The organism is Bradyrhizobium sp. AZCC 1719 (assembly GCF_036924525.1).
In the GTDB taxonomy this organism is placed as follows: Bacteria; Pseudomonadota; Alphaproteobacteria; order Rhizobiales; family Xanthobacteraceae; genus Bradyrhizobium.
The window spans coordinates 1,287,394-1,344,566 of the sequence record NZ_JAZHRU010000001.1; the positions used below are offsets into that span (position 1 = coordinate 1,287,394).

A 57,173-nucleotide genomic window follows, 5' to 3' on the forward strand; every position below is an offset into this window, starting at 1 on the left:
CCGAATGCCGTGGAACGTTCGCACATGCGTTCTGTTCTAAGGAAACACGTCGACTTTCCGAGGAGGACAAAATGCAGAAACTCCTAGCCGCGGCTCTTTTGAGCGCCGCAGTCTTCAGTGCTCCCGCCTATGCGCAGACCGCGCAGACGGCTCAGCCCGCCGCCCCCGCCGCGACGGCCAGCTCGCAGGAAAAGATGGAGCTCAAGGGGAACTGGCGCGCGTCCAAGCTCATGGGCCTCGACGTCTATAATGACGGCAATGAAAAGCTCGGCGAGATCAACGAGCTGATCCTGGACAAGGATGGCAAGGTCAATGCCATAGTCATCGGCGTCGGCGGCCTCCTGGGCATGGGCGAGCACGACATCGCCGTTTCCATGGACAAGCTCAAATTCGTCGAGGAGCCGGTCCGCACCAGCTCGACGGCGCCCGGAGCGACTACAGGCACGCAGCGCGAGACCACGACCGGCGCGGCCACGACAAGCACGGCACGCAGCGCCGATGCGAACGACTGGATGCCCGATCACGCCGTGATGAGCGGCACCAAGGAGCAGCTCAAGGCGATGCCGCAGTTCAAATATTCAGACTAAACTGAGGCAGCCAACTCTTGATGATAAAGGCCCCACCCTCGTGGGGCCTTTGTCATGAGCGGATACGGTGCCGGCGCTTGCCGCTACGCCTTGATGTTGTTCTCGCGGACCACCTGTCCCCAGATGCTCACCTGCTTGGCGAAGAAGGTGCCGAACTCCTTGCCGTCGGCGAGCAGCAGCGACATGTTCTGGGTATCGCGCAACTGCGCCGCTACCGCCGGCTCGCTCAGAATCTCCTTCACCGATTTCGCCATGCCGGCGACGGCATCTTCCGGCGTTCCCTTTGGCGCGAAAACGCCCCACCAGGCCAGCGTCTCGAAATCGGGAAAGCCCGCTTCGATCGCAGTCTGCGTATCCTTCAGCACGGGCATCCGCTCGCGGCCCATCTGCAGGATCGGCCGCAACCTGTTGGTGCCGAGTTGCGCCGTGATTAGCGCCGCCGATCCCACGATGAGATCGACATGGCCGCCGAGCACGTCGTTCATCGCCGGACCGCCGCCGCGGTAGGGCACATGCGTGATCTCGACGCCGGCCTTCTTGCTCAGCACCGTCATCGCCAGATGGCCGAGCGTGCCGATCCCGACGGAGGCGTATTTCACCGCGCCGGGCGTTGCCTTGCAGGCCGCGACCACGTCGGCAAAGGTCTTGTACGGCCGCTCGGCATTCGCGGCGACGACATAAGGCGCCGTGCCGACCAGGAACACCGGCACCAGGTCCTTCTCGACATCCAGCCCCGGCTTTTCGAGGATCGATGGGATGACCGCGTGCGAGTCGAACGTCACCAGGAACGTCGCGCCGTCAGGCGCGCTCTTGGCAACCTGCACGGCGCCGAGCGAGCCGGCCGCGCCGGATTTGTTCTCCACCAGCACGGTGCGGCCGAGCTTCGTCTGCAGATGAGACTGCAATAGCCGCGCCAGCGCATCGGTCGATCCGCCCGGCGGGAACGGCACCACCAGCGTCATGTTTTTAGCCGGCTGCGCCAGCGCCGGCGTCACCGCGAACGCGGCTGTCGCCGCAAGCAAGTTGCGTCTTGTGATCTTCACCAGAACTCTCCTCCCGTTATCGCCTGCGATTTTTTTGTTTTTGTTCGCAGACTTGTCTCACGTGCCGAAGCCGGACCCGGCCTTTTTGTATTCGGGGCGCGGCGGGCTGAAGATGTCAAGCACACGCGCGCCATCCGGTCCAGCCCGCATGGTGTGCGGCACATTGCCGGGCGTGCGCCAGAAATCGCCCTTTTTGACCGGAATTTCCTCACCGCCCTGAACCCGGATCGCCGAGCCCTCAAGCAGCACGCCCCATTGTTCTTCGGGGTGATGATGCAGCGTGCCTTGCGAATGCGGCCCCAGCGTCACCACCGACAGCATGGCGTGCTCGCCGGAAAAGATGCGTGTGGTGACGCCGGCGGCGAGTTCGCGAAGCAGGCCGTCGCTAGGGTTATCCAGATTGTGGAATTCGTCCTTCTGACTCATCGTTCCTCCCTGCGTGCTGTCGCGCCCATCAGGACTTGCCGTAGCTGCCCTGGTAGCGGCCTTCGCGGATCGCGGTGAGTGTGTCTTCCTCGCGCGCGATCTGGGCGCGGACCGCCTCGAGCAATGTAACGGCCACAGCAGCAGGGAACGATACCACGCCGTCCTCATCGCCAACCACGATGTCGCCAGGAGAAATTACCGAGCCGCCGATGGAAACCGGCACGTTGATCTCGCCGGGTCCGCTCTTGTACGGGCCGCGGTGGATCGCCGCGCGGGCAAAGCAGGGAAAGTCGGATGCCGCGAAGGCCGCGACGTCGCGGATGGCGCCGTCGATCACATAGCCCGCGGCGCCGCGGTATTCGGCGATATTCTTCATGATCTCGCCGACCAGCGCCCGCGTCTCGTCACCGCCGCCATCAACCACGATGACGTCGCCGGGACCGACCAGTTCCAGCGCCCGGTGGATCGCAAGATTGTCGCCGGGCCGCGTGCGCACCGTGAAAGCAGCTCCGACCAGCCGGCCGGCGCGATGAAACGGCCGCAGGCCCACGGCGCCCGGCAGCCGGGCAAGATTGTCGCTGATGATCGAGGTTGGCGCGTTCCTGAACGCCTCGATCAGCTCAGGCGCGGGCTTCGGCACGCTCGTCATGGCCGTGGTAATGGTCATAGAGACTGTTTCCTCTTGCTTCCTCTTGCGGCTCCGGCCCGCTCGGCGCGAGGGCTCCAGATTAGAGCGTTTTCCAGCGAAGTGGACACCGGTTCGCGTCAAGAAAACGCGTCAAACAAAAACCTAGAGCCCGGTTCTGATTCAATCAGAACCGAAAAGGCTCTAGCCGCCACATGATGGCTTGGGTTGCTGCAAAACAATTAGCATTCCGCTTGAGCAGGTATAATGGATTTGGATGGGTCCGGGGCGGCTCGCCGGGGGGCCCGCACGTCACGTCGGTACTTTCGAAATCTTCGCCTCGGCCACACTTCTTAATGCAGCCTTAACCAGACCGGCCGACGCTGGTTGCGAAGATTCGCACCGCACAGTTGTCTTACAATGCTGTTTAAGAACCTTGCCCCCTCACCGGTCCTTTCGATCATCCGGTTTTCCGACATCGACGCCTTCCGGCCGGTCGAATTCGTCGCCGATGCTCGCAGCGTCCCGCTGAATCTTGCGAACTTCCATACCGCGCGCGCGGCGGTGCAGTTGCCTTGCTGCCAGGTCACGATGCTCCGCTCGTTTCCACGTATCGTCGATGTGAGCTACCGCGCCGCGCATGGCGTCGTCATCTTCCAGATCGAGGACGACTACGACGTCGCTGTCAACGGCATGTCCGTGAATCGTCCGGCTTTTATCGGCATGCGCGGCAATGTGGATTTGCAGTTCGTCGAACCCCGTGGATCGCTGCACGCGATCATCACCCTTGGCGCCGGCCTGCGGGATCGGGAATGGTTCGATACGGCGGACCGGCTGTGCCCGCTCATGCCGGACCCCGAGGCCCTCGCAACGGTCAGATCCGTCACGACAGATATTTTGCAGACGGCTTCCGCCCGGCCGGAACTGTTGCAGGAGCCGCGTTCGGCGCTGGCCCTCCAGGAAGGCCTGCTGCTCGCCATCGACGAGATGTTCCGCAGCGGCCGAACGCCGGAGGTGGCCGGCAAGATTGCAAGCAGGGGCTATTGCCGCCTCGTTCGCATGATCGATGAGTATGTCGCCTTTCATGCCGCCTCGGCGATCTACAGCGCCGACCTCGCCGAACAATGCGGCGTGTCGGTCAGGACGCTGGGCACGGCGGTGGCGAGCGTCCGCGGCATGAGCCTGCATCGCTATTTGCGCCTCAAGCAGCTTTGGTCGGCACGCGCGCAGCTCGTCAAGGGATCCGACGCCATCACCGTGACATCGTGCGCCCGCGCCAACGGCTTTCATCACATGGGGGAATTTGCCAGGCTCTATCGCGCGACGTTCCATGAAACCGCATCGCGCACGCTGGCTCGCGCGAGAGGCGCTGACTGATTCTTGCCACAATGTGCCGTGCTTATCCGCTTGTCTTCAGATGGTGCACTTAGAATCGTTACAGCATCGTCTGCGCGAATTTGCCCTGCTGTTGAATTTCTTCTGAATTTTTAATGGCCTAACACTGTGTTCCATCGGTCACATCCCGAGGATAAGATCACAACGCAAGCGGGAACACCGTGCAATTTCGGCGTGACAGCGCTGCCAAAATGATGACAATCGACTCAAGCAAAGTTCCCTAGAATTCGAGTTGGAGCAGACCGTCCGTGATCGCCTCACGTGCATCTTCACTTGTTGTTGCCGCGATCGGAGGGCTGTTCGTGCTCGCGCCGGTGGCTTCGGATGCGCAGTGGTGGCGCAGTGCGCCGGTGGATTTCGAATCCTGCGCCGACGTTGCCGAAAAAGCGACGACCAAAGAAGAAAAGACGGCGAAACTCGCTGAATGCAACGCGAAATTCGCCGGCCGCCGCAAGCCCGGCGGCGGCTACACCTATTACGACTTCATGCAGGACCGGACGTTCGACATCGCGGGACCCAACCCGACGCCGGAAGAGCAAAAGAAGATCGACGAGCAATATACTGCCTATCTCGAGCGCGAGCGGCGCAATCACATCGCCGCGGCGGTGGCGGCCAAGCAGCAACAGCCGGAGCCGCCGCCAGCGCAGGGAATGCAACAAGACATCCAGCAGGTCTCGCTGCGCACAGAGCAGGCCGCTCCGCCGGTCGAAACCGAAAGAGTGCCGATACCGGTGGCGAGCCCGGTCAAGCAGGCCGCACGCATCAAGGCGGCTCAATGCGCCAAGAACCAATTCTCGTGTGAATGGCCGCGGCTCTCGGAGAGCATCAACGAACTGAAAAAGCTGCTCAACCCGCAGCAGCAGCCACCGACCAAGCAGAAGAAGGGCTAGCCACTTCTGTCGTCCCTGCGAACGCAGGGGCCCATACGCCGCGGCGGATGTTGTCTTGCTGCGATGGTCGACGACTTTCCTTCAACAATTGGCGACCGTGGTTATGGGTCCCTGCGTTCGCAGGGACGACGTGGCTGAGCGGTGCGCGCGCGGCGAATCCGCATCAGTGCGCACGCATCCGCTTGACGCGGCGCGACTTGATGACCGGCGCGACAACAGCACGCGACGCCGCCCGCTGCTCCTGCAGCCGCGCGTCATAGCCCGGCGACGGCGTCGCCGTCGGCGGTACGGCATAGGCGGGCAGCAATGACGCCCAGAAAATTAGGACGGCAACCGCTACCAGCGCGAGGCGCGTTCGTTTCATGTCGCTTCTCCCATCGGCTTACCTGAACGAAACTCGCGCGGGACCTGCGCCAAGGCAAATCAATTTCAGGGGCGAATCTGCTCCGGCGTCAGGCCGGGCGAGCCCTTGCCACTGCTTTCGGCCTGCCGAACCAATTCCACGATCCGGCGCGACAGCGGCGCCTCAAGTCCGCGGCGCTCGGCGATTTCGGTGATGACGCCCTGCAGATAATCGACTTCGGTGCGGCGGCCGCGCTGCAGATCTTCCCACATCGACGAGCGCGCCTCGGGATCGATCTTCATCGTCCGCCCCAGCAACGCTTCGAAGACCCGGTCCGGCAAGCGCAACAAGGGCGGCATCAATGCAGCCGGAATCGGCGTCGGCGACACCGGCTTGATGCCCTCGGCCTTGATCGCGGCGAGCGCTTCGGCGAGCTGGTCGGCGAACAATTGCCGCCATGGCCGCGAGCTGAGTTGTTTACGCAGCGGCAGGTCGGCCAGCGCATTGAGCGCGTTGTTGAGATTGAGCAGCAGCTTGCCCCATTGCACGCCGTCGATGTTGCCGGTCGGCCGCATCGTCAGTCCCGGCACCGACAGTTTCTCCGCTGTGCGCGCCTCGTCCTGCTCGATGACGATGTCGCCCGAGGTGGCGCGATGAAATCGCCCCTCGCCCAGCGCGATCACATTGAACGGCACCATGCCGCCGAGCACGCGCCGCCCGGGCAGGCGGTTGCGCAGCACGGCAGCATTGCCGATGCCGTTCTGCAGACTGACGACGATGACATCGGACGGCGCGTGGCGAGCGATGATTTCGGCCATCGCGGCGGTATCCGCGCTCTTGACCGTGACCAGCACGACGCCAGCGTCAGCAAAAACGGAAGGATTTTCCGACAATACGAACCGATCGCGCGCGACGGTCTGGTCAAAACCTTCAAAACTCGTCGGCCGCAGGCCGCCTGCTTCGATCTCGGCGATCACGCGCGGACGCGCCAAGAACGCCACGCGGCGGCCGCCGGCCGCCAGCATGCCGCCGACGAAGCAGCCGATGCTGCCGGCGCCTGCGACACCGATCGTTTGGCGCGAAACCATTTGTCACCTACCGCGTTGCAACCCGGCTTCGAATAGCAGAGCGCGCGGACTGTGCCTATCGCAGGTGCCACCGCCCGCGCCTTGTAACCGTCATGTGCCACCGTTATGTTTCACGCGGGGCTACGCAGAGGAGACAACCATGGGTTTACTCGACGTCCTCAACGGCATGATGAACGGCCCGCGCGGCCCGAGCCGCCCCAGCTCACAATCCGAGAGCGGCGGAATGTCGCCCTTGACCATGGCGATCCTGGCGCTGCTGGCCTGGAAAGGCATCAAGCATTTCAGCGGCAACCAGACCGGCTCGGCACCGCAACCGGCGCCCGCGCCGGGCAATGTGAATGCCGGCATGCCCGGCGGCGGCATGGGCGGCGGACTCAGCGACATGCTCAAAGGGGGCTTGGGCGGGCTTCTTGCGGGAGGCGCGGCCGGCACCGTTTTGAGCGGCGGCCTCGGTGACCTCCTGAATCAATTGCAGCAGAAGGGCCTCGGCGATCAGGCGGACTCCTGGGTCAGCAATGGGCCCAACAAGCAGATCGCGCCCGGCGATCTCGCCAATGCGCTCGGCGCCGATCAGATCGATCAGCTATCGGCGCAAAGCGGATTGTCGCGCGACGACTTGCTGCAAGGCCTCAGCCAGTATCTGCCCGACGTCGTCAATCATCTGACGCCGGACGGACGGCTGCCGAACGAGAACGAGATATCGCAACGGATCTGACGCCGCACTGTAGCGTTTTCCAGCGAAGGGGATACCGGTTCGCGTGAAGAAAACGCGTCAAACAAGAATCTAACGCGGCGCTCGAGAGGTGCCGCGCCGCTTCGCCATCGACGCATTGGAAAGGGGACGGAAATGGGCGGCATTATCTGGATCATCGTCGTCGGCTTCGTCGCCGGCATCATCGCGCGCATCCTTTCGCCGGGCCAGAACAACCCGACCGGCTTCATCCTGACTACGGTGCTCGGCATCGCCGGCGCGTTCCTGGCAACCTTCGTCGGCCAGGCGATCGGCCATTACAGCCCCGATCAGGGCGCCGGCTTCATCACCGCCACCATCGGCGCGCTGGTGGTGCTGTTCATATGGAACAGGCTGGTCGCGCGCGGCGTGATCTCGGATCCGGGGAATCGGTGACGGCGTAGGCGTACGCAACCGTCATTCCGGGGCGCGAAGCGAACCCGGAATCTCGAGATTCCGGGTTCGATGCTTCGCATCGCCCCGGAATGACATTAGAGCACCAGATGCATCCCCGCATCCATGCGCACGAACTCGCCGGTCATGTTGCTCGACGCCGGCGAAGCGAGGAAGCAGACGAGCTGCGCGATATCTTCGGCAGTGGAAGCGACCTTCAGCGGCACCTTCGCCACGACAGCGTCGCGCACCGCTTTCGCGCCGGCCTCGCCGCGGCCCTTGGTGAACCACGGCGTATCGATATAGCCGGGACATACCGTGTTGACGCGGATCAGGGGCGCCAGCGCGCGCGCCAGCGATTGCGTCATGGTGTTGAGCGCGCCCTTGCTTGCGGCATAGGCGACGGACGAACCGCCGCCGGAAATGCCGGCGACCGACGACACGTTGACCACGGCGGACGGCAGGTTGGAGGCTTTCGCGCCGGCTTCGAGCAGCGCGCGCGCCGCGCGGATCATCTGGAACGGGCCGATCGTGTTCACCGCATAGATGCGCTGAAAGTCCTCGGCCGAAAGCCCGTCGAGATCGTGATGCGGCACGTGCTTGGTGGTGCCGGCATTGTTGACCAGCACGTCGAGGCGTCCCCACGGCACGGCCGCGGCGGCGATCTTCCTGCAGTCTTCATCGCGCGACACGTCGCCCTGCACGACCACGACTTCGGCGCCGGCGCTGCGGCAGAGATCGGCGGTCGCTTCGGCTTCCGCCTTGCTGTTGGAATAGTTGACGACGATGCGCGCGCCGCCCTTTGCCAGAATGGCCGCGGTCGCCGCTCCCAAACCCGAAGCAGAACCGGTGACAATCGCGCACAAACCATCCTTCGACATCCGCATTCCCTTTGTTGTTCTTGAATTAAAATTTTGACCGCCCGCTGGCGGGGCCGGGCGCTACCATATCGCGCGGCCAACGGCGTGCAAATCCGAAGAAGTCCGTTGCGCGGAATTTATTCTTTGCGCCGCGATCTTCATGCCGCCGCCTCATGCGGCCCTGCGGACAGCGCTTGTCACGGCTATGGCTTTTGCCCATCATAAAGCGCAAGAAAAGACCGCAGCCGACCCGGCCATATCAGTTGGGATTGGCATGCCAATTTCAAATCGGGGAACGCTGTGGCGGAGAGTGAGAACATCGTTGCCGAGACCGCGGAGAAAATCTTCGCCGATCTCGCCGACGCTCAAACCATCAATCGCGACAAGAAGGGCGAATGGAAAGCCCCACTCTGGCAGGCGCTGAGCGACGCCGGCCTGCCGCTGGCTTGGGTGCCGGAGGATTGCGGCGGTTCGGGCGCCTCTCTCGCCGAAGGCTTTAGCGTGCTGAGCGCCGCGGGGCGCTTTGCAGTGGCGGTGCCGCTGGCCGAAACCATGCTGGCTGGCTGGCTGTTGGCGCAGGCCAAGATCGCTTCGGCCGGCGGCGAGATGACGGTAGTGCCCGCGAGCCCGAAAGACCGGATTACGGTCAATGCCGACGGCAGCCTCTCCGGCAGGGCGCGAGGCGTGCCGTTTGCCAAGGTTGCAAAGCACTTCGCGGTGCTCGCGTTCGATGCGAAGGGTGATTTCTCCGTCGCGCTGGTCGATGCCAGCAAGTGCCGGATCGAGAGCGGCCTCAATCTCGGCGGCGATCCTTCTGACGTCGTGACGCTGGACAAGGTGCAGCCGATCGCGATCAAGCCGGCGCCAACAGGTTTCGACCAGGCCCGCCTGATGCTGATGGGCGGCGTCGCGCGATCCCTGCAGATCGCCGGCGCGCTGGAATCGATGCTGGAAATCTCCGTGCGCTATTCCAACGAGCGCGTCGCCTTCGAGAAGAAAATTTCGAAGTTTCAGGCCGTGCAGCACAATCTGGCGCGGCTCGCCGGCGAGTCGGCGGCCGCACTTGCCGCGGCCACCTCGGCCGCGGACGCCATTGCCAACGCGATTTCCTTCAACGACGAAGTGTTTCTCGAAGCGGTGGCGGCAAAAATCCGCTGTTCGGAAGCGGCGGAAAAAGGCGGCGGCATCGCCCATCAGGTGCACGGCGCGATCGGCTTTACTATCGAGCACATCCTGCACCGCTACTCGCTGCGTGCGCTGGCCTGGCGCGACGATTTCGGCTCCGAGAGCTATTGGGCGGTCGAGCTCGGCAAGCTCGTGGCGCAAAGAGGCGCCGATGAACTGTGGCCGCTCGTGGCCTCGCGCTGAGATCAACTCGATTTGTCTGCATAGAGAACAACAATGACCGCAGCCCTCCGTTTCGATCCGATCCGCCTGCCGAGCGAATGCGAGCAGTTGCGCAAAGAAGTCCGCGCCTTTCTTGCCGAAGAAATCGCCGCCGGCACCTTCGATCCGCACAAGCCGAACCGCGAAGATACCGACGTGCCGGAATTTTCCCGCAAAGTCGGCGCGCGTGGCTGGCTCGGCATGACCTGGCCGAAGAAATATGGTGGCCATGAGCGCTCGTTCCTCGAGCGCTATGTCGTGACCGAGGAAATGCGCGTGGCGAACGCGCCGACGCGCCGCTTCTTCGTCGCCGACCGCCAGAGCGGCCCGGTGCTTTTGAAGTATGCCCCTGAGCACATCAAGATGGAAATCCTGCCGCGCATCTGCCGCGGCGAGATCTGCTTTGCGATCGGCATGAGCGAACCGAACTCCGGCTCCGATCTGTTCGCGGCGAAAACCCGCGCCACCAAGACCGACGGCGGCTATCTGATCAACGGCACCAAGATCTGGACCTCTTCGGCCCATATCGCCGATTACATGATCGCGATTTTTCGGACGTCACCGCCGACCAAAGAAAACCGCCGCCACGGCCTGACGCAGTTTCTGGTCAAGATGAAGCAGCCCGGCATCCAGGTGAACCCGATCGGCCAGATCACCGGGCAGTATGAATTCAACGAGGTCGTGTTCACCGATCACTTCATTCCCGACGATCACGTGCTCGGCGAAATCGACGGCGCATGGAAGCAGGCGACTTCGGAGCTTGCCTATGAGCGGTCCGGTCCCGAACGTTTCCTGGAAACCTATTACGTGCTGACCGAGCTGGTCCGCGCTGTCGGCAATAACCCGGACACCCGCAGCGCCGAAGGCATCGGCCGCCTGGTGGCGCAGGTGCACACGATGCGGCGCATGTCGGTGTCGGTCGCGGGCATGCTGCAGGCCGGCAAGGAGCCGGTGGTCGAGGCCTCTATCGTGAAAGACATCGGCACCATCTGGGAGCAGCAATTGCCGCATCGCGTGCGCGAGCTTGCCGCCTTTGTCGAGGAAACCGCTACCAACCGCGAGACGCTGGAAAAGCAGCTCGACTTCGCCATCAAGACCGCGCCGAAGCTGACGATCCAGGGCGGCACCACCGAAGTGCTGCGCGGCATCATCGCCCGCGGACTTGGTTTGCGCTAATTCAATGAGGGAACCGCATGAGCAAGTATACTGATATCGGCGTCGAGAAACACGGCCATGTCGGCCTGATCGAGATCCGAAAACCTCCGCTGAACTTCTTCGACGTCTCGCTGATCAATCAGATCGCGGATGCGCTGGAAGAGTTCGACAACGACATCGAAATCCGCAGCTCCGTGCTCGCAGCCCAAGGCAAGGCGTTCTGCGCCGGCGCGGATTTTTCCGATCCGAAGCGGCAGGAGCAGGAAGCGAGCGCGCAGAATGATCCGGCCGCCAATCTGCCGATCAACCATCTCTACGTTCAGGCCGTGCGTATCTTCCGCAACAAGAAACCGATCGTCGCCGCCGTCCACGGCGCAGCCATCGGCGGCGGTCTCGGCCTCGCAGTCTCGGCCGATTTCCGCGTCACCTGCCCCGAAGCGCGCTTCGCCGCCAACTTTACAAAGCTCGGCTTTCATCCTGGCTTCGGCCTGACCACGACGCTTCCCGAACTCGTTGGCCGCAACAACGCCGAACTGATTTTCTACACCAGCCGCCGCATCACCGGCGAGGAAGCCACGCGTATGGGCCTCGCCAATGTCTGCGTGCCGCAGGACCAGGTCCGCGCCGAGGCGATGAAGCTCGCCGCCGAAATCGCCGAATGCTCCCCGCTCGGCCTGATCTCGACCCGCGCCACCATGCGCGCCGGCCTCGCCGACCGCGTCATGGCCGCCACCAACCACGAACTCGCCGAGCAGACCAGACTCCGCGCGACCGAGGATTTCAAGGAAGGCGTCAAGGCTACGGCAGAGCGAAGGGCGGCGAATTTCAAGGGGCGGTAAGACCGCGCCGCTTGCACCTCTTCCCTTCTCCCCTTGTGGGAGAAGGTGGCATAGGCGGCCTTTGGCCGCCGTCTCTTAGAACGCCGATGCTTCGCATCGGCTACGGCGCCGGATGAGGGGTTCTCTCCGCGGGAGAGGCCTATGTTCGCGGAGAGAACCCCTCACCCGTCTCAATCGTGCTTCGCACGATTGATCCACCCTCTCCCACAAGGGGAGAGGGTGAGGTGCACCGCCTCACGCCATTAGCTTGAATGTCACGCCGCAAAGATCGAACCCGTCGCCCGACACCTTGCAGCCTTTGGCCTTCGCTGCATCCAGCATCTTGGCGACATCAGCGACTTTGAACGTCAGTCCGCTCATCAGATCGCTTGCGCCCTTGACGAAGCGGAAGCCGGCATTGGGCAGCTTCAATTCAGGTTCACCGCCCGCCCCCTCGCTCACGCCAATGCCCAAAATCTTCCCCCAATGCTCCGCCAGCCCCTGCGGATCCGGGCTCTGCATCTCGACTTCGGTCAGCGCCACCGTCACGTCCTTGCGGATCGCCTTCTGCCAGTCCGGCCCTGCCGGCGGATAGGGCCCCAGCGTATCATCGCTGCCGTCGGTGTGATTGAACTCGATGAACGCAGCGCGGCAATCGCGCGGGTGCAGTTGCACGCCGTGATAGGGTGCGTGCGTGATCACGTTCGCCGTGCGCACGCCCATCGCGTTGGCGTGCTTGCCGCGCGCGTCGGGATCGTCGCAGCAGAAGATCGCCATATAGCCGCCGCGGCCGCCGGTCTTGTCGAGAAAACGCCCCGCCGCGGTGCCCGGCTGGATCGGCGCCACCACTTCGAGCAGGATCGTGTCGACCGGTAGTAGTGCGTTCTCCAGTCCGTACTTGGCGACATTGCCGTCGCGGTAACAGACGTTGAGGCCCATGATTTCGGAGATGTCCGAGATCACCGGCTCCAGATGCGGCGCTACGAGGCAGATCTGCCGCAGCCTGAGATACTCGGCCATTTCAACGTTCTCCCATTTTCAATGGCCTGAGAACACGGGCTTGCGCTTCTCGACAAAGGCTTTTGCGGCCTCCTTGTGATCGGCGGTGTCGCCCGAGCGCGAATGATGGATCGCTTCTGCGTCAAAACAGGCTTCCAGCGACATCGTCTCGGCGTTGTTGATGTTGCGCTTGATGTAACCCAGCGTCACCGACGGTCCCTGCGCCAGCGACATCGCGAGATCGTGCGCCTCCGTATCGATATCGGCATCCGGCACTACCTTTGTCACCATGCCGAGATTGTAGGCTTCCGTCGCGCTCAGCACCGGCGAGGTCAGATAGAGCTCGCGCGCTTTCGCAGCTCCAAGCATCTGGGTGAGGAAATAGGTGCCGCCGTAATCCCCTGACAATCCGACCTTGGCGAACGCGGTGGTGATCTTGCAGGAGGCGCTGGCGACGCGCAGGTCGCAGGATAGTGCGATGGAGAGACCGGCACCCGCGGCGGCGCCATCGAGCTGCGCCACCACTGGTTTGGGCATCTGGTGCAGGATGCGCGAGACCTCCATGCCGCGGCGCAAGTTCGCCATCTTGGCCTCGAAGCCGAGCGACGCCCTGCCCTCCGCCATCGACTTGACGTCACCACCGACGCAGAACGTGCCGCCGGCGCCCTTGATCAGCACCGCGCGTACCTCGTGATCGTCAGCCGCACGCCGCGCGGCTTCGACCAATCCGCGCGTCATGTCCGGATTGAGCGCGTTGCGCCGGTCGGGGCGGTTCATCGTGATGGTGAGTAAGCCCTGTTCGAACTTCTGGAGGACCATTTCGTTTGCGCTCATGGGGTGGTGCTTTCGTTTGTTGGTTGGCTCCGTCATTCCGGGATGGTGCGATAGCACCAGACCTCAGATGCGCAATTGCGCATCGGGGAATCTCGAGATCCCGGGTTCGATGCTTCGCATCGCCCCGGGATGACTTCGTGACGAAGTCACGAAGTCACTTCTTCACCAGCGGACACCGCGAGGCTTCCAGCGGCTGGAATGCCTCGTTGCCGGGGATGGTCGCCAGCAGCTTGTAATAATCCCAGCGCGCCTTCGATTCCGACGGCTTCTTGACCTCGAACAGATACATGTCGTGCACCATGCGGCCATCGTCGCGGATCTTGCCGTTCCTGGCAAACATGTCGTTGACCGGCGTCTCCTTCATCACCTTCATGACGGCGGCCGCATCCGTGGTGTTCGCGGCCTTCACGGCTTTCAGGTAATGCAGGACCGACGAATAGACGCTGGCCTGCGCCGCGGTCGGCGGCCGCTTGACGCGCTCCATGAAGCGTTTTGAAAACGCGCGGGTGTCGTCGTTGAGGTCCCAGTAGAAGGCTTCGGCAAGCAGCAGGCCCTGCGCAGTCTCCAGCCCGACGCTGTCGATGTCGGTGACGAAGGCGAGCAGCGGCGAGAGCTTTTGGCCGCCGCTCCTGGTCAGCCCGAATTCCGCCGCCTGCTTGATCGCGTTGATGGTATCGCCGCCGGCATTGGCGAGGCCGACAACCTTGGCCTTCGAGCTCTGCGCCTGCAGCAGGAACGAGGAGAAATCCGACGTGTTGAGCGGATGCTTGACGCTGCCGAGCACCTTGCCGCCGGCCTTCACCACCACATTGCTGGTGTCCTTTTCCAGGTCCTGGCCGAAGGCATAGTCGGCGGTGAGAAAGAACCAGGTCTCGAAGCCGCTCTTGACGGTGGCGAGCCCGGTGACGTTGGCCTGCGCAAACGTGTCGTAGGAATAATGCACGGTGTAGGGACCGCAGGCCTCGTTGCTCAGCCGGATCGAGGCGGGGCCGCTATACATCACGATCTTGTTGCGCGCCTTCGCAATCTCGCCGGCGGCGAGCGCGGTGGCGGAGGCCGCCACGTCGTACAGCATCTCGACGCCCTGGTTGTCGAGCATGTCGCGCGCGATGCTGGCCGCAAGATCGGCCTTGTTGAGATGATCGGCCGCGACGATCTCGACCTTGCGCCCCAGCACCTCGCCGCCAAAGTCCTCCACCGCCATCTTCGCAGCGGTCTCCGAGCCCGGCCCGGTGATGTCTGCGTAGAGCCCGGACATGTCGAGGATGCCGCCGAGCTTGAGCGGCGGCTTGCCCTGCGCCATCGCTGCGCTCGCCGACATCGCCAGCGCGGCGGCGAAGACGGCTGTGATTGCTCTCTTCATGGAGTTTCTCCCTATTGGTCGCCGCATTGCCTGCGACTTTGAATATTTTCGGCGCGATCATGCCGCATGGTGTGCATAGCGGCAAGGCGAAGAGAAAGAGCGCGCCAGGCGCGATTTCCGCTAAGCGGAATGATCTCGTGGGATGGGTGGAGCGAAGCGAAACCCATCAATTCCTTGCGCGGCGATATGATGGGTATCGCTTCGCTCCACCCATCCTACACAGCACGCTAGGCCAACAACCCCTTCCCCGGCACGTGGTTGAGCTCGAGCCGGATGCCGTCGGGGTCTTCGACCAAAATCGAATAGTATCCCGGCGCCCATTGGTCCTCGCGCGGCGCGCGGATGATTTTGGCGCCGAGCGTCTGGAGGAAGCCGCGCAGCTCATCGACGTCGGCGCGTTCACGGGCGCGGAAGCAGAGGTGGTGCAGGCCGACGCGCTGCTGTTCGAAGGCGGCGCCTTCGTGCTCTGGCGACGGCGCGCTGATGCCGACCGCGGTGCGGCCGCCGACGCAGTAGTAGGTCATCTCGGTATCGATGACCGGCTTCAAGCCGAGAAACGGCAACAGCTTTGAATAGAAATCGCGGGAGCGTTCGTAATTCGAGGCGGTGAGAAAAATATGGGCGATGCCGTTGACTTCCATTGTCTCCCCCTACGTGGCAATCTCAGGTAGTATTACTGTCGTTAATCGAGCATACAGGAGCAGGCAGGGTGGAGAGCAGCGGCATGGTTGGTCCGGCATCGCGTGGCAGCGCTGCGCTTCCGGCATGCGCCGCATCGCTTCTCGTGCTGGCGTCCGTCGCCGGACAGGCCGACGCTGCCGATTGCTTAGCTGAGCGGCAAGGCGAAGGGCGCGTCGCTGCCGTGGTCGATGCGCGCGGCTTTCGCCTCGAGGACGGCCGCGAAATCCGCCTCGCCGGCATCGAGCGCACGGGAACCGACACGGCCGGGGGCAGAGCCGCATTGTCCGCCATCATCACCGGCCGCGAGGTGACCTTGCATGGCGAGGATGACACGCCGGATCGCTACGGCCGGCAGGCGGCCTTTGTGTTCGTGACCGGCTCGGAACAATCGGTGCAAAGCGAGCTGCTGCGCCGCGGCGAGGCCCTGGTTTCGAGCGATATATCCGACAAAAATTGCGCTGCAGCGCTGTCCGCCGCCGAGGGCGTGGCGAGAAATGCCAAATTGGGAATCTGGGCAAGTTCAACCGCCATAAAAAACGCGGAAAGTCCGGGCGATATTCTGGCCGCGATTGGGCAGTTTACGGTGGTCGAGGGCAGAGTGCTGTCCGTTCGGCAGGCTGGGGCAATGACCTACCTGAATTTCGGGCGGAACTGGACACGGGACTTTGCTGCGACTATTTCAAGGCGCATCATACCGGCGTTCGAGAGCGCCGGCCTTGGACCTAAGTCGCTCGAAAATCGACGGATTCGTGTCCGCGGCGTTGTCTCGTCGCGGGGAGGACCGCGAATTGAGTTGCTTCGGGTGGGGCAGATTGAGGTGCTGGGCGGGAAATAGCGTTTGATTCGAAGGCTGGGCATCGGTCTTCGCCGGGATCACGCGCAAAGAAGAGGGGATGAGATCAAGGATCCCGGTTGGATCGTGATCTTAGTGGCTGATTTGACGCATCGTGCACCACGGCGCGAAGGAAACACGGGCCGCCGCCTTCTGGCTGCGCCGGCGCTGTTGTGCGCTGCGCTCACGCTCTCTTCCTGTGGAAACCTTGGAAAGATCGAGACGGCCGCGCCGACGGTGCCCGCGCCAAAGCCGAGCCGCACCGTCGCGCAGACGCCGGCAAGCGAGCGCGAACACGAGCGCATTCTGGCCTCCTACGGCGGCGCCTATGACGATCCGAAACTCGCAATCCTGATCGGCAAGACGGTCGACCGGCTGGTGGCGGCGTCGGACCGTCCGGACCAGGCCTACCGGGTGACCATCCTCAATTCCGGCGCGGTGAACGCCTTCGCGCTGCCGACCGGCCAGCTCTATGTGACGCGCGGGCTGGTGGCGCTCGCCAGCGACACCTCGGAACTGTCCTCGGTGCTGAGCCACGAGATGGCGCATGTCATCGCAAAACACGCCTCGATCCGGGAAGACCAGGCGCGGCAGGCGGCGGTGGTGACGCGCGTCGTCACCGACATGAGCAACGATCCGGATCTGACCGCGCTGGCGCTGGCGAAAACCAAGCTGACGATGGCGAGCTTCTCACGGCAGCAGGAATTCGAGGCCGATGGCATCGGCGTCGGCATTTCGGCCCGTGCCCGCTTCGATCCCTATGGTGCGGCGCGCTTCCTCGCCGCGATGGAGCGCAATGCGGCGCTGAAGGCCGGCAAGACCTCGCTCGATCCGCGCGCGCAAGACTTTCTGTCCTCGCATCCGGCAACCCCCGAGCGCGTGCAGAACGCGCAGGCCAGCGCGCGGCAGTATACCTCGCCACAGAGCGCCGAGCGCGACCGCGAGACCTATCTCGCCGCCATCGACAACATCGTCTATGGCGAGGACCCCAGCGAGGGCTTTGTACGCGGGCGCCGCTTCCTGCATCCGAAACTCGGCTTCACCTTCCAAGCGCCCGAGACGTTCACGCTCGACAACACTGCGCAGGCCGTGATCGGCGTGCGCGAGGGCGGCACGCAGGCGATGCGCTTCGACGTGGTGCGCGTGCCGGCCGAACAGTCGCTGGCCGATTACCTCAATTCCGGCTGGATGGAAGGTGTCGACAAGGGCTCGACCGAAGACCTCATGATCAACGGTTTCCCGGTGGCTTCGGCCTCGGCGAATGGCGATCAGTGGCAGTTCAAGGTCTTTGCGCTGCGTTACGGCAGCGACGTCTACCGCTTCATCTTCGCCGCCAAGCAGCGCAATACCGAAAGCGAGCGCAATGCGCGCGAGACCGTCAACTCGTTCCGCCGCCTGACGCTGGAAGAAATCCAGGCTGCGCGCCCCTTGCGTATCAAGGTCATCACCGTGCAGCCCGGCGACACCGTGGAATCGCTCTCCCACCGCATGACCGGCGTCGACCGCCCCACCGAGCGCTTCCGCATCCTTAACGGCCTCGACCAGCACGCCCAGGTCAAGCCGCGCGACCGCGTGAAGATCGTGGTGGACTGAGTGGGGGAAGCACGCCGCTGCGTCGTCGTCCCCGCCTAGAGCCTTTTCGGTTCTGATTGAATCAGAACCGGGCTCTAGATTCTTATTTTGACGCGTTTTCTTGACGCGAACCGGTGTCCACTTCGCTGGAAAACGCTCTAGTGCGCAAGTACGCACGGGGCGCGCAGACCCATACGCCGCGGTCGCTGTAATAGCGCAATCCGCAAAGCGCCCAAACGCAGCAACATCGCCCTGTGGTTATGGGCCCCCGCTTTCGGCAGGGGCGACGGCGATCTCTCTCGACCCTACTCGATTGTCACACGCGAACGCCACCGCGACTCAAAACTATTGTCATCGTCAAGCATCCGCGCCTGCGCATCCATGGGCTCGCTGCGCTTCTCTGTGACGATGCTGACGGTGACCGGTACGGCTGCCTCGGCTTTGGCTTGCACCGGCGCAGCAGCGGGCCAGCGCAACGCTGATCGCGAGATCACGGCCTTGCCCGAGTACCAGCATTTGCGGCCGTCAATCATGCGCCAGGACCAATGCCCTTTCGCCGATTTGGGCACAGCGGCACTGCACTCCCTGGCCTGCGCGGCCGACGCGCTGACCGGAAGAAGCGCGGCCAAGGGAATTGCCAGGAGAGCTGCCGTGACAATTGCGAAGAAGATGGACTGTACCTGCCCTTTCATCGAATCCCCCTTGCGGTAGATCTTGAAGTGGCCGGGACATTCTCCCGCGATTCGGGTCACAAGAGGTCGAAAGCTGGCCGTTTCCGCGCCAAGGAATGGAACCGGCTGAGAGGCCTTTCTTCGCAACGGGAACCGGCGATGGCCGAAGGGAACCGCCAAGCGCTTTCCCACTGGGATTTAACCCCGCGACCGCAGCGCTCTCCCCGCAATCATTTTCGCTCGCGTAGACCTCCAAAACAAAAAGCCCGGTCTCTCGACCGGGCTTTTCGTTTCAATCCTTGGGATTCTTTCAGGCTGCCTCATCCGCCACGGCTGTGTCGTCGCCGTCGGCATCGACATCCGCCTCGTCGGCCTCAGTGTCAGCTTCGGTGGCTTCGGCCTTGGCGCCGCGGCGCGGGCTTTTGGCGAGCTGGCTTTCGATTTCCTTGACAGCTTCGGTCTCGGTCGAATGCTGCACGACCGCGATTTCGCGTGACAGGCGGTCGAGCGCCGCTTCATAGAGCTGGCGTTCGCTGTAGGACTGCTCGGGCTGCGATTCCGAGCGATAGAGGTCGCGGACCACTTCGGCGATCGCGACGATGTCGCCCGAATTGATCTTCGCTTCGTATTCCTGCGCCCGGCGCGACCACATCGTGCGTTTTACGCGCGCACGGCCTTTCAGGGTTTCGAGGGCCTTCTTGACCAGCGCCGGCTCGGACAGCTTGCGCATGCCGACATTGGCGACCTTGGCGGTCGGCACGCGGAGCGTCATCTTGTCCTTCATGAAATTGATCACGAACAGCTCGAGCTTGGCGCCCGCGATCTCCTGCTCCTCGATGGCCAGGATCTGGCCGACGCCGTGAGCCGGATAGACCACGAATTCATTGGCCTTGAAGCCCTGACGCTGGGTCACGACCTTCTTCGGCTCCTCGACGCGCGGCGCGGTAGCGACCGGCTTGGCAGCAGCCTTCGGCGCGGCGGCTTTCGGGGGAGCAGCCTTCACAGGGGTCTTGACGGGATGCTTGGCAGCAACTTTCGACGCAGTGGTCTTCGAACCCGTCGCTTTCGCGGCGGTCTTGGCAGTCTTTTCTGGCATTGCGCTTCTTTTGTTCTTTGAGGACTTTGTGGCCGAAACCTTCTTGGCGTCCTTCATGGGCGCCTTGGCACGGCCTTTGGTTGCGCTGCGGCTGGCCGGAGCGGCTTTTTTCGTCGTCTTGGAAGCACTCTTTTTACGCGTTTTCTGTGACACAGCCTGCGCGCGGAACTGCCACGCCCCTGTTCGATGTTTTTACGAAACCCACCGGGGCCACAGGATACGCATGGCCGGGATCGGCTTAGAATGTGCCCAATATAGCACATTTTCCGCAAAAATCAATGATTTACGCCGGGTTCCGGGCCCTTACGGGGCGGTTTCCGTCATAAGTCCGGTAACAGGGTTAAATCCGCTCACCGCGTTCGGTTCAGATTGAGGCCAAAATCAGGCTCGACGAGCCCTTAACTTATCCACAGGCTTAATCGCCGGCACCGGGTTCCTTGGAAAAATATTTCTCGAACTTGCCCTCGACACCCTCCCATTCTTTCGCGTCCGGCGGGGCGTCCTTCTTCTGGGTGATGTTGGGCCAGCTTTTGGCGTACTCGGTGTTGACCTCGAGCCACTTCTCGAGGCCCGGCTCGGTGTCGGGCTTGATGGCATCCGCAGGACATTCGGGTTCGCAGACGCCACAGTCGATGCATTCGTCGGGATGGATGACCAGCATGTTCTCGCCCTCGTAGAAGCAGTCGACGGGGCAAACCTCAACGCAGTCGGTGTATTTGCACTTGATGCAGGCTTCAGTGACGACGTAAGTCATCCAACGCTCCGAAACGGATCAGTTTTCCGGGGTTTGCGTAGCGCATGCGGTGCGCTGCCGCAAGGGAAGCAGCGGGCCCTTAGCGGCCGTTTTTCAGGCGTCCCAGCGAGCCCTTTCCAGATAGTTATTGTTTGTCGTTCTGCAAATCATCGTAGAGCACGCGCGCCGCCGCAGCGTCGCCGCGCCGCTCGGAAAATCCCACCACTTTCAGGATACGCACGGTGCGATCGAGCCCGATCGTCAAGACGTCGCCGACCTTCACCGAATGTCCCGGCGCCATTTCACGCACGCCGTTGATGCGAACGTGACCGGCCTCGACGAGGGCGGCAGCCGAGGTGCGGGCCTTCACCACCCGCGCATGCCACAGCCATTTGTCGAGACGCTGCCGCTCCAACTAATCTCTCGTAGCTTATTCTTCACGCGTTTTCTTGGACCGCGAACCGATAGCCACTTCGCTTGAAAACGCTTTGGTTATTCCTTGCGGCCGGCAAGCTGTTCCTTCAGCGCCGCCAGTTTTGCGAACGGTGAATTCGGATCGATCGGCCGGTCGCGGTCGCGCGGGCTCGCGCTCGTCGCCCATTGACGGTGCGAAGGGCCAGAGTCGCGCTTGTCGCGGCCGCCCTTGTCGCGTCCGCCGAAATCACGGCCGCCGCGCTCGCCCTTGTCGCGGCCACCTTTGCGCTCGCCCTTGTTGCGATCGAATTTGTCGCGGCGCTCCTCGCGGTCGCGGCCCTTGCCCTCGAAACGCTCGCGCGGCGGACGGTCCTGACGCGCTTCAGCGGCCGGCGCGCTCTCTGCGGCAGGTGCCGCTGCAGCATCGGCCGGTGCGCCCTCGCGGGGCTTTCTGAACTCGCCATGACGGCGGCCGCGACGGTGGCGTTGCGCGCCCTCGCCTTCTCCGGCAGCCGCTTGCACGCCCTCGCCCGCGCGGTGATGGCGCTGGCGGCTGCGGTCGTGATGCGGACGGCGCTCGTCGGAACGGCCGCCGGGCCGCCAGACTTCGACGAGTGCAGGCTCTGCCGGTGTCTCTGTCGGTGTCTCGGGTTTGGCTTCGGCCGCCGGAGCTTCGACGGAAGCGGCTTCTGCAGGCGCTTCGGCTTCGGTAGGCGCTTCGCTCGCGGTTTCGGGTTCGGCCGCCGCTTCCGCGGCGCTGACTGCTTCCGGCGTCTCCTGTTCCGGAGGCGCATCCGCGATCGCGGCTTCCGCCGGTGTGGTCTCGGCGGGCGCAGCTTCCACCGCAGCAGCGGGTTCTTCGGCGGCTACCGGGGTCACATCCGGCAGCAGCGACGCCGACGACGGCGCGGGCCCGTCGCTGACAGGCACTTCGGCCGCGACTTCTTCCGCCGGCGCATCAGCGGTCGTCTCGGCGCTCGCCTCAACCGGCGGCGTCTCAGCGGAGACCGTCTCGACGACGGCCTCGGGCGCGGGCTTCGGGGCGAGCTGCGGGCGGCGGTCCATGCGGTAACCGAGCGCGCGCAGGATCGAGGCGAAATCTTCGCCGGCCGATCCAGTCAGCGAGGTCATCGCCTGCGTCACCACAAAGCCGCGGCCGTCGAACGCGCCGGCCGGCTTTTCGCCCGGCGACGTTTCGCGCCACGCCAAAGCGGGACGAATGAGATCGGCGAGACGCTCCAGGATGTCGACGCGCACCGCGCGCTCGCCGCACTGGCGGTAGCCGAGCACGCGATAGGCATCGCGGGCGAGCTGCTTATCGACCGGGAACGAGGTGCGCCCCGAGCTCGCCAGATGCTGCGCGCCTGACAGCGCGGACATATCGACATTATCCTGCTTCTCGGCCCACAACAGCGAGGCCAGCGCGCGCGCCGCGGGCTTCAGGAGCCCTGGGAAATAGATGTGATAGGCGCCGAAGCGCACGCCGTATTTGCGCAGCGTCGCGCGCGAGGCCTGGTCGAGATCCTTCATCTCGCTCGCGATCTTCGAGCGCTCCAGCACCCCGAGCGCTTCGACGAGCTGGAACGCGATGCCGCGCGCAATACCCGTGATGTCCTCGGCCTTCGACAGCCCGAACAGCGGCCCCAACAGCTTTTCGATATGCGTCTTCAGCCACAGATCGAGCCGCGTTTGCACGGCCTCGCGCGGCGCACCGGAGAGGCGCTCATCGGAAATGATGCGGATACGCGGATGCAGCGCATCGTCGGCCGCGACGAGTTTTGCGACCGCATCGCCGGTCCAGCGGATGGTGCCGTCGGAGGTCAGCACGAACTGATCGTCCGGCGCGGCTGAGAGCTTTTCCGCGCGCGCGTTGATCTCGCTCGCCAGCACCTGCTGGGCGGCGGCCTGCAGCGCCTTGGCGTCCGAGCCGGCTTCCGCCGCATCGGGTGCAAAGGTAAATCCATCGAGCCGGCCGATCGCGTGGCCTTCCACAATCACTTCGCCGGTCTTGCCAATTTCCGTATTCAAAACTGAGTTCTCCCGCAGGCGGCGCATCAATACACTGGTCCGCCGGTCAACGAAACGCTCCGTAAGCCGTTCATGCAGCGCATCGGATAATTTATTTTCCACCTCACGGGTGATCCCCTGCCAGTGGTCGGGGTCGGACAGCCAGTCCGGCCGGTTGGCGACGAAGGTCCAGGTGCGGATTTGCGCGATCCGGCCCGACAGCGTGTCGATATCGCCGGTAACGCGGTCGGCCTGGTCGACCTGGGCGGCGAACCATGCGTCGGGTATCCGACCTTTCTTCATCAGGAAAGCATAAAGCGTGGTCACGAGCTCGGCATGGGCAGCCGGCGCGATCTTGCGGTAATCCGGGATCTGGCAGGCGTCCCACAGCCGTTCCACGGCTGGTGCGCCGTGGGCCATTTCCCTCACCTCGCCGTCGCGCGCCGCATGATCGAGAACGCGCAGATCTTCGGCAATCGGCGCGCGGGTCAAGGCCTCGTGCCCCGGCGGCAGGGCCAGCGAGACCTGCAGCGCGCCGAGCGAAGAAAAATCCAGCTTCGAATTCCGCCATTGCAGCATTTTGACGCTGTCGAACGTGTGGTTCTGCAGCGCGTTCACCAGTTCCGGCTCGAACGGTGCACAGCGGCCGGTGGTGCCGAAGGTGCCGTTGCGGGTGGCGCGCCCGGCGCGACCCGCGATCTGCGCGAACTCGGCCGGATTGAGCCGGCGGAACTGATAGCCGTCATACTTGCGGTCGGAGGCAAACGCGACGTGGTCGACGTCGAGATTCAGGCCCATGCCGACCGCGTCGGTGGCGACGAGATAGTCGACGTCGCCGTTCTGGAACATCGCGACTTGCGCGTTTCGCGTACGCGGCGAGAGCGAGCCAAGCACGACGGCCGCGCCGCCATGCTGGCGGCGGATCAATTCGGCGATCGCGTAGACTTCATCGGCCGAGAACGCGACGATCGCAGTGCGCCGCGGCTGGCGCGTGATCTTGCGGTCGCCGGCGAATTCGAGCTGCGAGAGCCTCGGACGCGTGACGATGGAAGCGCCCGGCAGCAGCCGCTCGATGATCGGGCGCATGGTGGCGGCCCCTAACAGCAGCGTCTCGTCGCGGCCGCGCCGATGCAGGATGCGGTCAGTGAAGACGTGCCCGCGCTCGAGATCGGCCGCGATCTGGATTTCGTCGACGGCAAGAAACGACACGTCGAGATCGCGCGGCATCGCTTCGACAGTGGAGACCCAGTAGCGCGGATTCTTCGGCTTGATCTTCTCTTCACCGGTCACGAGCGCAACCGCTTCCGTCCCGGCGCGATCGGCGATCTTGTTGTAGACCTCGCGCGCCAGCAGCCGCAGCGGCAGCCCGATCACGCCCGACGAATGCCCCAGCATCCGCTCGATGGCCAGATGCGTCTTGCCGGTATTGGTCGGCCCGAGGACAGCGGTAACGCCTGCGCCGGGCGCGCGATCAGTCGCGAACGTGGAAGGAGAGAAAGCCATTCTGTACAGGTGTTTCTTTTTGGTGCTGGCGCTCAGGCCGTCATTGCGAGGAGCGCAAGCGACGAAGCAATCCATTCCTCAGCTTGCGGTGAGATGGATTGCTTCCGCCTTCGCTAAAGCTACGGCGGACAAGTCGCTTCGCATGACGGAAAACTGAGAACCCTCTTCCCTCGGCGTCAATTCGGCCGATTCTGTTTCACTTTGCGACGGTGATGCGGTCGCGGCTTAAGCTTTGGAACGAGTCTGGAACGAATCGCGTCCGAATCGCTGACTCCTCCCGAGACCCGATACGTTCACCGCAACATCTCGCGCTGAAGCGCTCGGGGCGGCACTAGATCAAGTTTACGGCGGCTCCACAAGCGACGGTTTCGGGACTAATTTCTTAAAGACCGGAGTCGAATCAGAAGTGGTCAAGAGTCAACATGATTCATGGCGATTGCATCGATTTCGTCGCGAGCGGGCTGCGCTCGCCCCTAGCGCGATCTCTCTTCCCCTCTCCCCTTGTGGGAGAGGGTGGCGCCGAACGAAGTTCGGCGACGGGTGAGGGGTTCTCTCCACGAGTCGTGCGCGCGGAGAGAACCCCTCGTCCGGCGCTTCGCGCCACCTTCTCCCACAAGGGGAGAAGGGAAGAACTTTAGTTCGTCTTCGCCACCCGTGGCGGCATCGCCGATGTCACGAACGACGTCGCTTCCAGCATCGCCAGGCCAAACGGCGTCGGGATCGTCATGCGGAAGGGAACCAGGACGCGCGTCCCCGCAATCGGCACGAACGTGATCTCGATCCGCCGTTCGTTCGCGAGATATTTGATCACGGGGCGATCGGGGATGTAGCCCGCGACGGGGTTGAAATAGATCGCGCAGACCAGCGCCGGCCCGTGATAGCCCTTTTCGGCTTTGACCGTTTCCATGCGCTTGTAATCGAGCTTGAGATCGTAGCGCATGCGTCCGTCGAAAATCCCGGCTCCGGTGCGGCAGGAATCCGGCGCCAGCACTTCGCCATTGCCGGGCACGCGCAGCAGTGAGCCTGTCATGGGATCGAGCACGCTTTTGCGGTGCGCGTCGGTGACGGGAATGCGGCCGGGATCGACCGGCGGCGCCGGGTCGATCGAAAATTCCTTCACGCCGCCATTGGCCAGCGAAATCCGGATGGTCTCGGATTTCTTCTGCGTGGTGGTGGTCGCGGTATAGGCGTTCGCCACCAGCGCGCCGTTCACGATGCGGCCCTGGCTGGCGCCGGAACCGGTGCCGCCGGAAAACGCCTTCAACAGCCCGGCCGTGCCGCCTTGCGCCGAGGCCGAAAACACATCGTCGCCGATTTCGATGGTCCAGCTTCCCTTGCCGACGGGGATGCCCGCCAGCGTCGCCTCATAATGCGCATCCAGCCGCCCCTGCGCGCTCGCGGCCTGCGGCGCGAGCGCTGCCCACGCGGCGGCGCCCAAGCCGACAACGAGGCCGAGCCTGGCGGAGAGAGGTTGGCGCGAAACGGCGCATCTGGCAGTCACGAATGAGAAATCCCGGGATCGGCGCGATTGGGTGTTCATTTAGGCAAAAATATCCGGCAAACAACGCGTGTTTTCGCGAAAACCACGCCCTTTAAAGGACCTTTCATCACCGCCCGCCGCTCGCGGGGAAGGCCAAGGTCTTTTCGTGCTAAACCCATGATGTCGGCCGGGATTACGCCCTTTATATGATTGGCTTAAGTGGCTGGAACCCCTTACAAACCCGCGAATTCAGCGGTCGGGACCAGCCCAAGAACCTTGACCCCGTGGCCGTCTCCCCCTATACGTCCGCGGTTCCTGGAAATGGACGCGATTTTGGACCCCCGCGGCGCCCGCGAGAAGCGGCTTGGCCCTGGCGGGGATGGAAGAGGATTTTTCGGAATGTCCCGGCGCTGCGAACTGACGGCCAAGGGCCCCCAGGTGGGCCACAAGGTGAGCCACTCCAACATCAAGACCAAGCGGCGCTTCCTGCCGAACCTGGCCAACGTCACCTTCATCTCGGACGCGCTCGGCCGCAACGTGCGCCTGCGCGTCTCGACCAATGCGCTCAAGAGCGTCGACCACAATGGCGGCCTCGACGCCTACCTCCTCAAGGCCAAGGCCGACGTCCTCTCCCCCCGCGCGCTCGATCTGAAGCGCGCGATCGAGAAGAAGATCGGCAAGCCCGCGTTCGTGAAGAAGGCGAGTTGAGCGAAGCTTAAATCGGCGGATCGGAGTTTGGAGCGGCCGGGTCGGAAGACCCGGCCGTTTTTGTTTTGGGGCGCGCGCCGCTCCTCCGTCATGGCCGGGCTTGTCCCGGCCATCCACGTCTTTCCTGGCGCAGCGATTCAGAATGCCTTCGGCAAGCCGGCCTGACGCAAGATCGCATTCGCGGTGTGGCGACTCGGAATGCCCACAGGCACCGGAAAATTCCGTTTGGTGATCGGGCTATGCCAGATTTCGTGGCTGCCCTTGCCCTGCCGGACCAGCATGCACCCTGCGGCGCGCAGCAAATCGCGCAATGGCTTGTCGAATTGAGGAGCCATTCAGGCTGCGGCCGGCTCGGCTTCGCGCAGCGCGGTGATCTGAAGAAACAGAGACGCCGGATCGACGTCGGGATGATTATCTGGAAGCAGGTCGAGCGCCATCGCCGATATCTTCGCCAGCAACTCGTCGAGCGTGGCGGCATCGGCTGCAGCCGGAATGTCGTCGCAATGCCCGCTCCAAACCGAGGCTTCATCGTCCCAGGTCGCGGAAATGGTGAAAATGACCGGCTTCGACATCTCGGATCGCCTTGTCTCGCTGGACTGCGCCAAAGCGCGCTCGTCACAGGACATATAGCATGCCAAGGCCGTTTACGGGAGGTGGCATTGACTGCCTTGATGCCTTCCTGCTGAAGGCCAAGCCCGCTCCGGCGAAGAAGGCACGCTGAGATTTAGCTCCATCGGCGGATCAGAATTTGCAGCGGCCGGATCGAATGACCCAGCCGCTTTTTCTTGTGCATGCACTTGCAGGAAGAGACTGGCGTGCACCTGAAGATTCGCGCGGTCACCGAGGCGGCGTGACGCGGCGATACGCGCCGCCATCCAAAATCCCCAAACTTCGCTATACTCGCTCCGGTGGCATCGGGGGGCATCACCATGCGCAACATCATCATCTGCTGCGACGGCACCGGCAACGAGATTTCCGAGAACATCTCCAACGTGCTCAAGCTCTATCGCTGCCTGCGCAAGACGGAGAAGACCGAGCCGCGGCAGATGGTGTTTTACGATCCCGGCGTCGGCACGCTGGAGCGGCCGGACCCGTGGCACAAGCTCAAGCAGGATTTCAACGCCATCTTAGGCCTTGCCACCGGCTATGGGCTCGATGACAACGTGCTCGCGGCCTATGGCTTCCTGGTCCAGCATTATCGCGAAGGCGACCAGATCTATCTGTTCGGCTTTTCCCGCGGCGCCTATACCGTGCGGGTGCTGGCGGGGCTGGTGCACAAGATTGGATTGATCTCGCCCGAGCAGGTCAATCTCGCAGGAAGCGGCCTGATCGCCTACAAGCAGTTTTCCTCCGACGAGGCGCCGAAGCTGCGCCGCGAGATGAAGCTGCTCAGCGATGCCGGCGACGCGGGAGGGCCGCTGCCGCAGACGGCGTTCGACAATGCCGCGCAGTTCGCGCGCATCACCTCGGCCCGCTGGCCTGTGATCCGCTTCGTCGGCGTCTGGGATACGGTCGCGAGCGTGATCGTGCCGCGGGCCGATCGCTTCTATTGGCCGAGCCTGGAGGAGCTCGCGTTCACCATTGCGAACCCGAGCGTGCAGACGTTCCGGCAGGCGATCTCGATCGACGAGCGGCGCTGCATGTTCCGCTTAAAGAAGTGGGATGATCCGCAGACCTATAAGCCGGTGCGCTTCAACGACGTCCACGCCGAGCCGCAGGATATCCTGCAGGTGTGGTTCTCAGGCGTGCATGCCGATATCGGCGGCGGCTATCCGGAAAAGCAAAGCGGGCTTTCAAAATATCCGCTGCTCTGGATGATCGACGAGGCGGTGAAATGCGGGCTGAAGGTGAACCAGGCCACCGTCAACCAGCTCGCCTGGGGCATCCAGCGCAAGGGCAGCCCGTTCGCTTATGTCGCGCCTGACGTGCGCGGCGAGCTGCACGAGTCGCTGCGCGGCGCGTGGTGGCTGCTCGAATATCTGCCGAAGCGCGCGACATACAAGGAATGGCCGGCACGCGAGAGCCATTTCGGCTACTACATTCCCGACGCCGAGCCGCGGCTGATCCCGGACGGCGCGGTCATCCATGAGTCGGCGCTGCAGCGCATGGACGCGCTGCCGAGCTACCGGCCGGTGAACCTGCCGAAGCATTACGAGAAATTCCCGATGCCGACACCGCCGGCGCACGCGAGCGCGGAGGACGTCGCGGAATCGTAGGGTGGGCAAAGCGCAGCGTGCCCACCATACAAGCCGCGCTCGCAATGATGCGAAAGAGCAACGGGCTCCCCTTCCCTTCTCCCCTTGTGGGAGAAGGTGGATCGCTGACGCGTAGCGGCAGCGAGACGGATGAGGGGTCTGTCTCCGCGGAGAGAACCCCTCATCCGGCGCTTCGCGCCACCTTCTCCCACAAGGGGAGAAGGAAGAAAGCGCGCACGCCGCACCACTCGGCCACTGGCCTGGCGCCTCCGCAACCTTGCGGCCGCATTCCTGCCGCTGCGGAACCCAAATGGTTTACGAATCGTTCAACTCTGCTCCCTAATCTCACCTATCTGCTGCCAGAACCGGCCGGAAACGCTCAGGACGAGCGATGTTGGAACGATCGATCACCGAGGAGGTCGAGGCGGCCATCCAGGCCGGCTCGGCGGAAAAACATCTGGATGCGCTGAGGCAGGTCACCGACCTGTTTCTGCTGTCCGCCGACGGCTATTCCGGCGAGCAGATCGAGCTGTTCGGCGACGTGCTGGAACGGCTGATCCGCACCATCGAGCTGCGCGCGCTGGCCGATGTTTCCGCGCGCATTGCGCTTGCCGAATTGAGCACGCAGCTCGCTTCCGCCAAGCATGCGCCGCCGATCGTGATCCGACGGCTCGCGCACAATGACGAGATTTCGATCGCGCGTCCGGTGCTGACCGAATCGGCGCGGCTGACGGCCGAGGATCTGGTGGAGCTGGCGCAAACCAAGGGCGAGCAGCATCTGCTGGCGATCTCCGGGCGCTGGTGGCTGACCGAGATCGTCACCGATGCGCTGCTCAAGCGGCATTATCCCTCCGTCAGCCGGCGGCTCGTCACCAATCCCGGCGCGCGAATGTCGGCGAGCGGCTATGCCATCGTGCTGAAGCAGGCGGAGAGCGATCCTGATCTGGCGGTCGAGACCGGCATCCGCGTCGACCTGCCGGCCGAACAGCGCCGGCAACTGCTGCAGAGCGCAACGGAAGCCGTGCGCTCGCGGCTGTTGTCGCGCGCGCCGCCGCATCTGTTCGAGGAAATCCGCAACGCGATCGCCGCCGCCTCCACCGGCGCCCACCGCGAAATGTCGCGCACGCGCGATTTCGCTGCCGCCCGCCGCTTCGTCGCCGCGCTCGCCAAGCACGGCAAGCTCAACGAGCCGGAGCTCTTGGCATTTGCGAGAGAGCGGAAATACGCCGAGACGGTCGCCGCGCTCGCCGAACTATCAGGCTCGAGCGTCGACGTGATCCGGCCGGTGATGCAGAGCCTGCGCGATGACGGCGTGCTGATCCCCTGCCGCGTCGCCGGGTTGAACTGGGACACGGTGGCCGCCGTGCTCGACAGCCGCTTCGCCGCCGGATCGATGGGCCGGCACGAGCTCGCGAAAGCAAGAGAGCAATACGCAAAACTGACGGTCGAAAACGCCCGTCGCCTGCTGCGATTCTGGCAGGTCCGCGCCGTCGACGCGGCGCCGAAACCGCCGCGTTGAGGGATCATGTAGCCCGGATGAGCGAAGCGACATCCGGGACCGCTCTCGCGTCATCAATCCCGCATGTCGCTTCGCTCATGCGGGCTACGAAGCTACGAAGCGCGTATGCGCGCTACCGCGTGCCGAATGTGGTCGCGCCGAACAGCGCTTTCTGCGTCGAAGGCTGCGAGCGCCAGTATTGCGGCGGGGCGAACACTTCGCCGCCGAGTTCGGCGGCGGCATGCCAGCCCCAGCGCGGGTCGTAGAGCATGGCGCGGGCGAGCGCGACCATGTCGGCCTTGCCTGAGGCGACGATCTCCTCGGCCTGCTTCGGCTCGGTGACCAGCCCGACGGCAATGGTGGTGAGGCCTGTCGCTTCGCGGATCGCTTGCGCGAACGGCACCTGATAGCCGGGGCCGAGCGGAATTTTTTGCAGCGGCGACACGCCACCCGAGGACGCATCGATCCAGTCGACGCCGCGCTTTTTCAGCTCCTGCGCAAACTCGATGGTCTGCGCCAGATCCCAGCCGCCCTCGACCCAGTCGGTGCAGGAGACGCGCAATCCCACCGGCTTGTCATGCGGAAACGCGGCGCGCACCGCGTCGAATACTTCGAGCGGAAAGCGCATGCGATTTTGCAAGGAGCCGCCATATTGATCGGTGCGCCGGTTGGCGATCGGCGACAGGAACTGGTGCAGGAGATAGCCGTGCGCGGAATGCACCTCGATCGCGTCGATGCCGAGCCGCTCGGCGCGCTTGGTAGTCGCCACGAACGCATCGCGCACGCGCGCAAGCCCCGTGGCATCGAAGGCAACAGGCGGCGGCTCGCTCTCCTTGTGCGGGATCGCCGACGGCCCCTCCGCCCGCCAGCCGCCTTCGGCCACCGGGATCAACTGCCCGCCATCCCACGGCGTGTGGCTCGACGCCTTGCGGCCGGCATGCGCCAGCTGCATCATCACGGCGGCCTTCGAACGCTTGCGCACAGACGCCAGGATCGGCCTCAGCGCGGCTTCGGTGGCGTCATTGTAGAGGCCGAGGCAGCCCGGCGTGATCCGGCCGGTCGGCTCCACCGCAGTCGCCTCGATGCAGAAGACGCTCGCCCCCGACAGCGCCAGCGAATTGATATGGGTGAAGTGCCAGTCATTGGCCTCGCCATCGACGGCCGAATACTGGCACATCGGCGCCACCATGATGCGGTTGGCGAGGTTGAGGCCGCGCAGCTTGATCGGGGTAAACAAAGCGCTCATGGGGACATTATCCGGACTGGAGGACAGCGAGCCTTATGGTGTAACGAGCCGGCCCTGTCGCCTCAACCCGCGCCGGCTGCAACCCACCCCTACTCTACCAGCGCGAATTGCAGCAGCAGATTGCGCTGGATCATCGAGAAATTGTCGTCGGAGACAAGCGTCAGGACCGTTTCGCCCTCCGGCGTGACATGGGCGTCGATGCCTTCCAGATTGTCGATCTCGCTGCCGAGGTCGGCCTCGAAGATCACGGGGCCGTCGATAACTGCCCCGGGGGCGATAGAGGCAAGTGCTATGCGGCGGATGCGGATGCCGACGCCGCCGAGCCAGGAGAATTTGCGCTCAAGCAGCAGCAGCCCACCGGACGGCAACAGCACCGCGTCGCTGATATCGAAATTGTCGCTGCGGCGGATGCTGAACAGCCCCAGCGTCCTGCCGATCAGGAAGGCTGTGATGTTGCCCTGCGCATCGAGCCCGCGTTCGGAGATCGCGATCAGCGTTCCCGCCAGCGGCAAGCCCTTCGGCACCACGACAAGCGCCTCGATTCCCTTGTTGTTGGGCAGCTTGCGCACGCCCAGCGGCAACTGAATCAATTCGCCATGCGCGCGGGTAAATCCCTTGGAAAAGTCGAAGCGCAGGATCTGATTGACGCGCTCGAGACCGACATAGACCAGCGAGCCGTCGAGCGCGATCGCCTCGGTGTCGTACCAGCCGCGCGAGGTGATCGGCTTGCCGTCGGGACCCAGCACCGGCGAGGCCTCGACATCGTCGAGTCCGGTCATCTCGCGGCCCTTGTAGACAATGCGGCCGGTGAACCAGCCCCCCTTGTCGCTGACGGCGATGAAGCGCTCGCCCTTTGGATCCAGCCGCAGGCCGGACAAGCCGCCGAAGCCGCGAAACCGCGAGGTGAGAATCAGTCCGCTGCGAAATTCGAGTTCGCCGAACCGCACACGCGAGCGGTCGCGGGTGTCGAACGACTGCAGCGGCCTTGCATTGACGTCGATCGAAGCTGGCGCACTGACCGAGAACTCGTCGGGAACGGCCTGCCTCGGCGGCCGTTGAACGGCGGTCTGCGCCAATGCCGCGCCGGGCACGGCAGCCATGGAAAGCCCCGCCGCTGCATATTTCAAAACGCGGCGGCGGCCTATGAGCGGGGGCATGCGCTCACGAGTGCAGGCGGCGCGGCCGGTGGTGGCCCGTGGCAGGCGCGGCGCCGTGGGTCTCGCTGAACAACTCGGCGAGTTTTTCGGTGATGGCGCCGCCGAGCTCCTCGGCATCGACGATGGTGACCGCGCGGCGGTAGTAGCGAGTGACGTCGTGACCGATGCCGATCGCGATCAGTTCGACCGGCGAACGGGTCTCGATCTCCTCGATGATGTGGCGCAGATGCCGCTCGAGGTAGTTGCCGGGATTGACCGACAGCGTGGAATCGTCCACCGGCGCGCCGTCCGAAATCATCATCAGGATCTTGCGCTGCTCGGCGCGACCGAGCAGTCGCTTGTGCGCCCAGTCCAGCGCCTCGCCGTCGATGTTTTCCTTCAGCAGCCCCTCGCGCATCATCAGGCCGAGATTCTTGCGCGAACGGCGCCAGGGCGCGTCGGCGGACTTGTAGATGATGTGGCGGAGATCGTTGAGCCGGCCGGGATTGGCCGGCTTGCCGGCCGCGAGCCAGGCCTCGCGGGACTGGCCGCCCTTCCAGGCGCGGGTGGTAAAACCCAAAATCTCGACCTTGACGCCGCAACGCTCCAGCGTGCGCGCGAGAATGTCGGCGCAAGTGGCCGCCACCGTGATCGGCCGGCCGCGCATCGAACCGGAATTATCGAGCAGCAGCGTCACCACGGTATCGCGGAAGGTTGCTTCCTTCTCGTGCATGAAGGACAGCGGGTGATAGGGATCGGTGACCACGCGCGACAGGCGTGCCGGGTCGAGGATGCCTTCCTCGAGATCGAACTCCCAGGCCCGGTTTTGCTGCGCCATCAGGCGGCGCTGCAGCCGGTTGGCGAGCCGCGCCACGATGCCCTGCAGATGCGCGAGCTGCTTGTCGAGGTAGGAGCGCAGCCGCTCCAGCTCGTCATGGTCGCAGAGATCTTCGGCGGCGATGACCTCGTCGAATTTCGGTGCAAAGGCGTGATATTCCGGGCCGCGCGGCTCGTTGGCGCCACGCGTATTCGGCCGCGTCGCTTCGCCCGGCGTCTCGTCGTCGCCGAGTTCGCCGTCGTCGAACGTATCTGACGTAGAAGCCTGCGCGCTCTCCATCGCGCTTTCCGACATTTCGTCGGTGGAAGCCTGCGCCTGGTCGGCGCTCATTTCCTGCGCGGCATCGGAATCGGGCGAGCCCTCGGCGCCGGACTGATCGCTCTCGCCGTCCTGGTTCTCGTCATCGTTTTCGTCGTCATCGGCGTCCGCATCGCGGTCGTCGCCGAGGTCGAGCGCCGACAAGAGGTCGTGCACGAGATCGCCGAACTTGGCCTGGTCCTCGGTGACGCGGCTGAGTTGGTCGAGCCGGGTGCCGATCTTGTCTTCCAGCGCCGGACGCCAGAGATCGACCATTTTTTTCGCAGCCGTCGGCGGCGCAAGGCCCGTCAGCCGTTCGCGCACCAGCATCGCCAGCGCATCCGACAGCGGCGCATCGGCGCGGTCGGTGATCTCGTCGTATTTGCCGCGATGAAAGTGATCGTCGAGCATCGCGGTAAGGTTCTTCGCCACACCCGCCATCCGCCGCGAGCCGATGGCCTCGACACGGGCCTGCTCCACCGCCTCGAACACGCCGCGCGCCTGCGGATTTCCCGGCATCAGCTTGCGATGCACCTTGGGATCATGACAGGCGAGCTTCAACGCGACCGAATCGGCGTGCCCCCGCACGATCGCAGCATCCCGCTTGGTCATCTTGCGGGCCGGCTCCGGCAACCGCGCCTTGCCCGGTGCAAGACCGGGACGCTCGGCCGCGAATGTCACTTCAAGTTCTGGCGCCTTCGCGATCGCGCGCAGGCACGAGGTCACCGCGCGCTTGAACGGTTCGGTCGGGGCTTCCTTGGAGCCGGTGCGGAATTTGATGTTCGACGTCGTCATTACGTTTCTATCACCCGTCGTCCCTGCGAAAGCAGGGACCCATAACCACCAGCGGTCGTTAATTCACCCGACGTTGGCAGCATCCTTCCATCGAAAGTCCTCGGCGCATGGGTTCCCGCTTTCGCGGGAACGACAGCTACGAAAGCGCCACGTTTACCGAGCTCTCGGGCAGCTCCTGGTTGAAGCAGCGCTGATAGAATTCGGCCACCAGCGGCCGCTCCAGCTCGTCGCACTTGTTGAGGAAGGTGACGCGGAACGCGAAGCCGATGTCGCCGAAGATGTCGGAGTTCTCGGCCCAGGTGATCACGGTGCGCGGGCTCATCACCGTCGACAAATCGCCATTGGCGAATGCGTTACGGGTGAGATCGGCCAGCCGCACCATCTTGTTGACGATGTCGCGACCTTCCTGGGTGCGGTAGTGATGCGCCTTGGCCAGCACGATCTCGACTTCCTCGTCATGCGCCAGATAGTTCAGCGTGGTGACGATCGACCAGCGGTCCATCTGGCCCTGGTTGATCTGCTGGGTGCCGTGATAGAGGCCCGAGGTGTCGCCGAGGCCGACCGTGTTGGCGGTCGAAAACAGGCGGAACGCCGGGTGCGGCTTGATCACCTTGTTCTGGTCCAACAGCGTCAGGCGGCCGGAGACTTCCAGCACGCGCTGGATCACGAACATCACGTCGGGGCGGCCGGCGTCGTATTCGTCGAACACCAGCGCAATGTTGTGCTGCAGCGCCCAGGGCAGGATGCCGTCGCGGAATTCGGTGACCTGCTTACCGTCCTTGATGACGATCGAGTCCTTGCCGACCAGATCGATACGGCTGATGTGGCTGTCCAGGTTGACGCGCACGCAGGGCCAGTTCAGCCTTGCGGCGACCTGCTCGATGTGGGTCGATTTGCCGGTGCCGTGGTAGCCGGTGACCATGACGCGGCGGTTCTTGGCGAAACCGGCGAGAATCGCGAGCGTGGTGGCGCGGTCGAAGCGGTAGTCCGAATCGACTTCCGGCACATGCGGGTCGACTTCGGAATAGGCCGGCACTTCGAGGTCGCTGTCGATACCGAAAACCTGCCGGACCGACACCTTCATGTCGGGCAGTCCGACGGGCTCCGAAACTTTGCTCATGGCGGCGGTCGTCATCAATCCTCCGAGGTCCCGGGCGTTCCCGAAACCAGATCTGTTGAATGGCTGCGGATGGGGGCTAACGTGAACCTAGCAGAGAGCAGGGGCCGGCAGAAGCCCGCGGCGCAATCAAAGTTCCATTGCCTTATCATTGAGATAAGCCATCTCTCGAGTTTTTGGAGGGCTGCTCTGCGAATCACGCCGCACTTTTGCCGGCTTGGCCACTTTGCCGGGCCATGCCGAAGGTCTGCCGGCACTTTCGGCCCCTGCCCGGGCTTGGTAGCTCTGGGTCCAGGCGGCCACCCACAGGACGGCAGTCGTGACTTCATTCCTCGATCCCGTGATTGCAGTCGTATCGGCCCATCCGTGGCTGGCCTACCTGACGCTATTTCTGGCGGCCCTCCTGGAAGCGATCCCGGTCGCAGGCGCGCTGGTTCCGGGCTCGACCATCATCCTTGCGCTGAGTGCACTGGTGCCCGGCGGCGAACTGAAGCTGTGGGGCGTGCTGGCAGCCGCAATCGCCGGCGCCATACTCGGCGACGGATTGGCGTTCTGGGCCGGCCATCGCTCGCAACGCGAAATTCTCAACGCCTGGCCGATGTCGAAATATCCAGGCGTGATGGCGCAGAGCGAGACGTTCTTCCACCGCTGGGGAACGCTGGCGGTGTTGTTCGCGCGCTTTGTGCCGCCGATCCGCGCCTTCGTACCTGTGACGGCCGGCGCGCTCGGGATGCCGCCGATGCTGTTCTTCAGCGTCAATATCCCGGCGGTACTCGCCTGGGCGTTGGCGCATGTGTTGCCAGGTGTGCTCGCGGTCTCGGCATTGCATGAATATGCCGGCCTGCCGCATCACCAACACACTGGCAAGCATCTGTGGATTCTGGCCGTGTTCGCGGCGGCGATCATCACGTTCGGCATCTGGACGCTGCGCCGCCGTCAGGCGCGGACGGGGCTCCGTCCCGGTGCGGGGCCGACATAGCGCGCGCGGGGCCGGATCAGCCGGCCATGGCGCAATTGCTCGCAGGCATGCGCGATCCATCCGACCGTTCGCGCCATGGAAAACAGCACCAGTTCATGGCCCGGCGGCAGGCCGAGCGTGTGCACCAGCACCGCAAGGGCATAGTCGATATTGACGAACTCGCCGGTCGCTTCGGCGATCCGCTCGGGGATTTCATGGGTAAACTTACGGTCCGCGCCCGAGCGTGCCAGCACCTCCAAAAGCGCCCACGCACGGGGGTCACCATGCTTATAGACCCCATGACCAAAGCCCGCGAAGCGTTCGCCGAGCGCGACGCGCTCGCGGATGACGGGGGCGACCTCGCCATTGGCAAGCGTCTTCAAAAGCTGCGCCGCCAGCACGCCGGCGCCGCCGTGCTTCGGGCCCTTCAGCGCGACGAGACCGGCGATCATGGCATCGTAGAGATTTAGCCCGGTCGAGGCCGCGCAGCGCACGGTGAACGTCGAGGCATTCAGCTCATGATCGGCCAGCAGCACCAGCGCGCGGCGGATCAGATCGGCCGCGTGCTTGTGCTCCGGCGCCCAGACGCGTGCGATCTGCAAGTGAAGCGGCTTTGCCGAGGATTTGGCGTTCAGCATGGTCGCGACCACGAGGCGCATGATGCGGCCACCCAGCATCGCGCGCTCTTCGTCGGCGCGGGTGAAGGCCTTCGGGTCAGCCCTGGCGGCGAGCGCCAGCACGGCGATGGCGCGATCGATCGCATTAGCCCCACGTGCGGCCTCGGCCACGGCGCGCATTTCGTCCGACACAACAGGACAATTGTTCTGATCGAAGGGATCGACGCCTGTGACATCCCACAACAGCGTCGCGGCATGTTCGAGCGTGTCGCGCTCGGCGAGATCGATGCAGTTGACGCCGCGATAAATCGCGCCGTCCTCGGTGATGGTTCCGACGGCCGAATCCATCACCGGCAGATCGGCGTCGAAGCTGCGCAGGCCGCGCGGCTCCGGCGACGGTGCGCGCCGCTCTTTCAGTGTGCGGACGTCCTCGGCCCGGTAGCGGTGGCTGCGAGAATCCTCCGACGGTTCCGACCGGATCAGGCCACGGCTGACATAGGCGTAGAGGGTCGCCTGGGAGATCGCGAGTTCGGCGGAGGCCTCGCGGGCCGAGAGGTAAAGCCCGGCGGGTTTTTTCATATTGATTTACATAATCAAGATTGATCAAGTTGTCGAGAGGCCCGACCTTTGCAGCAGGCAAAGGAGAGCCCTCATGAACATGCAGATTTCCAAGACCCCGATCGGCCTCGACGGTATTCCGGCCGCCGAAACCGTCCTCAGCCATGTCGACGGCGAGCGCGGCGAACTGATCATCGCCGGCGAACGGGTCGGCGACCTCGCGGGCAAGTCGAGTTTCGAAGGCGTGACCGCGCGGCTGTGGAACGCCGCAATGGGAACCTCGCTCAACGAAGCCAATGTGCGCTCAAGGCTCGGCGCTGCGCGGGAACGCGCATTCGCACGGCTACCCGAATTGCTGCCGGCAACGCGTGGCATGTCGATTGTCGACGGCTTTCGCGCAGCCGTTGCCGGCCTGCGCGGCGAGAACGGACTTGAGCACGAGGCGACCATCGTCGGCGCATTGCCTGTGATCGCGGGCGCGCTGCTGCAGCGGGCCAAAGGCGAGGACCCGATCGCGCCCGACCCGACCGTTGGCCATGCCGCCGACACGCTGTCGATGCTGCGCGGCCGCAAAGCCGAACCGCGCGAGATCACCGCGCTGGACACCTACTTCGTCACCGTCTGCGACCACGGCATGAACGCGTCGACCTTCGCGACGCGCGTCGTAGCCTCGACCCAAGCGGATTTGTTCGCAGCCGTCACGGCCGGTTACTGCGCCCTGACCGGGCCGCTGCATGGCGGCGCGCCTGAGCCGGTGCTGGAGATGCTGGATGCGATCGGCTCGACCGAGCGCATCAAGCCGTGGGTCGACAGCGCACTGGCCCGCGGCGAGCGGCTGATGGGATTCGGCCACCGCGTCTATCGCGTCCGCGACCCACGCGCAGATGTGCTCAAGCGCGCGATCGAGCGGCTCGCAGGAAGCGGCACCGATCTGCCGTTCGCGGGCGAGGTCGAGGCCTACATCCGCGACGCATTGCGACGGAAAAATCCCGACCGCCCGCTCGACACCAATGTGGAGTTCTTCACCGCAATCCTGCTCGACGCGCTGAAGATTCCGCGGCAGGCGTTTACGCCGATCTTTGCGGTGGCGCGCGCCGCAGGCTGGACCGCGCATGCCCGCGAGCAGCAGCGTGGCGGCCGGCTGATCCGGCCGAGTTCGGCGTATGTCGGACCAATGCCAGGGTGAACGGGCCAAGACCGCGTATTAGGCAACAGCGGAGCCCACATCTCCGCCGTCGTCCCTGCGGACGAGCGACCCATAACCACAAATGCGTATTGTCTCGCGAAAGCCGTCGACCAGTGGAATGAAATCGAGACGCCGCGGCGTATGGGTCCCTGCGGTCCGCAGGGACGACGAAAACTACGCCCGCACCACCGTCTTCAGATAATTATACGCCTTGATGATCTCGATCAGGCGGTCCTCGGTAGAGCGGTCGCCGCCATTGGCGTCGGGATGGTGCTGCTTGACCAGCGCCTTGTACTTGGCCTTGACGTCATCGAGCGTTGCTTCGGCGGAAAGCCCCATCACCTGCAGCGCCTTGCGCTCGGCGTTCATCACCTTGCGCGTTTCGGTCTTGGCCTGCGCGCCCGGCCCCGGCCGCCAGCGGCCGCGACCGTTGAGCTCGGAGAACATGCTGAACGGATCGGCGGCGCCGTCAAAGTCCTCGGCGCTGGGCTGCTTGCCCTTCTTGCCGGCGGTATTGGCGCCCATCTTCCAGGTCGGGCGATGGCCGGTCAGCGCATCCTTCTGATAGCGCGCGACGGCATCGGCGTTCATGCCCTGGAAGAAATTGTAGGATTGGTTGTATTCGCGCACATGGTTGAGACAGAAGTGCCAGTACTCGCGGGAATTCTCCCGGCCCTTGGGCGCGCGGTGCGGGCCCTTGTTCTGGCAGCCCGCCCACTCGCACATGGCGGCTTCCTCGCGCGCCTGCGCCTGCTGCTTCGCGCTCAGCTTGTTGGGCTTGATGCGAATGGAATCGAAGAACTTGGATGAATCAATCGGCATGGCTGACTATGACTACGCAATGCGAAAGGCTTCAAGTCTTGACATTGCGAATACCTCCGTTCGGATGTGCCATTGACGGGAAGCGGACACAGAATTATCTGCCACCATCATGAGCACCAGGGACATTATCATAAACAAGTTGCGTGAAGCTTTCTTGCCGGAAAGCCTCGACGTCGCGGACGAATCTCATCTGCATGAGGGCCATGCGGGCCACCGGCCAGGCGGTGAGACGCATTTCAGGGTTTATATCGTATCTGAAGCCTTCGAAGGGAAGAGCCGGGTTGAACGCCACCGCATGGTAAATGCGACGCTTGCGGCGGAACTTGAGGGCGCCGTCCATGCACTTGCCATCAGGGCGCAGGCGCCCCGGGAAGGTCAGGGCTGAAGAATCCGATCAACCCGATCTTGAAGTGCGCCGACAGACAGGCCGAAGACCTGTGGCTTTTGCTCAAGATCGCGCAGACGGCACAACCGTTTTGATTTATCTGTTGACTGCTGGGCGATGGACGCAGTTCCATCCGAACCGGGGCCGGAGCGGCCCCAATGCCATCGCCGCTCGATAGGGTCGTCCGATGCAGCATTGGGTACGCTTCAGATGGGCCGTGGCCGTGATCGTCCTGGTTGCGTCAACCAAGGCACAAGCGCTGGACATGCCGAGCCCGTTTGTCCAGGAGGTGCTCATCAAGAGCATTCTGGTGACGCTCAACGACGCGGTGGCATCGGACAATTTCACGGTCCTGCACGCCAAGATTTCAAAGCCGTTCCGCGACCAGTTTCCGCCCGACAAGCTACGGACTGTCTTCAAGGACCTGGTCGAGAAGCACGCCGTGTTCGACGCGATCGTCGCCAGCCCGGTCATTCCGGAAGAGGACGCCAAGATCGATGACAAGGGTGTGCTGCGCCTGAAGGGCCGCTTCGACACCACGCCGAAAAAGGTGAAGTATCAGCTCGGCTTCATTCCCTCCGACGGCCAGTGGAAACTCTCTGGCGTTACGATCGATATTGAATAGCTCAAGATCCCGTCAGCGGCCCATGCGCGGAGAGGCGCTCAGAACGCCGTCCCCGCCCGCTTAGGCTTCGGATACTCCGCGTCGGTTTCGCGCGGCAGCGGCGTGATCTTCAGCGCGGTGATACGGTTGCGCTCGCGGCGCAGCACGCGGAAGCGGCAACCGTGGAAGGTAAAATTCTGGCCGCGTTCGGGAATCGAGCGCGCCTCGTGAATCACGAGGCCGGCGACCGTCGTCGCCTCCTCGTCGGGCAGATGCCAGTTCATGGCGCGGTTGAGATCGCGGATCGGCACCGAGCCATCCACCACGACGGAGCCGTCGGCCTGGACTCGGACGCCGGCGACCACGACGTCATGCTCGTCGGAAATATCGCCGACGATCTCTTCCAGGACGTCTTCCAGCGTCACCATGCCTTCGACCTCGCCATATTCGTCGACGACGAGCGCAAAATGGGTCTTGCGGCGGCGGAACGCCTTCAACTGTTCGGACAGGGGCCGCATCTCCGGCACGAACCAGGGCGGCAGCATGATCGCTGAAACGTCGATGCGAGAAGTGTCGCCTTCGGACGCACGGATCGCGCGCAGCAGGTCCTTGGCGTGCAGCACGCCGATAATGTTCTCCGGCTTGTCGCGCCACAGGGGAATGCGGGTGTACTCGGTCGCCAGCACCTCGCGCACCAGTTCGTCCGGCGGCAGGTCGGCATTGATCATCACCATCGCGGTGCGATGCACCATGACATCAGATACGGCGAGATCGCCGAAGCGGAAGACATTGTGGATGTACTCGGCCTCGCCGCTTTCGATGCCGCCGTGCACGGCGGATTCCTCCACCAGCCCCTCGATCTCGGAATCGGTGAGGATTTCGTGCTGGGAAGATTCCTTGACGCCGAACATGCGCAGGATCCCGCGGGAGGCGGCGTTGAGCAGCCAGTTGAGCGGATAGAACACCAGATAGGACAAATAGAGCGGGTACGCGATCCATTGCGAGACCGGCGTCGGCTGGCGAATCGCAAATGTCTTCGGCACCTGCTCGCCGATCACGATGTGCAGCGAGGAGAACACCAAAAAGCCCGCCAGAAACGAGACGAAGTGCAGCGTGCGTTCCGACATTCCGAGCGGGACAAGCAGCGGCTCGAGCAGCGCCGAAACGGTGGGTTCGCCGACCCAGCCGAGACCGAGGGAGGCCATGGTGATGCCGAGTTGGCAGCAGGCGAGATAGGCCTCGATATTGCCCATCATGCCTTGCAGCAGGTGCGCGCCGAACCGGTCCTGCTCGACCATTGCCCTGATGCGAAACCCGCGGCTCTTGACCAGCGCAAACTCGGCGGCCACGTAAAACGCGTTGGCGGCGAGCAGCAAGATCGCGAGCAGCAGATTGAACGCGGTCGAACTCATATATTCCTCGTGACGGCCCCGGCCCCGCGCGACGCTTGCGTCAAGCCGCCCGATAATCCCGTCATCCCGACAACTTCTGTTGCAGGAAATCGCGAACCAGCGCCGGCTCGACGTCGTTTGCAACCACCGCGCGGCCGATCGCCTGCAGCAGGATGAAGGTCAGCTTGCCGCGCTTGACCTTCTTGTCCTGCGCCATCAGCGCCATCAGGGCGTCGGCATCGGCCAGCCCTTCCTGGGCAAAGCCTGCGATGTCCTGCAAATGGGTCGGCAGGCCAACGGAAGCAAGATGGCGCTCGACCCGGGTGGCGTCGGTCTCGGAGATCATGCCGAGTTTTGCTGAAAACTCCGCCGCCAGCACCATGCCGACGGAAACGCCCTCGCCGTGGAACAGGCGGTCGGAAAAGCCGGTCGCGGCCTCCAGCGCATGGCCGAAGGTGTGGCCGAGATTAAGCAGCGCGCGCTCGCCATTTTCTCGCTCGTCGCGGGAGACGATCGCGGCCTTGGCGCGGCAGGAGGTTGCAATCGCGTGCTCGCGCGCCGCACCACCGGAGAAGATGTCGGCATGGTTTGCTTCGAGCCAGGTGAAAAAGGCTTCATCGCCGAGCACGCCATATTTGGCGACCTCGGCATAGCCGGAGCGGAACTGGCGCGGCGACAGCGTGTCGAGCACCGACGTATCGGCGATCACCAGCACCGGCTGATGAAACGCGCCTAGCAAATTCTTGCCCTGCGGCGAATTGATGCCGGTCTTGCCACCGACCGAGGAATCGACCTGTGCCAAAAGCGAGGTCGGCACCTGCACGAAATCGACACCGCGGCGCAGGATCGCCGCCGCAAAACCGGCGAGATCGCCGACCACGCCGCCGCCGAGCGCGATCACCAGATCGTTGCGCTCGATCTTCGCCGCGATCAGCGCTTCGGAGACCTTTTCGAGACCGGCATAGGTCTTTGATACCTCGCCTTCCTCGACGATCACGCGTGACGTCGGGATGCCGGCTTCGGCAAGCGAGCGCTCGGTTTGCTCCAACCAGTGCTTTGCGACGGTGCGGTCGGTGACGATGGCGGTGCGCACGCCGGGGCGCAGCGCAGCGACGCGCGCGCCGAGCGTATCCAGCACGCCGCGGCCGATCACGATGTCATAGGCGCGGTCGCCGAGGGCGACGTCGACCGTGATATCGGCGGAATGTTTCAGCGGCGCAGTCATGGCGTGACGTTCATCCCGTCGGTTGTTGGTGGGCGGCCGGGGCGCCGGCACACAGCCGGGCGCGCAGGGCCTCGATGCATTCGTCGACGATTCGATCGTGCGGCACGTCGCGAGACAGAATGGTCACGTCGGCGCTCCGGTAGACCGGCTCGCGCGCTTCGAGCAGACGGCTGACGGTGGCAGTCGGATCCTCGGTCTGCAGCAGCGGCCGGTCGGCGCGGCGCCTCACGCGCTTCATGATGATGTCGACATCCGCCTTGAGCCAGATCGAGACCGCCTTGTCGCGGATGCGGTTGCGGGTCTCCTCGCGCATGAAGGCGCCGCCGCCGGTGGCGATCACGGCCGGACCGCTATCGAGCAGCCGTGCAATCACCCGCGCCTCGCCGTCCCGGAAATGCGGCTCGCCATGGGTTTCGAAAATATCCGGGATCGACATCCCGGCGGCCGCCTCGATCTCGATATCGGCGTCGAGAAATGGCAGCCTCAGCCGCGCCGCCAGGCGGCGGCCGATGGTCGACTTGCCGGCCCCCATCATGCCAACCAGCACAACCGAACGCCGTGCCAGGGCCGACGTAATGTCGGCCTCCTGGGGGGCGCTCGCCTGGGCCGGTGCGACGGTCTCGGACATCAAAAAAACTCTGTGGTTTCGCGGATTTCCACCGCTCCGCGACACCTATACTACCCCGACTGACGCGGTTGCCAGAGACTCTTGCCACGGGGAAGGGAACATGTTGGATGATTTCATTGGTTAATTTCGCCGCCCCGAGCCCTCTATGCCCAGTTTGTTCCGCTTTCTGACGGTCGTCGGCATCATCGCCGGGGTGATCTATGGCGTGATTTTCGCGCTGGCGAATTTCGTCAATCCAACCCCCCGGGAAATAACGGTCACCATTCCCGCAGACAGGTTCCTCAAGAAATAGCCGCTATCGTCTGTTTTGTGGATGGAGAAACGAACTTGAGACACCTCCGTGACGGAGATGGCGGAGGACAATGCGTTCCAGCAAGACGGCCTCAGATGCGAAACTGATCAACCTGTTCCTCGACATGCTCGCGGCGGAACAGGGGGCGGGCGACAACACGCTCGACGCCTATCGGCGCGACCTCACTGATTTTTCCGAATTTCTTGGGCAAGCCGGCCAGAACTTTACCCGTGCCGGGACCGACGTGCTGCGCGACTACCTCGCCGATCTCGACACCCGCGGCTTCAAATCCTCCAGCGTGGCGCGGCGGCTGTCGGCGATGCGGCATCTGTTCCGCTTCCTGCTCAACGAGCGCATCCGCGCCGATGATCCGGCGGCGATCCTGTCCGGTCCGAAACGCGGCCGCGGGCTGCCGAAGGTGCTGTCGATATCGGATGTCGACCGGATGCTGACGCGGGCCAAGGAATTGACCGAGGCCGAGAACGCCTCGCCGCAGCAGCGTCTGCGCGCGATGCGGCTGTATTGCCTGCTCGAAGTGCTCTACGCCACCGGCTTGCGCGTCTCGGAACTGGTGGCATTGCCGCTGTCGGCCGCTCGGCGCGATGCCCGCATGATCATGGTGCGCGGCAAGGGCAACAAGGAACGGCTGGTGCCGCTCAACGAAGCCTCAAGGCAGGCGATGGCTGATTATCTCGCCGCCATGGAAGCGCTCAAGCCCGAGAAGAAGAAAAACGCCGCCGCATCGAAGTGGCTGTTTCCCTCCTTCGGCGAGAGCGGCCATCTGACGCGGCAGCACTTTGCGCGCGACCTGAAGGAACTGGCGGCGGCGTCAGGCCTCGCGCCGCGGCTGGTCTCGCCGCACGTGCTGCGCCACGCCTTTGCCAGCCATCTGCTGCATAACGGCGCGGACCTGCGCATCGTGCAGACCCTGCTCGGCCACACCGACATCTCGACCACGCAAATCTATACCCATGTGGTCGAGGAACGGCTGAAGAGCCTGGTGCGCGACCTGCATCCGCTGGCGGAGAAGTAGGTCCGCGCCCCGGACGCTGCGCAGCACCGCAAGCGCGTTTGCGCGCGTCTTCGACCGCTATGGTGATGCGCTGCTGAGCCGGGGCCCACCCCGCGATGAAAATGGGTCCCGGCTCTGCGGCGCGGCACTTCACGCCGCACCGCGTCCGGGACACGGAGATATCCCCGCGCGCGCCTCATTCGCCTTGACTTCCGCGGCTTCTCCCCCGAAACAGCCATCCCGCCCGCGGCCTTGTTTGGCGCGCTTTCGGCAAACCGGGTTACCCGGACCGAGATGCGCGCTAAATCATTGAAGATGCGTGCTTTCTTGGGGCGAATCGAAAACCGCTTCGCCTCGCAGCGCGTGGTTACCTATATTGTCTTGATGCCGGAACAGATGCGCAGCTATCTCGACTTCGAAAAACCAGTCGCCGAACTCGAGTCCAAGATCGACGAATTGCGCGCGCTGGCGGCGTCCGGCAGCGACATCGGCGACGAGATTGCGCGCATCGAGGACAAGGCCTCCCAGGCGCTGGCCGATCTCTACGCCAATTTGACGCCGTGGCAGAAGACGCTGGTGGCGCGCCATCCACAGCGCCCGCACTTCACCGATTTCATCAGCGCGCTGGTCACCGAATTCACGCCGATGGCGGGCGACCGCAAATTCGCCGAGGACGAGGCCCTGGTGGGTGGCTTCGGCCGCTTCCGCGGCGAGAGCATCTGCGTCGTCGGCCAGGAAAAGGGCGCCTCGACCGAGGGCCGCATCAAGCATAATTTCGGCATGGCGCGGCCTGAAGGCTATCGCAAGGCCGTGCGGCTGATGGAGCTGGCCGACCGCTTCGGCATTCCCGTGCTGTCGATCGTCGATTCCGCCGGCGCCTATCCCGGCATCGGCGCCGAGGAACGCGGCCAGGCGGAAGCGATCGCGCGCTCCACCGATGCCTGCCTGTCGCTCGGCGTCCCCAATGTCGCGATCGTCACCGGCGAAGGCATGTCGGGCGGCGCCATCGCCATCACCACCGCGAATAAGGTTTTGATGTTCGAACACGCGATCTACAGCGTGATCTCGCCGGAGGCGGCCTCCTCGATCCTGTGGCGCGACGGCACCAAGGCGCAGGAAGCCGCCACCAGCATGAAGATCACCGCGCAGGACATGCTGCGATTCGGCGTGATCGACCAGATCCTGAAAGAGCCCGCCGGCGGCGCCCATCGCGATCCGGCCGCCATGATCTCGGCCACCGGCGATGCCATCGCGGAGGCGTTCAACGACCTCCGCAATCTCGACGCGGATGCTGTCCGCCGACATCGGCGACAGAAATTCCTCGATATCGGCCGCAAGCTCGGCTGATCGCTTCGTCCCGCATCTGATCTCGCTTGATGCGGTCGCCCCCGAGCCTACTGGCCCCAATGATTAACGACCTCTAAACGGCCATTATTTTCGCCAGCGCGCATGATTCGGCCGCAATTAGGCCCCGAGCCCGGTCTTTAGTTTCTGTTGACCATGCCTGCCGCAGCAACCGCTGGACGGCCCCGTTCGGGTTGCGGCGCAGGGGGGCAATGGATAATATTTTAGACAATGGCTTCAGGGCATGTCGCTGTTGATTTGGGGTGCGAGAATGCCCGGTGGGTGTGGAGCTTAGCCTTTGATTAACCGCTCGCTGGTTCGCGCGCTTGTCACGTCGGCTGTCCTCGTGGGCGCAGGCGTGTTGATGGCCGGCTGCAACAGTGACGGCATCTCGCTGGCCAACAACGCCAAGGCCAACCAGCCGGTCCCACCAAAACTGATCGCCGACATGACGGCGAAGGACATGGACCTGCAGTCCCCGATCCTGGTCCGGCTGTTCAAGCAGGAAGCCGAACTGGAGATCTGGAAGCAGGACCGCTCCGGCCGTTTCGCGCTGTTGAAGACCTACCCGATCTGCCGCTGGTCGGGCGATCTAGGCCCGAAGGTTCGCGAAGGCGACCGCCAGGCGCCGGAAGGCTTCTACTCGATCTCGCCGGCGCAGATGAACCCGCAGTCGGCCTATTACCTCTCCTTCAACACCGGCTATCCCAATGCGTTCGACAAAGCATTGGGACGCACCGGCTCACAGTTGATGGTGCATGGCGACTGCTCCTCGCGCGGCTGCTACGCGATGACCGACGAGCAGATCGCGGAAATCTATTCGCTGGGCCGCGAATCCTTCTTCGGCGGCCAGAAGTCGTTCCAGTTGCAGGCCTATCCGTTCCGGATGACGCCGGCCAACATGGCCAAGCACCGCAACAACCCGCACATGCCGTTCTGGAAAATGATCAAGGAAGGCAATGATCATTTCGAGGTGACGCGGCAGGAGCCGAAGGTCGATTTCTGCGAAAAGAAATACGTGTTCGACGCGGCCAAGCCGCCGAACGCGACCAAGGACCCGGTGTTCGACGCATCGGCCAAATGCCCGGCCTATGTGATATCAGATGAAATCGCCGACGCCGTGCGCGAGAAGCAGGCCACCGATATTGCCGAGACCGCGCGGCTGATCGCAAAGGGAACGCCGGTGGCGCGGATCAACACCGGTATCGACGGCGGCATGCACAGGGTGTTCGCCGCCAGCGTGCCCGAAGGCAGCACCGGTCTTTCGGAGCCCGGCGATGGCTCAAGCCTGTCGCTGATGGCGCGCGCGCCAGGCACCGTTCCCTCCCACGTCAATCCGCCGAAAGCTCCAGCTCCGTCTGAAAACCTGCTGAGGGGTCCGCCGGAGCAGCCGAAACTGGCCGCAGTACCGGCTGCGCCTCCTGCCTCTGCCCCAGCTTCGACGCGGGTCGCCAATGCGGCGCCGACTGAGCAGAATGACGGCTTCTTCTCCAGCCTCGCCCGCAAGGTCGGCCTGGGCGGCGCAGCCGACGCCACCGCCAGCACGCCGCCGTCCAAGCCGAAGGCGGCGACCGAGGCCAAGCAGCAGCCGCGTCCTGAAGCCGCTGCGCCGAAGACGACGGCGGCAGCGAAGCCCGACGTCAAACACGCCGCCGCCAGCCGCCCGCCGCTGAAACCGTCGCTGTCGGATGCTCCTCCCGCTGCGGCCAAGGACAATCAGGTCGCGGGCTCCGCGCCGATCGTGTCCACAAACTCGTTCGATAGCCGCTTCGGTGCGGTGAAGTAGCGCAATTTTCGCCAAGACATTTCTCGTGGCTGTCGCCGGAGCGCGCAGTCACCCATATCCAGCAATCTCGGCCGTTCGAGGGATCGCAGCCCTGGCCACGCGCAACAACTGACGTGGGGACGGGTTGTAGCCTTGCGGCGACGGTGACCGGGTGCGTCAGGTGTTGCGGATGAAGACGCCGCTAGAGCCTTTTCGGTTCTGATTGAATCAGAACCGGGCTCTAGACTTTTGTTTTGACGCGTTTTCTTGACGCGAACCGGTGTCCACCCCGGATCAAGTCCGGGGCAGGCTTTCGCTGGAAAACACTCTAATCCTTAGGTCAGCAGCCGCTAGCCTCGGGTCATGAGGCCGCTTCATCCCGAGCTACAAGCCCCGGCCCCGCGACCGGCTTCGCTGCGGGCAAGACGATGGGGTTAGCCCAGCGGCGCGCGACCACCACGATGGCGCATACCACATAGAAGCACAGGCCCAGCGCATAAGTCTTAGCAATGCCGAACTGGATCGAGAGGGCCATGCCCAGGACCGAGGCAAGCATCGACGTAATCCCGTTGGTGCTCCAGAAGAACGGCAGGAGATCGGCATGACGGCGCCAGATTGAGAGCCCGAGGGGAAACATCATCCCCATGCAGAACGCTGGGGGCGCCAACAGGAGGACTGAAATCAGAATGCGCATGTCGGTTGGCTCCGACCGCGCCCACTCCGTGACAAAGGGAGTAAGCAACCCTGCCGCTACGAGCGTGGTCAACAGCGCTGCAATCCTTACGAAGGTCGCGCGCGGTCGCGCACCGACCGTGGCGCTTCCGATTCCGCTAAAGAGCAGAATGGTGAAAAGCACCACGCTCAGCCCGTAGACGGGATGTCCGAGAAACACCATCAGGCGCTGCATCTGCGATATCTCGATGAGCATGAAGCCCATCCCGATTGCGCTGAAATAGCCGACTGGCGGCGCCAGCGTCGACAATGGCATCCGCCTCGCAAGACGGAAGAAGGGCAAGACGATGTAATATCCGCACGCGCAGAGCGCTATGATGATGAGCACCACCGTCACGCTGATCGCGGCATTGTTCTGCAGCGCACCCGGCGACTGGATATTCACGAAATCGCCGAGACGCGATGTGAAGAAGAAGAACGGATTGTCGTCCGTCGAGGGAGCGATATTCTCCGGCAGCGAATCGAAGTAAGCCGCGTCCGCCTTGCCGGACAACAACACCGAAGTGACGGAGTCAAACTTGACGTCCGGCCCAAGCAGTATCTTGAAGCCCTGCGCCTGGAGTCGCTCGCGCGCGGCCTGCCATTGCCCGTCGGTGAACGCATCCGGACGGGTAATTACCGTGACAATGTTGCCAACGTTCAGCGCAATGACGTGTCGTGACAGCTCGGCCGCAGGTGCTCCTTTGCGCTGAAGCGCGCTTGCTGCGATCGATACAAGGCGATAAAACTCGCCACGATGAAATTTCGGATCGTACCAGCGCGAGACCGAGAGAATCCCGCCCGGCTTGAGCGCCCGGTAGAAATCATCCCACGCCTCCACCGTGTAAAGGCGATTTTCCGTCAGCGTCAGACCGCCCGCCGCTGTCGCGGCCCACGTATCGATCAGCGATATCTGAACAAGGTCGTATCGATCGGATGAATGGTTGATGTAGCTTCTGGCTTCGGCATTGACCAGGGATACGCCCGGCTGGCGATCGAGATGGCCGGAGAAATCGGCGAATTTGTCGGTGAGGACCTCGAAGATCGCCGGGTTGATCTCAATTCCGCGTATCCGCTTGGCGCCGAAAAGCAGGCCGGAGAGAATATCACGGCCGCCACCGACGCCGACGACGGCGACGTCATCCGGTTGCTGCACCAGATACGCGCCATTGATCACGTCGTCCTTGAGGTAGGAGAGCTTGCTCAGATCGCCGTCGAACCTTGTGATAGGGGTCCCCGCATCCGCGTCGATATCGAGGTAGTGCTGATCTATCTTGACGTTCGACTCACGGGCGAGCCCCCACCCGAACGGCTCAATCTCTCCGAGGGGCCTTACCCTGATGCGCGAGTAGGTATTCCAGCGCTCGAACAATGTGCCGCTCTGCTGGTCCCCCTTGGCCCAGACCACGCCGAGATGGCTGCTGCCGGTCAGGGCGAGGCTGGTATGCGCGGCGGCCACGACGGCAAGCACCACCGCGATGGTCCCGCTCAGGCGCAAGGTTCTGACGTCATCGCCATTTCGCACGACCATCCAGCCGGCAGCGGCAGCTAAAGCGCCGATCCAGAGCGTAGCGCTCACCGGATCGATTACCAGCAATATGAAAATGACACCAAGGCATCCGACCGCGGCTCCCAAAAGATCGGACGCATAAAGCCAGCCGCCCCGATAGGGCAGCCGCGTCAGCAAAAGCGTGATGCAGACCCCGCCCTCCGTGAAGGGACTTATGAAGGCCAGGATTGCCAACGCCAGAACGATCGGCACGTATGCGGCGGGCACCACGAGCGGCGCGCACAGAAAGACGAGCATCGCGCCGACACTGCCAATCGCGAACCACGATGCGTGGTGCGCGAATTCCACGCCAACCCGCTCGGGAGCGTATCGTTCAGGCTTGCCATAGACCTCAATCGCCCCCCGCGTGAGCCCGAGCATGGCAAGTGAGATGGCGGCGAAGGCGAAATGATAATACAGCATCACGCTGAAGAAGCGCGTGATCAGGATCTGGTAAGAAAGCGTTGCCGAGGCAAGCGCAAAAATCGCCAGATAATAACGGCCTGGAATGCGGGTCATGGTTTGCAAGGCGCTGTCCTCGAATCGGGCTCCAAACAGAGCCTTCCAAGTGCGTCCTGACCGGCTCGCGCAAATGCGCAACCGCTACGATGCCCCGCAACTTCCTAACAACCGGTTGACCGGCCTGCGGACTTTCGGGTGCCGGCCATAGCCGGAGAGATCCCGAACTCAATGCTTGGCGAAAACTTGCGGGCAGTCTGGTCCAACAGTCTGCCGGCACAGGTTACCCCTCCCTGGCGAAAGTACGCTACGATACGTAGAATTTTCCCAATCATCTCACTTTTGGGAGGAAAACGTGGCTATGGAGCTAAGGAGGAGAGTATTTGAGCTGCTTACGGCCAAATCCTAATAAGAAGTTTTAAGGCTCCTGAAATAGCAACCTGGATCTGCGAGACATATCCACAAGAGGCAGCAGCAAAATTGGAAAGCAGCTCCTTCATCAAGGATCGAAAAGAGCTAACGAGCCAACTAGTTGCCGAGATCGGAGCAAGCAGACTGAAATGGCTGCTTCGATACAACCAATCGAGAATTACACTAGCCTTTCGCTTGCTCTGCGTCAGCCTCGTCACCGAACATAAAGAACATCATTGCCTCCACAGGCGGTTGGATGTTCATCGGCTGCCGTCGGATTAGCGACTTGGGCTTTAACGATTGCGATCGCTTGGGAGCAGATGCTGTCGCAAAGCGCATCTTTAATAGATTCGCAACGATGGCGTTGACGGCGTTACCGACGGTTTTCGAAATCGGCGGTTTAGATGGCCTAAATCAGCCCGGCTAGCTGGCTGCACTAGAGTAGTCAGAAAAATGTTTTTGCGTCCTTATGCTCCTTGAGATTTGAAGGGCGATAGTCTTCGTATCGGTCATAATTCAACACCTTGCCGGCTTGCAGCCGCTCTAGCACCGTAGGATGAAGCGGAGCATCATTCCTGAGGTTGCGAACAGCCCTCTTTGCGTACTTGAATACGCTGCTGCGTGTTTCGTCGTGCTGAGGGCCCGTGGCGTCAGGATATAGATGCAGCAAGGAAGGGTCATATTTCAAACCTACAGCCACCGCAGCGTCGAGCATCCATTTCAACGAAATATCGGAGAGCCGAGACTCATTCTCGTGATAACTCCCTCCTATGTCAGAGTGATTGCCTGCAAACCACAGCTGCTCGAACCATCGTGGTTCAGAGTTCTTCCAGACCCCAGGTTCACCCCACTGGACCCGCTGAAATGAATCTCTTGCCTCATCTATTGAAAGCGCATGCCGTGCGAAATTGACGTTCCGGTTGAGAGTCCGATCGTAAAAATTCATGCGGGCCTCGGTAAGGTGCAGCGTCCTATACCAAGGAAACCCTGGAAGACCGAATGCTACCCGTATCCTCATAAGAAAATTCGAGAGATAGCCGATAACGCCGACGGCAACGGTCAACCCCACGAACCATTGCCACCACAGAGTTGTAATCCCAAAGAAGTAAGACAATGCCCAACAGGCAGCCAAGCCCACAAGGGCTGTTACCAATGGCACAAGAGCGATCAGCCCTGCCAATGCAATTGGGTTAGATAGGGAGGCGACCGTGTCGAAAACGCCTATAAAATAAGGATAGACGTTCGGCCCGTCGGCGTGTGAGGACCCGTACTGTTCGCGAAAGCGACGGGCGAGTGCGTCCCGCTGATCCAGCAGTTCGAGCTGCCTTGTTGATGAACGTGCTGGATCCCACGAGCTAGTATGCTGGTAAATGTTGCGAACAGCTTCCTTCGCAATCTTCTTTGAAGTTCTAGGATCGTGTAAAAGCGGCGACCCGTCTTTCATTTGCGTGGGAATGCCACATTTGCATATGGTCGCTGCTAGACAGCGGATCGTGTAGGCGCCACGGCTGAAACCGAACAAAAAGATCCGGTCGCCGGGGCGCCAGAGACGTATCACGGCAGCATAGCAATCGATGATGTTGCCGGTTAGGCCGAGGCCTAGAGCTTGGCTGATTAGATTGTAAGAGCGGGCCCAAGTAGAGGCGAGCCATCCGCTATCCGGAGGCAAGGTTCCGATACCCGGATCATAAAATGCGACCTGCTCCGCTGGGTCGACAGCTCGATCAGGGCCGCACCTTGTCGCTCGGTAAAGCTTGTAAATGTTGCTGCGATCTTCGTCGACTAGCACTCCGCCTCGCTGGCCGGTGCCGTCCGAATAAATCACTATGTTCCGACTGCTCATATCTGCACTCCGCAAACAGAGGTTGTGGAGCTTATTACTGATTCGTGCATTACGGTGCGGCCAAGTGCCGGATTTTTCCACGTGTCGTACTCGGTCGCTCAGAGGATCAAGTCGTTATGACACTTGATTGTGCTTGTTAGGTCTGCTGTGCTTGGTGCTATTTCAGGTAGCAATGAGAGACATCATCATGATTTCAGTGCAGGATGTTCTTAATACTCTCAATCAGCGGCCCTCGAATGTCGAGGAATCCGAACGACTTTTGAATATGCTGAAGGTTGGGGCGGAAGCAGAGAAGGCAAGCGCCGAGATCGATAAACTTGAACACGAAGCCCGAAGGGCGGAGCAAGAAGCAAACAAGGCGGCTGTGGACGCTAGTCTCGCTAAGAGACAAATGAGACTGCAACTCATCTCCACTTTGGTAGCACCGTTAGTACCGATAGCGGCTCTACTGACCGTCGTCGCTACACTCTACTCTTCTCATCAAACTCTGCTGGAAGCACGAAGGACCGAAGAACGAAAGGCAGTAGAGGCCGCCAAGGAAAAAGAGCAGCAAGAGTGGGAGTCCTTTGCCTCAGCCTTTAATGACGGTGGCTTAGAGAGAGTATTGACCCGTCCATCACTTATTCTCAAGCTCACCCGCTACTCCAAAATGCCGGAATACCGGAAGCAAGTAGCGCTATTGAGTAGATCATCTTTTGCGGCGATGAAATCAAGCGACACTTTCAAGGAGGCTTGGAGCTCCATCTTCGGAGAGGTGGATGACGACAATTTCGATGCGGTCGTGTTTATTGCAAAATCGCATAGGCGCACTTACGAGGAACTGGTGGCAGAGTGCGGAAAAATTGATGTGCCGTACGACAAATTGCCGGAGTACAAAGCCTACATGTTATTCAGATCGGTCGGCCCGTGCGTCAATGCCTTGAATCGGAACGCTGTACTTCAAGCGTATGCGAGTGACCCTGAGCTTGCAAAAAAAGTCGTCGATCTCAAAGACCGAACCCTAAGCGAGAGCATAATGGTCCACCTGCTTTCGGAGGCGATTTCTGTCTACCTAAGGAGCAAGGCAAATATAGGATCAGGAAGCAAGGAGTTGGATCTCTCAAGCATCACATTCAACAATGCAAACCTTGACAATGTCGATTTTTCAAAGATGCGATTGTCGCAGACAGATATCTATATTTCTAGTGTAAAGGGATCTCTTCTGACTGCGCCGAGCGAGAGAATGACATCATATTTCAGGGGGACTGCATGGTGGGAGGCGGGCGCAATTGATCAAAGGACTTTGGGCACGCTAGTAGCGAATTCATATCCTGGAAGCGCCGTGCAGAATATCAATCGCAGTGGTCAGCCAGCGGATATGTTCATTTCCGAAGCTGACTACCGAAAAGAGATTGAGCGTCTTTGCACTAGCAAAGCTCCCGCTTGCAGCCCGGCCTGTATAAAGTATGGCACTGAAGTACCGGCGAAAATGCCAGACACATGTTCGGCGCAGTAGATTAATTCACAACCGATCTGTCTCAGCATTCCTGCCGAGGTCTTACCGTGGCGATCCCGCTCACGATAGCGGATGTAGTCATCAATGACGGCTGCGAATGATTTGGATTTCGGCGGCAAGCCTTGTTCGAAGCGCTGTTCTATTTGGAACAGCAATCGGCGGCCAAGGTCGATAGCGGTCTGTTCGTTGGTGGTCTTCAGCGAGCTCCAAATGTATTCTCCTGAAGCCGACGTGCGTAGCCGTGCGTAATAGATGCCAGAGCGCTTGAAGATCGTAAGCCGGCCATCGTCAAGATAGCGAGCGCCTTCCATCCGTGGTGCCCCTGAACTTCGGCAAGCACCACCAGGATTGGAAGCGTTTCAATGCCTAGCGGACCTATAGGCAAAAATAGCCGGGAAAATCCGCTAAGTTATTGGAATCATTGATCACGCGTACCGCCCGTGGCAGTGCTTGTACTTCTTGCCGCTTCCGCAAGGGCAATCCTCGTTGCGGCCGACCTTGCCCCAGCTTGCGGGGTTTTTCGGATCGCGGTCGGCGGCCGGAGCCTGGGGCACCAGCGAGGCGTTGGCAAAGGCCATTTCGTCTTCGCCGGTATTGGGATCGAACTTGTGCGCTTCCATCGCCGGCAGCACCGGCTGCTGCTCTTCCGGCGGCACGATCTCGACGCGCATCAATTGCGCCGTCACCGCCTCGCGCAAATGCGCGGTCATTGCCTCATACAGGCCGAAGGCTTCCGACTTGTATTCCTGCAAGGGATCGCGCTGGCCATAGCCGCGCAGGCCGATCACCTGACGCAGATGATCGAGCATGATCAGGTGCTCGCGCCAGAGGTGGTCGAGCGTCTGCAAGAGGATGGTCTTCTCGACGTAGCGCATCACGTCGGGACCCCATTGCGCGACCTTGGCCGCCATGTGCTCGTCGACGCGCTGCTCGATCCGCGTCAGCAGTTCCTCGTCCGCAATGCCTTCTTCCTTGGCCCATTCGTCGACCGGCAGGTCGATGTCGAGCACGCGCTTCAATTCTTCCTTGAGGCCGGCGACATCCCATTGCTCGGCATAGGCATGCTCGGGCACATGCTTGGTGACGATGTCGTCGATGAAGTCGTGACGCATATCCGTGACCATTTCGGCCACGCTGTCGCTCCTCATCAGCTCGACGCGCTGGTCGAAGATCACCTTGCGCTGGTCGTTCTGGACGTTGTCGAACTTGAGCAGGTTCTTGCGGATATCGAAGTTGCGCGCCTCGACCTTCTGCTGCGCCTTCTCCAGCGCCTTGTTGATCCACGGATGGATGATGGCCTCGCCCTCCTTCAGGCCAAGCCGCTGCAGCATGGTGTCGAGCCGGTCGGAGCCGAAGATCCGCATCAGATCGTCTTCCAGCGACAGGAAGAACTTCGAGCGTCCGGGGTCGCCCTGGCGGCCGGAGCGGCCGCGGAGCTGGTTGTCGATGCGCCGGGATTCATGGCGCTCCGAGCCCATGATGTAGAGCCCGCCAGGCTTGGTCACGGTCTTGGCCGCCTTAGAGCCCTTGGCAGGCTCGAGCTCCACCACTTCCTCTGCCTTCAGCACGATCTCGCGGAAGCGCTCGATGTCGGCCTTGATCTGTTCGATCTTTTTGGCCTTCTCGGCCTCGTCGGTGATGTCGGCGGTCTCCTGAAGGATCCGCATCTCGAGCGAGCCGCCGAGCTTGATGTCGGTACCGCGGCCGGCCATGTTGGTCGCGATCGTGATCGCGCCGGGCACGCCGGCCTCGGCAACGATATAGGCTTCCTGCTCGTGGAAGCGCGCGTTCAGCACCGCAAACAGTTTTGCCGGCTTGCCGGCGCGCGCGGCGGCATAGAGCTTCTCCAGCGCGGCGTCGTTGCCGAAATCGATCTGCTTGTAGCCGTGCTTCTTCAGATAGTCGGCCAGCACTTCCGACTTTTCGATCGAGGCGGTGCCGACCAGCACCGGCTGCAGCCGCGCATTGGCGCGTTCGATCTCGGCCAGGATGGCGGCGTATTTCTCGGTCTGGGTGCGGTAGACCTCGTCGTCCTCGTCGAGACGCGCCACCGGCAGATTGGTCGGGATTTCCACGACCTCGAGCTTGTAGATGTCGAACAATTCGTCGGCTTCGGTCGCGGCCGTACCGGTCATGCCCGCGAGCTTTTCGTACATCCGGAAAT

52 protein-coding genes (1 of these 52 running past the window's edge) are annotated in these 57,173 nt (G+C 62.9%); 22 read left to right on the forward strand and 30 right to left on the reverse strand.

Going from position 1 to position 57,173, the window contains the following annotated elements; genetic code table 11:
* Positions 1-71: 71 nt before the first annotated feature.
* Positions 72-587: a PRC-barrel domain-containing protein gene (locus V1292_RS06225; RefSeq protein ID WP_334371095.1), complete on the forward strand. Its 516-nt coding sequence runs from the start codon at positions 72-74 to the stop codon at positions 585-587.
* A gap of 83 nt (positions 588-670) precedes the next feature.
* Here V1292_RS06225 and V1292_RS06230 read toward each other — a convergent pair whose 3' ends face one another.
* From V1292_RS06230 to V1292_RS06240, 3 genes are read right to left on the reverse strand one after another with little or no spacing between them, the layout of a single operon-like run.
* Positions 671-1,630 (reverse strand): Bug family tripartite tricarboxylate transporter substrate binding protein, encoded by a 960-nt coding sequence (locus V1292_RS06230; RefSeq protein ID WP_334371096.1) that lies wholly within the window; start codon positions 1,628-1,630, stop codon positions 671-673.
* A gap of 57 nt (positions 1,631-1,687) precedes the next feature.
* Positions 1,688-2,056: a dimethylsulfonioproprionate lyase family protein gene (locus tag V1292_RS06235; RefSeq protein WP_334371097.1), complete on the reverse strand. Its 369-nt coding sequence runs from the start codon at positions 2,054-2,056 to the stop codon at positions 1,688-1,690.
* A gap of 28 nt (positions 2,057-2,084) precedes the next feature.
* Entirely contained in the window at positions 2,085-2,723 is a 639-nt protein-coding gene (locus V1292_RS06240; RefSeq protein WP_334371099.1) for an RraA family protein, read from the reverse strand.
* 378 nt (positions 2,724-3,101) lie between these two features.
* On the opposite strand from V1292_RS06240, the gene V1292_RS06245 reads away from it, so the two are divergent.
* On the forward strand, positions 3,102-4,058 hold the full coding sequence (locus V1292_RS06245) for a helix-turn-helix domain-containing protein (RefSeq protein ID WP_334371101.1): 957 nt from the start codon (positions 3,102-3,104) through the stop codon (positions 4,056-4,058).
* Between the two features lie 266 nt (positions 4,059-4,324).
* On the forward strand, positions 4,325-4,966 hold the full coding sequence (locus V1292_RS06250; RefSeq protein WP_334371103.1) for a hypothetical protein: 642 nt from the start codon (positions 4,325-4,327) through the stop codon (positions 4,964-4,966).
* Between the two features lie 163 nt (positions 4,967-5,129).
* Here V1292_RS06250 and V1292_RS06255 read toward each other — a convergent pair whose 3' ends face one another.
* Both V1292_RS06255 and V1292_RS06260 read right to left on the reverse strand, forming a co-directional pair.
* Entirely contained in the window at positions 5,130-5,330 is a 201-nt protein-coding gene (locus V1292_RS06255) for a hypothetical protein (protein ID WP_334371105.1), read from the reverse strand.
* Positions 5,331-5,395: 65 nt separating this feature from the next.
* Positions 5,396-6,397, reverse strand: coding sequence for a 2-dehydropantoate 2-reductase (locus V1292_RS06260; protein ID WP_334371106.1), 1,002 nt, complete (start codon positions 6,395-6,397; stop codon positions 5,396-5,398).
* A 139-nt stretch (positions 6,398-6,536) separates the two neighbouring features.
* Between V1292_RS06260 and V1292_RS06265 the strand changes: the two genes are divergently transcribed.
* Positions 6,537-7,112 carry a YidB family protein gene (locus V1292_RS06265; RefSeq protein ID WP_334371108.1) on the forward strand — a complete coding sequence of 192 codons (576 nt, stop codon included), beginning with the start codon at positions 6,537-6,539 and terminating at the stop codon, positions 7,110-7,112.
* A gap of 132 nt (positions 7,113-7,244) precedes the next feature.
* Positions 7,245-7,523, forward strand: coding sequence for a GlsB/YeaQ/YmgE family stress response membrane protein (locus tag V1292_RS06270; protein ID WP_065726443.1), 279 nt, complete (start codon positions 7,245-7,247; stop codon positions 7,521-7,523).
* A gap of 95 nt (positions 7,524-7,618) precedes the next feature.
* Here the strand turns inward: V1292_RS06270 and V1292_RS06275 are convergent, their stop codons facing one another.
* The gene (locus V1292_RS06275) at positions 7,619-8,401 is read right to left on the reverse strand and encodes an SDR family NAD(P)-dependent oxidoreductase (RefSeq protein ID WP_028347623.1); all 783 of its coding nucleotides are present in this window, start codon (positions 8,399-8,401) and stop codon (positions 7,619-7,621) included.
* Between the two features lie 279 nt (positions 8,402-8,680).
* Between V1292_RS06275 and V1292_RS06280 the strand changes: the two genes are divergently transcribed.
* From V1292_RS06280 to V1292_RS06290, 3 genes are read left to right on the forward strand one after another with little or no spacing between them, the layout of a single operon-like run.
* Positions 8,681-9,748: an acyl-CoA dehydrogenase family protein gene (locus tag V1292_RS06280; protein WP_334371111.1), complete on the forward strand. Its 1,068-nt coding sequence runs from the start codon at positions 8,681-8,683 to the stop codon at positions 9,746-9,748.
* Between the two features lie 33 nt (positions 9,749-9,781).
* Positions 9,782-10,942 (forward strand): acyl-CoA dehydrogenase family protein, encoded by a 1,161-nt coding sequence (locus tag V1292_RS06285; RefSeq protein WP_028347625.1) that lies wholly within the window; start codon positions 9,782-9,784, stop codon positions 10,940-10,942.
* 17 nt (positions 10,943-10,959) lie between these two features.
* Positions 10,960-11,760, forward strand: coding sequence for an enoyl-CoA hydratase/isomerase family protein (locus tag V1292_RS06290; protein WP_334371114.1), 801 nt, complete (start codon positions 10,960-10,962; stop codon positions 11,758-11,760).
* A gap of 234 nt (positions 11,761-11,994) precedes the next feature.
* Here the strand turns inward: V1292_RS06290 and V1292_RS06295 are convergent, their stop codons facing one another.
* From V1292_RS06295 to V1292_RS06310, 4 genes are all read right to left on the reverse strand, one after another.
* Complete coding sequence (locus V1292_RS06295) at positions 11,995-12,759, reverse strand: hypothetical protein (protein WP_334371116.1); 765 nt, start codon at positions 12,757-12,759, stop codon at positions 11,995-11,997.
* Positions 12,760-12,777: 18 nt separating this feature from the next.
* The gene (locus V1292_RS06300) at positions 12,778-13,572 is read right to left on the reverse strand and encodes an enoyl-CoA hydratase (RefSeq protein WP_334371117.1); all 795 of its coding nucleotides are present in this window, start codon (positions 13,570-13,572) and stop codon (positions 12,778-12,780) included.
* A 154-nt stretch (positions 13,573-13,726) separates the two neighbouring features.
* On the reverse strand, positions 13,727-14,935 hold the full coding sequence (locus tag V1292_RS06305) for an ABC transporter substrate-binding protein (protein WP_334371119.1): 1,209 nt from the start codon (positions 14,933-14,935) through the stop codon (positions 13,727-13,729).
* Positions 14,936-15,162: 227 nt separating this feature from the next.
* Positions 15,163-15,576 carry a VOC family protein gene (locus tag V1292_RS06310; protein WP_334371121.1) on the reverse strand — a complete coding sequence of 138 codons (414 nt, stop codon included), beginning with the start codon at positions 15,574-15,576 and terminating at the stop codon, positions 15,163-15,165.
* An 83-nt stretch (positions 15,577-15,659) separates the two neighbouring features.
* Between V1292_RS06310 and V1292_RS06315 the strand changes: the two genes are divergently transcribed.
* Both V1292_RS06315 and V1292_RS06320 read left to right on the forward strand, forming a co-directional pair.
* Positions 15,660-16,451 (forward strand): thermonuclease family protein, encoded by a 792-nt coding sequence (locus V1292_RS06315; RefSeq protein WP_442895601.1) that lies wholly within the window; start codon positions 15,660-15,662, stop codon positions 16,449-16,451.
* Positions 16,452-16,553: 102 nt separating this feature from the next.
* Positions 16,554-18,041, forward strand: coding sequence for a M48 family metalloprotease (locus tag V1292_RS06320; RefSeq protein ID WP_334376956.1), 1,488 nt, complete (start codon positions 16,554-16,556; stop codon positions 18,039-18,041).
* A gap of 284 nt (positions 18,042-18,325) precedes the next feature.
* Here the strand turns inward: V1292_RS06320 and V1292_RS06325 are convergent, their stop codons facing one another.
* The 6 genes from V1292_RS06325 to V1292_RS06350 form a co-directional block, all read right to left on the reverse strand.
* Entirely contained in the window at positions 18,326-18,871 is a 546-nt protein-coding gene (locus V1292_RS06325) for a hypothetical protein (RefSeq protein WP_334371124.1), read from the reverse strand.
* 130 nt (positions 18,872-19,001) lie between these two features.
* Complete coding sequence (locus tag V1292_RS06330; RefSeq protein ID WP_334371126.1) at positions 19,002-19,787, reverse strand: CarD family transcriptional regulator; 786 nt, start codon at positions 19,785-19,787, stop codon at positions 19,002-19,004.
* A gap of 415 nt (positions 19,788-20,202) precedes the next feature.
* Positions 20,203-20,541 (reverse strand): ferredoxin FdxA, encoded by a 339-nt coding sequence (gene fdxA / locus V1292_RS06335; RefSeq protein WP_334371128.1) that lies wholly within the window; start codon positions 20,539-20,541, stop codon positions 20,203-20,205.
* A gap of 124 nt (positions 20,542-20,665) precedes the next feature.
* Complete coding sequence (locus tag V1292_RS06340; protein ID WP_057842041.1) at positions 20,666-20,935, reverse strand: RNA-binding S4 domain-containing protein; 270 nt, start codon at positions 20,933-20,935, stop codon at positions 20,666-20,668.
* 77 nt (positions 20,936-21,012) lie between these two features.
* Complete coding sequence (locus V1292_RS06345; protein ID WP_334371131.1) at positions 21,013-24,444, reverse strand: helicase-related protein; 3,432 nt, start codon at positions 24,442-24,444, stop codon at positions 21,013-21,015.
* Positions 24,445-25,078: 634 nt separating this feature from the next.
* Entirely contained in the window at positions 25,079-25,984 is a 906-nt protein-coding gene (locus V1292_RS06350) for a DUF3108 domain-containing protein (protein ID WP_442895496.1), read from the reverse strand.
* Between the two features lie 339 nt (positions 25,985-26,323).
* Between V1292_RS06350 and rpmB the strand changes: the two genes are divergently transcribed.
* Entirely contained in the window at positions 26,324-26,632 is a 309-nt protein-coding gene (rpmB, locus tag V1292_RS06355) for a 50S ribosomal protein L28 (protein WP_334371132.1), read from the forward strand.
* Between the two features lie 137 nt (positions 26,633-26,769).
* On the opposite strand, the gene V1292_RS06360 is transcribed toward rpmB, so the two are convergent.
* Both V1292_RS06360 and V1292_RS06365 read right to left on the reverse strand, forming a co-directional pair.
* Complete coding sequence (locus V1292_RS06360) at positions 26,770-26,967, reverse strand: type II toxin-antitoxin system HicA family toxin (protein ID WP_161851308.1); 198 nt, start codon at positions 26,965-26,967, stop codon at positions 26,770-26,772.
* On the reverse strand, positions 26,968-27,204 hold the full coding sequence (locus tag V1292_RS06365; protein WP_334371135.1) for a DUF1902 domain-containing protein: 237 nt from the start codon (positions 27,202-27,204) through the stop codon (positions 26,968-26,970).
* 357 nt (positions 27,205-27,561) lie between these two features.
* On the opposite strand from V1292_RS06365, the gene V1292_RS06370 reads away from it, so the two are divergent.
* Together V1292_RS06370 and V1292_RS06375 are read left to right on the forward strand one after the other, a co-directional pair.
* Positions 27,562-28,848, forward strand: coding sequence for a DUF2235 domain-containing protein (locus V1292_RS06370; RefSeq protein WP_334371137.1), 1,287 nt, complete (start codon positions 27,562-27,564; stop codon positions 28,846-28,848).
* Between the two features lie 370 nt (positions 28,849-29,218).
* Positions 29,219-30,346: a DUF2336 domain-containing protein gene (locus V1292_RS06375; protein WP_334371139.1), complete on the forward strand. Its 1,128-nt coding sequence runs from the start codon at positions 29,219-29,221 to the stop codon at positions 30,344-30,346.
* Between the two features lie 112 nt (positions 30,347-30,458).
* Here V1292_RS06375 and V1292_RS06380 read toward each other — a convergent pair whose 3' ends face one another.
* The 4 genes from V1292_RS06380 to cobS form a co-directional block, all read right to left on the reverse strand.
* On the reverse strand, positions 30,459-31,571 hold the full coding sequence (locus V1292_RS06380; RefSeq protein ID WP_334371141.1) for an NADH:flavin oxidoreductase/NADH oxidase: 1,113 nt from the start codon (positions 31,569-31,571) through the stop codon (positions 30,459-30,461).
* Between the two features lie 89 nt (positions 31,572-31,660).
* A complete protein-coding gene (locus tag V1292_RS06385) occupies positions 31,661-32,728 on the reverse strand; it encodes an esterase-like activity of phytase family protein (RefSeq protein ID WP_442895497.1) in 1,068 nt (355 codons plus the stop codon).
* 4 nt (positions 32,729-32,732) lie between these two features.
* Positions 32,733-34,637 carry a cobaltochelatase subunit CobT gene (cobT, locus tag V1292_RS06390; protein ID WP_334371143.1) on the reverse strand — a complete coding sequence of 635 codons (1,905 nt, stop codon included), beginning with the start codon at positions 34,635-34,637 and terminating at the stop codon, positions 32,733-32,735.
* A gap of 136 nt (positions 34,638-34,773) precedes the next feature.
* Positions 34,774-35,772, reverse strand: coding sequence for a cobaltochelatase subunit CobS (gene cobS / locus V1292_RS06395; protein ID WP_065746623.1), 999 nt, complete (start codon positions 35,770-35,772; stop codon positions 34,774-34,776).
* A 301-nt stretch (positions 35,773-36,073) separates the two neighbouring features.
* Between cobS and V1292_RS06400 the strand changes: the two genes are divergently transcribed.
* Positions 36,074-36,733 carry a DedA family protein gene (locus V1292_RS06400; protein WP_334371145.1) on the forward strand — a complete coding sequence of 220 codons (660 nt, stop codon included), beginning with the start codon at positions 36,074-36,076 and terminating at the stop codon, positions 36,731-36,733.
* Here the strand turns inward: V1292_RS06400 and V1292_RS06405 are convergent.
* On the reverse strand, positions 36,691-37,908 hold the full coding sequence (locus tag V1292_RS06405; RefSeq protein ID WP_334371146.1) for a citrate synthase family protein: 1,218 nt from the start codon (positions 37,906-37,908) through the stop codon (positions 36,691-36,693). The genes V1292_RS06400 and V1292_RS06405 overlap by 43 nt on opposite strands.
* Positions 37,909-37,981: 73 nt before the next feature.
* On the opposite strand from V1292_RS06405, the gene V1292_RS06410 reads away from it, so the two are divergent.
* Complete coding sequence (locus V1292_RS06410; RefSeq protein ID WP_334371148.1) at positions 37,982-39,073, forward strand: citrate synthase/methylcitrate synthase; 1,092 nt, start codon at positions 37,982-37,984, stop codon at positions 39,071-39,073.
* 174 nt (positions 39,074-39,247) lie between these two features.
* Here V1292_RS06410 and V1292_RS06415 read toward each other — a convergent pair whose 3' ends face one another.
* Positions 39,248-39,895 (reverse strand): J domain-containing protein, encoded by a 648-nt coding sequence (locus V1292_RS06415; protein ID WP_028347651.1) that lies wholly within the window; start codon positions 39,893-39,895, stop codon positions 39,248-39,250.
* A 109-nt stretch (positions 39,896-40,004) separates the two neighbouring features.
* Between V1292_RS06415 and V1292_RS06420 the strand changes: the two genes are divergently transcribed.
* Positions 40,005-40,280: a BolA family protein gene (locus V1292_RS06420; RefSeq protein ID WP_334371149.1), complete on the forward strand. Its 276-nt coding sequence runs from the start codon at positions 40,005-40,007 to the stop codon at positions 40,278-40,280.
* 217 nt (positions 40,281-40,497) lie between these two features.
* Complete coding sequence (locus V1292_RS06425) at positions 40,498-40,905, forward strand: hypothetical protein (RefSeq protein ID WP_334371151.1); 408 nt, start codon at positions 40,498-40,500, stop codon at positions 40,903-40,905.
* 38 nt (positions 40,906-40,943) lie between these two features.
* On the opposite strand, the gene V1292_RS06430 is transcribed toward V1292_RS06425, so the two are convergent.
* The 3 genes from V1292_RS06430 to V1292_RS06440 all read right to left on the reverse strand — a co-directional run bounded on the left by V1292_RS06430 (position 40,944) and on the right by V1292_RS06440 (position 44,128).
* Positions 40,944-42,296 (reverse strand): hemolysin family protein, encoded by a 1,353-nt coding sequence (locus V1292_RS06430; RefSeq protein WP_334371153.1) that lies wholly within the window; start codon positions 42,294-42,296, stop codon positions 40,944-40,946.
* Between the two features lie 61 nt (positions 42,297-42,357).
* Entirely contained in the window at positions 42,358-43,500 is a 1,143-nt protein-coding gene (gene aroB, locus V1292_RS06435) for a 3-dehydroquinate synthase (RefSeq protein WP_334371154.1), read from the reverse strand.
* Between the two features lie 10 nt (positions 43,501-43,510).
* A complete protein-coding gene (locus V1292_RS06440; RefSeq protein WP_334371155.1) occupies positions 43,511-44,128 on the reverse strand; it encodes a shikimate kinase in 618 nt (205 codons plus the stop codon).
* Between the two features lie 145 nt (positions 44,129-44,273).
* On the opposite strand from V1292_RS06440, the gene V1292_RS06445 reads away from it, so the two are divergent.
* From V1292_RS06445 to V1292_RS06460, 4 genes are all read left to right on the forward strand, one after another.
* Positions 44,274-44,420: a histidine kinase gene (locus tag V1292_RS06445; RefSeq protein ID WP_334371157.1), complete on the forward strand. Its 147-nt coding sequence runs from the start codon at positions 44,274-44,276 to the stop codon at positions 44,418-44,420.
* Between the two features lie 70 nt (positions 44,421-44,490).
* On the forward strand, positions 44,491-45,453 hold the full coding sequence (xerD, locus tag V1292_RS06450) for a site-specific tyrosine recombinase XerD (RefSeq protein WP_334371159.1): 963 nt from the start codon (positions 44,491-44,493) through the stop codon (positions 45,451-45,453).
* A 363-nt stretch (positions 45,454-45,816) separates the two neighbouring features.
* Positions 45,817-46,779, forward strand: coding sequence for an acetyl-CoA carboxylase carboxyltransferase subunit alpha (locus V1292_RS06455; RefSeq protein WP_334376958.1), 963 nt, complete (start codon positions 45,817-45,819; stop codon positions 46,777-46,779).
* 295 nt (positions 46,780-47,074) lie between these two features.
* Entirely contained in the window at positions 47,075-48,562 is a 1,488-nt protein-coding gene (locus V1292_RS06460; protein WP_334371161.1) for a murein L,D-transpeptidase family protein, read from the forward strand.
* A 340-nt stretch (positions 48,563-48,902) separates the two neighbouring features.
* On the opposite strand, the gene V1292_RS06465 is transcribed toward V1292_RS06460, so the two are convergent.
* Positions 48,903-51,320, reverse strand: coding sequence for a hypothetical protein (locus V1292_RS06465; protein ID WP_334376959.1), 2,418 nt, complete (start codon positions 51,318-51,320; stop codon positions 48,903-48,905).
* 796 nt (positions 51,321-52,116) lie between these two features.
* Positions 52,117-53,514, reverse strand: a complete 1,398-nt coding sequence (locus V1292_RS06470) for a DUF2235 domain-containing protein (protein WP_334371163.1) — start codon at positions 53,512-53,514, stop codon at positions 52,117-52,119.
* 187 nt (positions 53,515-53,701) lie between these two features.
* Between V1292_RS06470 and V1292_RS06475 the strand changes: the two genes are divergently transcribed.
* The gene (locus V1292_RS06475) at positions 53,702-55,009 is read left to right on the forward strand and encodes a hypothetical protein (RefSeq protein ID WP_334371165.1); all 1,308 of its coding nucleotides are present in this window, start codon (positions 53,702-53,704) and stop codon (positions 55,007-55,009) included.
* Between the two features lie 425 nt (positions 55,010-55,434).
* On the opposite strand, the gene secA is transcribed toward V1292_RS06475, so the two are convergent.
* Positions 55,435-57,173, reverse strand: the 3' portion of a protein-coding gene (gene secA / locus V1292_RS06480) for a preprotein translocase subunit SecA (protein WP_334371168.1). The gene runs 1,099 nt beyond the window's last position; only the last 1,739 of its 2,838 coding nucleotides appear in the window; the start codon falls outside the window, past its right edge; its stop codon occupies positions 55,435-55,437.

Coding starts and splice junctions, on each gene's coding strand:
- V1292_RS06410 (WP_334371148.1), top strand. CDS start 37,982: ATGAACATGCAGATTTCCAAGACCCCGATCGGCCTCGACGGTATTCCG.
- V1292_RS06345 (WP_334371131.1), bottom strand. CDS start 24,444: ATGGCTTTCTCTCCTTCCACGTTCGCGACTGATCGCGCGCCCGGCGCA.
- V1292_RS06380 (WP_334371141.1), bottom strand. CDS start 31,571: ATGAGCGCTTTGTTTACCCCGATCAAGCTGCGCGGCCTCAACCTCGCC.
- V1292_RS06350 (WP_442895496.1), bottom strand. CDS start 25,984: ATGAACACCCAATCGCGCCGATCCCGGGATTTCTCATTCGTGACTGCC.
- V1292_RS06465 (WP_334376959.1), bottom strand. CDS start 51,320: ATGACCCGCATTCCAGGCCGTTATTATCTGGCGATTTTTGCGCTTGCC.
- V1292_RS06310 (WP_334371121.1), bottom strand. CDS start 15,576: ATGGAAGTCAACGGCATCGCCCATATTTTTCTCACCGCCTCGAATTAC.
- V1292_RS06330 (WP_334371126.1), bottom strand. CDS start 19,787: ATGCCAGAAAAGACTGCCAAGACCGCCGCGAAAGCGACGGGTTCGAAG.
- V1292_RS06290 (WP_334371114.1), top strand. CDS start 10,960: ATGAGCAAGTATACTGATATCGGCGTCGAGAAACACGGCCATGTCGGC.
- V1292_RS06420 (WP_334371149.1), top strand. CDS start 40,005: ATGAGCACCAGGGACATTATCATAAACAAGTTGCGTGAAGCTTTCTTG.
- V1292_RS06315 (WP_442895601.1), top strand. CDS start 15,660: ATGGTTGGTCCGGCATCGCGTGGCAGCGCTGCGCTTCCGGCATGCGCC.
- V1292_RS06275 (WP_028347623.1), bottom strand. CDS start 8,401: ATGTCGAAGGATGGTTTGTGCGCGATTGTCACCGGTTCTGCTTCGGGT.
- V1292_RS06235 (WP_334371097.1), bottom strand. CDS start 2,056: ATGAGTCAGAAGGACGAATTCCACAATCTGGATAACCCTAGCGACGGC.
- V1292_RS06285 (WP_028347625.1), top strand. CDS start 9,782: ATGACCGCAGCCCTCCGTTTCGATCCGATCCGCCTGCCGAGCGAATGC.
- V1292_RS06225 (WP_334371095.1), top strand. CDS start 72: ATGCAGAAACTCCTAGCCGCGGCTCTTTTGAGCGCCGCAGTCTTCAGT.
- V1292_RS06375 (WP_334371139.1), top strand. CDS start 29,219: ATGTTGGAACGATCGATCACCGAGGAGGTCGAGGCGGCCATCCAGGCC.
- rpmB (WP_334371132.1), top strand. CDS start 26,324: ATGTCCCGGCGCTGCGAACTGACGGCCAAGGGCCCCCAGGTGGGCCAC.
- V1292_RS06305 (WP_334371119.1), bottom strand. CDS start 14,935: ATGAAGAGAGCAATCACAGCCGTCTTCGCCGCCGCGCTGGCGATGTCG.
- xerD (WP_334371159.1), top strand. CDS start 44,491: ATGCGTTCCAGCAAGACGGCCTCAGATGCGAAACTGATCAACCTGTTC.
- V1292_RS06365 (WP_334371135.1), bottom strand. CDS start 27,204: ATGTCGAAGCCGGTCATTTTCACCATTTCCGCGACCTGGGACGATGAA.
- V1292_RS06475 (WP_334371165.1), top strand. CDS start 53,702: ATGATTTCAGTGCAGGATGTTCTTAATACTCTCAATCAGCGGCCCTCG.
- V1292_RS06415 (WP_028347651.1), bottom strand. CDS start 39,895: ATGCCGATTGATTCATCCAAGTTCTTCGATTCCATTCGCATCAAGCCC.
- V1292_RS06270 (WP_065726443.1), top strand. CDS start 7,245: ATGGGCGGCATTATCTGGATCATCGTCGTCGGCTTCGTCGCCGGCATC.
- V1292_RS06430 (WP_334371153.1), bottom strand. CDS start 42,296: ATGAGTTCGACCGCGTTCAATCTGCTGCTCGCGATCTTGCTGCTCGCC.
- V1292_RS06300 (WP_334371117.1), bottom strand. CDS start 13,572: ATGAGCGCAAACGAAATGGTCCTCCAGAAGTTCGAACAGGGCTTACTC.
- V1292_RS06255 (WP_334371105.1), bottom strand. CDS start 5,330: ATGAAACGAACGCGCCTCGCGCTGGTAGCGGTTGCCGTCCTAATTTTC.
- V1292_RS06295 (WP_334371116.1), bottom strand. CDS start 12,759: ATGGCCGAGTATCTCAGGCTGCGGCAGATCTGCCTCGTAGCGCCGCAT.
- V1292_RS06455 (WP_334376958.1), top strand. CDS start 45,817: ATGCCGGAACAGATGCGCAGCTATCTCGACTTCGAAAAACCAGTCGCC.
- V1292_RS06360 (WP_161851308.1), bottom strand. CDS start 26,967: ATGGCTCCTCAATTCGACAAGCCATTGCGCGATTTGCTGCGCGCCGCA.
- V1292_RS06265 (WP_334371108.1), top strand. CDS start 6,537: ATGGGTTTACTCGACGTCCTCAACGGCATGATGAACGGCCCGCGCGGC.
- V1292_RS06385 (WP_442895497.1), bottom strand. CDS start 32,728: ATGCCCCCGCTCATAGGCCGCCGCCGCGTTTTGAAATATGCAGCGGCG.
- V1292_RS06245 (WP_334371101.1), top strand. CDS start 3,102: ATGCTGTTTAAGAACCTTGCCCCCTCACCGGTCCTTTCGATCATCCGG.
- V1292_RS06260 (WP_334371106.1), bottom strand. CDS start 6,397: ATGGTTTCGCGCCAAACGATCGGTGTCGCAGGCGCCGGCAGCATCGGC.
- V1292_RS06445 (WP_334371157.1), top strand. CDS start 44,274: ATGCCCAGTTTGTTCCGCTTTCTGACGGTCGTCGGCATCATCGCCGGG.
- V1292_RS06405 (WP_334371146.1), bottom strand. CDS start 37,908: ATGAAAAAACCCGCCGGGCTTTACCTCTCGGCCCGCGAGGCCTCCGCC.
- V1292_RS06440 (WP_334371155.1), bottom strand. CDS start 44,128: ATGTCCGAGACCGTCGCACCGGCCCAGGCGAGCGCCCCCCAGGAGGCC.
- aroB (WP_334371154.1), bottom strand. CDS start 43,500: ATGACTGCGCCGCTGAAACATTCCGCCGATATCACGGTCGACGTCGCC.
- cobS (WP_065746623.1), bottom strand. CDS start 35,772: ATGACGACCGCCGCCATGAGCAAAGTTTCGGAGCCCGTCGGACTGCCC.
- cobT (WP_334371143.1), bottom strand. CDS start 34,637: ATGACGACGTCGAACATCAAATTCCGCACCGGCTCCAAGGAAGCCCCG.
- V1292_RS06470 (WP_334371163.1), bottom strand. CDS start 53,514: ATGAGCAGTCGGAACATAGTGATTTATTCGGACGGCACCGGCCAGCGA.
- V1292_RS06240 (WP_334371099.1), bottom strand. CDS start 2,723: ATGACCATTACCACGGCCATGACGAGCGTGCCGAAGCCCGCGCCTGAG.
- V1292_RS06370 (WP_334371137.1), top strand. CDS start 27,562: ATGCGCAACATCATCATCTGCTGCGACGGCACCGGCAACGAGATTTCC.
- fdxA (WP_334371128.1), bottom strand. CDS start 20,541: ATGACTTACGTCGTCACTGAAGCCTGCATCAAGTGCAAATACACCGAC.